Source organism: Phenylobacterium sp. (genome assembly GCF_030679875.1).
In the GTDB taxonomy this organism is placed as follows: domain Bacteria; phylum Pseudomonadota; class Alphaproteobacteria; order Caulobacterales; family Caulobacteraceae; genus Phenylobacterium.
Window position 1 is genome coordinate 1 of sequence record NZ_JAUXSP010000016.1, and the last position, 41,370, is coordinate 41,370.

The following is a 41,370-nucleotide window of genomic DNA, read 5'->3' on the forward strand; positions in this document are numbered from 1 at the left end:
GCGGCGGCGGCGGCGCGGTCACCCCGACGCTGGGCAGCGCGCCGTTGGCCGGCGGCTCGCCCCGGGCGTTCAGCTCGTTCTGGTCCACAAGCTGGGAGAAGTCCTCGAACAGCAGAATCCGGACAAAGTCGATGGCGCCGGTCTCAGAGCTCAGCACCACGCGCCAGGCGCCGTCGATACCCTTGACCGCCACCCCGACCGGAAGGCCCCGGGGCATCAGTCCGCCGTCCCCGGAAGTGACGATGAAATCGCCCTCTTCGACCGGATTGTGCCCGCGCAGGTATTCCAGCTTGGGATTTGGCCCGCCGTCGCCCGCCAGGATGGCCCTGGCGTTGGTCCGGTCCACCATCACCGGGGTGCGCGAGGCGATGTCGGTGAGCAACAGGATGCGGCTGGCGCCCCGGGTGACTCCCACGACCCGGCCCACCAGACCATGCTCTGTCATCACGGGATTGCCGACGCGAACCTGGCGCTCACGGCCAGCGTTGGCCAGACGGGTGTTGGCGAAAGGGCCTCGGGAATCGGCGACGACCCGCGCCGACACCATCGGCACCGGCGGATCGGTTTGCAGCCCCAGGAGGTCGCGGTAGCGCTCATTGAGGTCGCGCAGGCCCGTCACCTCCTGGCGCAGGGCCTGGGCCGCTTCCAGCTCGGCGCGCAACCGACGGTTCTCAGACACGGCGAAAAAGTACTGCCCGATCCCCTCCGAGAGCCCGCCCAGCCAGCCGACCGGCGCCGAGATGACGCCGGAGACCGGCGCGGCGACGGCGTCGCTGACCTCCCGGGTGACCCCATAGGCCTCAGTGCGCAGGGTCTCCCGGCGATCCCCCAGGAGCAGAGTCACAGCCACGATCACAGCCACGACCAGGGCGACGCCAGCCGTCCAGGCCAGCGGCACCCGAATCTCACCCAGAGGATTGTCCCTGAAGGACACCTAAGATCGTCTCCCCGCCAGATGCTGCCGGGCCACGGCCCTACCCTCGTCGATTAAGCAAGTCCTAGGCCAAGGTGGATTCTAGGACACCCTTCATCCACTTAGGATGTTCCAGCACCTTGCCGCAGCCGAGCGCCACGCAGGACAGCGGGTCGTCAGCCACCGTCACCGGCAGGCCGGTATGGTCGCGGATCTCAGCGTCGAGGCCCCGCAGCAGGGCGCCGCCGCCGGTCAGCATGATGCCCTTGTCGGCGATGTCGGAGGCCAGTTCCGGAGGGGTCGCCTCCAGCGCCATCTTCACCGCGTCGACGATCTGCCCGACCGGCTCGGCCAGAGCGTCAGAGGCCTGCTTTTCGCTGATGCGCACTTCCCGGGGCACGCCCTGCATCAGGTCGCGGCCCTTGACCTCGATGGAAAGGCCCTCGCCATCGGCCGGGGCCCGGGCGGTGCCGATTTCCTTCTTGATCCGCTCGGCGGTGGTCTCGCCGATCAGCAGGTTATGATTGCGGCGCATGTAGGAGATGATCGCCTCGTCCATCTTGTCGCCGCCAACGCGGACCGAGCGGGAATAGACAATGCCGGACAGGGAGAGCACCGCCACTTCGGTGGTGCCGCCGCCGATGTCGACCACCATGGACCCCGTGGGCTCATGAATCGGCAGACCCGCCCCGATGGCGGCGGCCATGGGCTCGTCGTTCAGGCCGACCCGGCGTCCGCCGGCGGTCAGGCAGGAATCGTTGATCGCCCGGCGGTCGACGGCGGTGGCGCCTGACGGCACGCAGACGATGACCTTGGGATTCACGAAGCCCTTGCGGTTGTGAACCTTGCGGATGAAGTACTTGATCATCTCCTCGGCGACTTCGAAGTCGGCGATGACCCCGTCGCGCATGGGGCGGATGGCCTCCATGTGGCCGGGCGTGCGCCCGAGCATCTGCTTGGCCTCGATGCCCACGGCATGGACGACCTTTCGGCCGCCGATATTTCGCAGCGCCACCACGGAGGGTTCGTTCAGCACGATCCCCTTGCCCTTCATGTAGATGAGGGTGTTGGCCGTGCCGAGGTCGATGGCGATGTCATTCGAGATAGCGCCGAAGAGGGACGAGATCATGCAGTGCCCTGGTGACTGGGGGGCTTAATGAGCGACTCGGGCGAAATCCTGGTCCGTCGCGCGCCGTGAGGCGAACGGGCGGAACAGTCTGTCGCGAGAAGGACTTGTGGTTCGTGTGCCCCGCCCCTTTGTTGATTTCAAGGCTTATTCACCCAACGCCCCAAGACCGGCGTTCTGCGCCCTCACAGGGACCCCACAATTCAACCGCCAGGAGGTCGGGTCGCGCGCTTCCGGCTCGGTGGGATGAAGGCGCTGTGGGGCCGATTCTCCGCGGCATGACCGGCGACGGACGCCTCGGGGCCTAGCCCAGCGCCGTCAGAATCACCCCCAGGGCGGTGGCGGTCCCAGCCAGAATCTGGCGCAGGGTCATGGTCTCCTGGAACAGGCGACGGCCGGCCGCCGCGGCGATCGGGGCCTCAATCACGCCGACGGCCCGGACCATGCCCGCCGGCGCGAGCGCCAGGGCGGAGAACCAGCAGGCCGACGCCGCCGCCCCGAAAAAACCCGCCCCCAACGAGGGCCTCCAGGCCCGCGCCACAGCCATCAGAGCCTGAGGCCGCGCGACCGCCAGCCAGGCGCCCAGGCAGAGGGTCTGCAGGGTCTGAGCCACACAGACGGCGGCCGTGGCCGCATAGATCGGATAGTCCGGCTCCAGGGCCAGTCCGGCCTGACGGTATCCGTTCAGGGCGACAGCGAAGGCCGCGCCTGAGGCCAGGCCGAGCGCGCTGCCGATGAGGGCCCCCCGGGAGGCCTCGGGTCCTGGCCAGGACAGCGCCGCAAGACCCGCCGTGGTCAAGGCGACGCCGGCCCAAGCCTGCGCCCCCAACTGGTCGCCAAACAGCACCAGCCCCATCAGGGCGGCCAGCGGCAGGGAGGCCTGCTGCATGAAGGTGGCCACGGCGAAGCCCGACCGGCGCATGGCGCCCAGCAGGGCGGCGGTGGCCAACACCTGGCCCAGGGCGCCGGCGCTGACGGTGATCCAGAACCGGGCCGTCAGCGTCGGCTCGGCCTGCGGCGTCAGGACCGCGACCACGGCGAAGATGGCGAGGGCGAAGGGCAGGCCGAACAGGAAGCGAACCAGCGTCGCTCCCCAGGGCCCGGCCTCGGTCATGAGGCCGCGCTGCAAGGCGTTGCGCGCCACCTGCAGGGGCGCGGCCGCGATCGTCAGGGCGATCCAGAGCATGGGAGATCAGGGGCGCCGGCGCAAACCGGCGGGCCCCCTCAGAATCCGCTGGCGATGGCGTCGGGCGCGGTCTTTTCCTTGCGCGCGAAGAGGTTGTTCAGCGCGTTCACATAGGCCTTGGCCGAGGCGGTCAGGGTGTCAGTGTCGGCGGCCTGGCCGGTGGCGATGCGGCCATCCTCTTCCAGGCGCACCGAGACCTGAGCCTGGGCGTCGGTGCCCTCGGTCACCGCATGCACCTGGAACAGGCGCAGGATGGCGGTGTGCGGCACCACCTGGTGAATGGCGTTGAACACTGCGTCCACCGGGCCATCGCCCGTGGCCGTGGCCGCCCGCTCGACGCCCTCGACCGCCACGGTCAGGTGGGCCTCCTGCGGCCCCTCGGTGCCGGCGATCACCCGCAGGTGCTTGACCTGGATGCGGTCAGCGCCGGAAGCCAGGGCGTCATCCACCAGGGCCACGATGTCGTCGTCGAAGACGTGCTTCTTCTTGTCGGCCAGATCCTTGAAGCGCTGGAAGGCCTCGTTCAGGGCGTTCTGGCCCAGCTCATAGCCCAGGGCCTTCAGCTTCTCGCGGAAGGCGTGGCGGCCCGAATGCTTGCCCATCACCAGGTTGGAGCCGCCCTGCCCGACGCTTTCCGGCGTCATGATCTCGTAGGTGCCGCGGTCCTTCAGCATCCCGTCCTGGTGGATGCCGCTCTCGTGGGCGAAGGCGTTCTTGCCGACAATCGCCTTGTTGAACTGCACGGGGAAGCCGGTGATGGCCGAGACGTAGCGGCTGGCCCGGGTGATGTGCTGGGTCTCGGCCCCGGTATAATAGGGCAGCCGGTCGCCGCGCACCTTCAGGGCCATGACCACTTCTTCCAGGGCCGCATTGCCGGCCCGCTCGCCGATGCCGTTGACCGCGACCTCGACCTGACGGGCCCCGCCCTGCACGCCGGCCAGGCTGTTGGCCACGGCCAGGCCCAGGTCGTTGTGGCAATGGGTGGACAGGATGACGGTGTCGACGCCCGGGACGTTCTCCACCAGGTCGCGGAAGATGGCCTCGTATTCCGACGGATAGGAATAGCCCACCGTGTCGGGGATGTTGACGGTCTTGGCCCCGGCCTTGATGGCGGCCTCGACGCAGCGACGCAGGAAGTCCTGCTCAGTGCGGGTGGCGTCCTGGGCCGACCATTCCACGTCGCCGCACAGGTTGCGGGCGTGGGTCACCGAACGGGTGATGGCTTCCAGGATGTCCTCCTGGCTCATCTTCAGGATGTGATCCCGGTGCGAGGGGCTGGTGGACAGGAAGGTGTGGATCCGGCCGCGCTTGGCCGGGCGGATCGCCTCGGCGCAGCGTTCGATATCGATGGCCGCGGCCCGGGCCAAGCCGCAGACCGTGCTTTCAGTGACGATCTCGGAGACCTGCCGCACCGCTTCGAAGTCGCCGTTCGAGGCGATGGGGAAGCCGGCCTCAATGACGTCGACCCTCATTTCCTCGAGGATCTTGGCCAGTTCCAGCTTCTCCTCCAGGGACATGGAGGCGCCGGGCGACTGCTCGCCGTCGCGCATGGTGGTGTCGAAAATGATGACGCGATCGCGTTCAGACGCGGCGTTGGAAGCTTGGGAAGTCATGTCAGGATCTCTTCGCGGGAGCTCATTCTAGAAAGGACGGGCGGCGGGGTCATCCCCTGAGCGCCCGGCCCCGCGATGTTTCGCGCAGGCCTACAGGGGCGCCCAGGGGCGGCTAAGCCCCAGCGGAAGGCCAAGTAGCAGGCTGCGGAATCCGGCGGTCATGGGTGTTTTCTACTCAAGAACGGGCGCGACCGCAACGCTCTTGCGTCAAATCCCCATAAAACGGCCCCGACGGGCAAGAACCTTGCGTGGGCTCAGCCTGGCGGCGCCCCCTCGCCGGCGGCGGCCTCGCGGGATTTCAGCCACTTGCGGGCGAACCAGCCCATCAGGATCCAGCCGGCGGCGATGGCCGCAAGCAGGGCGATATAACCGCCCCCGCCGCCCCGCATGGCCTGGGCTATGGCGTTGCCGGCGAAGGCCGTGACGCCGATCTTCGGAATGATCCCCAGCGCCGTCCCGGCCGTGAAGTGGGTCAGCCGCATGGGGGTGACGCCGGCGGCCATGTTCACCACGATGAACGGGGCAGATGGCACCAGCCGCACGATCAGGCTGGCCCAGAATCCGTTGCGTCCCACCAGGCGCATGAACTGGCGCACCCCCTCGCCTGCGAAGGCGTTGAGGGTTCGCGCGCCAGCCAGCCGGCCAAGATAGAAGCCCACCAGAGCCGAGACCATGGTGCCGATCCAGCTATAGGCGAACCCCGTCCAGGCGCCGAAGGCGACCACGGCCGCGGCGATCAGCACGAACTGCGGCACGCCGACAAAGGCCAGGATGGCGAAGGCGGCCACGGCGCTCGGCAGGGCCCAGGGGCTATGGGCGGCCATGCCCAGCCAGTGTTCGACGGTGGCCTCGCCGTCAAAGCCCAGCACCTGGGCCCCGAACAGGAAGACGAGGCCGACCCCGCCAAACAGGACAAAGGACACCGCCACGCCCCGCCAGGCGCGCGAGTCCATATTGGTCACGAAGCTGATCAGGCGGCGCATGGCGCACGCCTCGCCGATCCGCGGGCGCGGGTCAAGCTGGGCGGCGGTTCAGGGGCAACGGCTGAGCGGCGGCGGATCATCGAACGGACCGCCGCGGATGTTCATGGTCTCACCGGCTGCGGTAAAGCTGAGATGCAGACGGTGAGTCTGTGGCGGGGCCTGGGCCGTGCAGGTCGCGGCGATCTCATATCCTTCGTCCAGGGCCGCGACCCCGTCGAAGCGGCAGGACACTTCGCCCGCCGTGCTCAGGCCATCATGTCGGAAGGTCCAGGCGCCGTCGGAACAGAGGGCCGGCGTCGCCGCCCACCGGCCCACATAGGCCGGCGTGGCCACCGCGGGCGACGCGGCCGGCGCCACAGCCGATGGCGCACTAGGCGGGGTCTCAGGCTCGTTCACCCCACAGGCGGCAAGGGATGTCGCCAGGGTCATGAACAGGAGGGGTCGGGTCATCCGGGAGCTCCGCTGTGGCTCTGGTGCAAACGGACAAGCTTAACTGACGTTCCACCAACGGCCGCGTTTGCGACGCGGGGGCCTTCAAGTTAAACCCGGCGCTCCTTCCCCACCCGCTCCAAAGGGAGTCTGCGCCCATGTCGCTGCAATCGTCCACGCTCGCCCGCGTCAAGCCGTCCGCCACCATGGCGACCGACCAGAAGGCGCGTGAACTGAAAGCCCAGGGCCGCGACATTATCAGCCTGGGGGCCGGCGAGCCCGATTTCGACACGCCGCAGAATATCAAGGACGCGGCCATCAAGGCCATTTCGGACGGCAAGACCAAGTACACCAATGTCGACGGCGTCCCGGAGCTGAAGGAGGCGATCGTCGCCAAGTTCGCCCGGGAGAACGGCCTGACCTACAAGACCAGCCAGGTGAACGTCTCGCCGGGTGGCAAGCCGGTGATCTTCAACGCCATGATGGCGACCCTGAACCCCGGCGACGAGGTGGTGATCCCGACCCCCTATTGGGTCAGCTATCCCGACATGGTGCTGCTGGCCGGCGGCACGCCGGTGTTCGCCCCGACCACCGCGGAGACCGGCTTCAAGCTGCGGCCTGAGGATCTGGACCGGGCGATCACCCCGAAAACCCGCTGGGTGTTCCTGAACTCGCCGTCCAACCCGTCGGGCGCGGCCTACACCCGCGCCGAGCTCAAGGCCCTGGCCGATGTGCTGATGCGCCATCCACACGTCTGGATCCTGACGGACGACATGTACGAGCACCTGCTGTTCGACGACATGGAATTCGTCACCATCGCCCAGGTGGAGCCGGCCCTCTACGAGCGCACCCTGACCATGAACGGGGTCTCCAAGGCCTATGCCATGACCGGCTGGCGGATCGGCTACGCCGCCGGACCTGAGCCGCTGATCAAGCTGATGGCCAAGGTGATGAGCCAGTCGACCTCCAACCCCTGCTCGATCTCCCAGTGGGCGGCGGTAGAGGCGCTGAACGGCCCGCAGGACTTCATCAAGCCCAACGCCAGGCTTTTCCAGGGTCGCCGCGATCTGGTGGTGTCGATGCTGAACCAGGCCACTGGCCTCAAGTGCCCGACGCCGGAAGGCGCCTTCTATGTCTATCCCTCCTGCGAGGCGCTGATCGGCAAGACGGCGCCGAGCGGCAATGTCATCGGGTCGGACAAGGACTTCGCCAACGAACTTCTGGAAACCGAGGGCGTGGCGGTGGTGTTTGGCGAGGCCTTTGGCCTCTCGCCCTTCTTCCGCATCTCCTACGCCACCAGCAATGCGGTGCTCGAGGACGCCTGCGGGCGTATTCAGCGCTTCTGCGCGGCGGTGAAATAGGGGTCTGGCCCCTCCTCGCCGGAGGGGCCGCCCGACCTTCAGGTCTTTTCGCGCCAGGATGACTTGGCGGCGTCCTTGGTCAGGTTCAGGCAGACCTTGTCGTCGGCCACCCGATCGACCCAGGTCAGTGGGATCATGTGGTGTTTCAGGCCAGCGCCCAAGTCGAACTTGGCCAGTTCGATCTCGGTGTCGAGGACATGGTCAACGCGGCCCACATGTCCGCCGTCCGAACCGACGACTTCCATGTGTTCCTTGATTTCAGAGGCTTGGATCATCTGTAGTCTCCTTTGGGATCGGAGACGGGAGAACGGTTCAATGGGCCTGGGAGTTCACGCCGCGGCGCCCACCGACAGAATATCTGCAGCCACCTGCCGGGGAATATCGAAGCCTATGGCGCAAATCACCCCTTCGGGCGGAAAGTCGAGCGCGACGTCGCCGTCCAGTTGATGGGCCAGTCCGCCAACGATCAGCCGCGTCCCAAACCCCCGACGGGTGGGCGGCGCGACAGGCGGGCCGCCGCTCTCGCGCCAGCGCAGGGTCAGACGTTCGGTGTCGGCGTCGCGTTCGGCCAGATCCCAGCTGAGATCGATGCGGCCCTCGGGGACGGACAGGGCGCCATACTTCACCGCATTGGTGGTCAGCTCGTGCAGCGCCATGCCCAGGGCGACGGCGGTATTCGGCGCCAGCCACACCGCCGGGCCGCGCAGCTCGATCCGGTCATCGGCCAGACCGCCATAGGGGCGTAGTTCTGTCTGGGCCAGTTCGGCCAGATTGGCGCCGCGCCATCCATCCCGGGTCAGCAGGTTGTGGGCCTGAGACAAGGCGATCAACCGGTTCTCAAAATTGGCCCTGACGTCCTCGACGTTCCCGGTCTCCCGGAGACTCTGGGCCGCGATGGACTGAACCGTGGCCAGGGTGTTCTTCACCCGGTGGTTCAGCTCGTCCAGGAGCAGCTTCTGCCGGGCCTCAGCGGCCTTTCGGGCCACCACTTCCCGTTCTGCGGCCAGGCGGGCCATGCCCTGCCGCCAGGTGGCCGCCGCCACCAGCCCCGTGGCCAGGAAACCGCCCAACACAAAGGCCCAGACCAGTTGCCGGGCCGCGCTCGACACATAGTCGGGACCGGCGCGGTAGACCACGGTCCAACGCCCCCCGGCCACCTCGATCTGGCGGGTCTCCAGAGGGCCGAAATCCACCCAGCCCGCCCCAGGATCGGAGCGGAACAGCAGGTTCTCCGGTTCGATGGCGCCATTGTAGACAGAGTACCGGTAGGGGCGATGCGAGACGGTGTCGAACACCGCCTGCAACAGATCACCTGCCCGAAACGGCGCATACACAAAGCCCACCAGGTCTCGGCGACGGTCCTCGAGGGAGGCGGGAACCCCGCCCCCCGCATAGACGGGCTCATAGATCAGAAAGCCCGACTGGGCGTTGTCCTCGGTTTCCTGAACAAGCCGGACCTTTCCCGACATCGCCGCCAGGCCAGTGTCGCGGGCCCTGGCCATGGCCTCACGCCGCACAGGCTCAGCATACATGTCGAACCCCAGGGCGAGCCGGTTTGGCCCGACCTCAGGCTCCAGGAACAGGATGGCGTGACGCTCCTCGGCGTCTGGCGCCCCCGGCGCGATGCGCGCTGAATAGCCAATCCCCTGAATGCCTGGATAGCGCTCGGTGAGTTCGGCCCGCTCAGCAAAGGCCTTGAACTCCTTGTGCGTGACGACGTCACTGGCGGCGAACAGGCCGGCGCTGGCCTGGAGGACCGCCACATAGGTGGCCAGGCGGTCGGCGATGGCGCTGTTGGCCTGATTGACGAGGGACTCAAAACGTTGGCGCTCGCGCGCCTCAGCCAGACGCTCAATCGCCAGACCCCCGCCGGCTGCGGCCGTCAGCCCCAGCACCAGGATCATGACCGGCAAGGTCGGGACCATGTCCCGCAGCCTCGCCCAAGTCCGTGCGCCTGTAACCTTGGCCAAGTTGGGGCCCCTCGCTTGCCTCCCCTGACTGCCCTAATCCGGGATCAGTGTCGAGATTCAGCCCCTTGTCCCGCTTGCCCGATGCGGTCGGGCGGGGCAGGATTTCCGGCAACCGGTGGAGAGGCCCATGGGCGATATCGTCAATCTGAACCAGGCTCGGAAGGCGCGCGCCAAGGCCGCTGAAAACGCCCAGGCCAAGGTCAACCGGGTGAGCCACGGCCGCCCCAAGGGCCAGACCCTGACCGAACAGCTTGAAGCCGAGCGCCAGCGACGCAAGCTCGACCAGGCCCGGCGAGACGAGGACTAGCTCGCCAGGTCAGGCTCTGGATTCATCACGGGCTTGTGGGGGAATGGCGTCGTAGATGGTCGGCGGCGTGATGTTCAGCCGGCGTCGGGCCGCGTCCAGGGGCTCGGCCATCAGGGCCTCATAATCCTCACCCAGCAGCCAGGCGGCCGCCTTGCCCCGCCGGTACCCCTGCCAGATCGCCTGGGCATAGGGATAGCTCGCCTTGCGGCCGCGCAGCGCGCCGCCCACGGCGATCAGCGCCCAGCCGAGACCCCGGGTCTGGGCATAGGAGAAGGCGACCAGACATCCCTCCCCCAGGCCATCGCGATGATAGCCGCTGAGGATGTGCCAGATGTCGTGGACGTCTCGGGTCCGTCGGCCGAACCAGGCATAGGGGTGCATGACCTCAATGGGCTTGGCGCCCACCCGGCTGATCTGGGCCAGACCCTGCGCCGAGAGCGCCTCACTGCGGACGAAGTCGCGATAGGCGTGACCCACAGAGCCCGTGGGCAGGCTGTCCAGCCAGGCGTCGTCCATCAGCCGGGCTTCAAGCTCCACCCGCTCATAGGCGATCCGCCCCCCTTGCGGCGTTTCGAGCAGACGGTGATAGCCCCAGGCCGAGGCGCCGCCGTTCAGGGCGCGCATGATCTCGAACACCTGCACGGTGTCGTCCTTGTCGGCCAACAGCCGGCGCAGAGCCTTCAGGGCCGCCCCCCACTGAAGCCGGGGCTTGGGCAGCCGCTGGGGCGCGGGGGCTCTGGAGGCGGCCGGCGCGTAGCCTTCGGTCGCGAGGCTCATGGGGTGTCTCCCGTCACAGATCGCAAAGATGACGCGGGCGTCAGACTCAATCAATGGCTCACAGCCATTGCCGCAACGTTTCGCCTGCGCGAAAATGGCTCATGGCGCGCCTGACGAAGCGATCAATCCTGCTGGCTGGCCACGCCACCTCCGTGGCGCTGGAACCGGCCTTCTGGGCGGCCCTCGAAGACGTGGCCAAGGACCGCAAGCTGAGCCTGGCGGCCCTGGTGACGGAAATCGACCTGGCCCGCGCCGATCAGGGCCTGGCCTCGGCCTGCCGCCTGGCTGTGCTGAGCCACCTCATTTTGCAGCGACGGCCCTAGGCCCCGACCGGCGACATCACCCGGCCGGACATCCCGGGGTCTGCGGATCGGCGCGCACTGAATCTGGCCGCGCAGGTCCCAGCAGCGGACGGCCCGGCATGGCGCCGGTCAGGGCGCCGGACCGGATCACCGGAACGCCGTTGATGACCACGTGGCGGATGCCGACCGCGTACTGGTGGGGATCCTCGAAGGTCGCCTTGTCGGCGATGGTTTCGGCGTCGAAGACGGTGATGTCGGCAAAGGCGCCCTGCGTCAGCCGCCCGCGCCGGGTCTGGCCGATCTGGTCGGCGGCGAGCGAGGTCATGCGCCGCACCGCGTCCTCCAGGGTCAGGACCTTCTGCTCGCGGACATAGCGGGCGAGCACCCTGGGGAAGGCGCCATAGGTGCGGGGATGGGGGAAGCCGTCGCCGAACCCCACCGGATCCCCGTCGGTTTCGATCATGGCCAGGGGGTGTTGCAGGATGCGGATGACATCAGCCTCATCCATCACATGATAGATGGCGCTGAACCCGCCCTTGAGCTGCAGCTCGATCAGGAGCTGGATCGCATCTTCCGGCGTGCCCGCAAGGCCCCGGTCGCGGGCGAGGTCGGCCAGAGTCTTGCCATTGTAGGACGGATCGGCCCGCAGGCTGCGGAACTGCAGCCGCTCCAGTTCAGCCCCGCCCCGCTGGACCATCAGAATCCGCATCATCTCGACCTCGACCTTGGCGCGGACCTCAGGGTCCTCCATGCGGGCCTTGAAGGCCTCGGGTCCTCCGGCCAGGGACCAGGCGGGGAACATCACGGCCGAGGAGGAGCTGGAGGCTGAGTAGGGATAGAGGTCGTGGGTGATGTCGAGACCGCGGGCGCGGGCCTCGTCGATCATGGCCAGGGTCTTGACGCTCCAGCCCCACTGGGTCGAGCCCATGGCCTTATGATGGTTGATCTGGCCCGGCAGCCCCGCCTCCTCCGCCACCTGAATGACCTCAGCCACCGAGTCCAGCACGCCGGCCCCCTCGTCGCGCATGTGGGAGACATAGATGCCGCCCCAGCAGGCGGCGACCTTGGCCATGGCGATCACCTCGTCAGGCTTGGCGTAGTTGGCCGGCACATAGACCAGGCCGGTGGACATGCCGAGCGCCCCGTCGGCCATGGTGTCGGCGATGATCTTCTGCATCCGCGCCAGCTCATCGGCCGTCGGCGCCCGGTTGGCCATGCCCAGGACCTGGGTGCGCGCAAAGCTGTGGCCGGCGAAGAAACCGACATTGGGCGCGACCTTCAGGGCCTCGACATAGGGCTTGAGCGGATAGGGCTGCGGCCCGCTGTGCAGGCTGGCGATGATGCTGGTGATGCCTTGGCGGACGAAGTTCTCGGCCAGGGGGTATTCGTGGATGTTATCGGCGATGTGAGCGTGGTTGTCGATGAAGCCCGGCGCCACGATCAGTCCGCGGGCGTCCAGGACGACAGCGCCGTCCTCAGGCTTCAATCCGTCCCGGGCGATCCGCACGATCTGGTCGCCGTCGATGGCGAGGTCAGCCCGATAGGCCGGCGCCCCCGTCCCATCGACCACCTGACCGCCCAGGATCACCAGGTCGAATTCCGCGGCCTGGGCGCCAGAAGCCCCCATCAGGGCGGAGGCGAGCAGCAGGGACTTCAGGGTCGCGCGGCGCATGGTGTTGATCCTGGACTTGAGGGCTTCCCGCGAAGGACGTTCGGACCGGAGCCGCCCGTGGGGACGACGGCTCCGGCCCTGGCCTGCGCCGCTACTGGCTGCGCAGGATGACCCGTCCGGCCCGCTCAGGGGTGACCTCGCCCTCGACCACCGCGGCCTTGCCGTTGACGAACACGTAGTCCATGCCGACGGAGTAGGCGTGCGGGGTGGGATAGGTGGCCACGTCGCGGACGGTCTCGGGGTTGATGACCAGGACGTCGGCATAGGCGCCCGGGGTGATCACGCCGCGATCGGGAATGGCGAAGACCTGGGCCGGCAGGCCGCTGGACGAATGGATCGCCTGGGCCATGCTGACCACTTCGCGATCGATGACGTAGCGCCGCAGCTTGCGGGGATAGGCGCCGTAGGCCCTCGGATGTTCCGCCCCTTCGCCGAACGTCACCAGGGCGCCGTCGGAGGAGGTCATCATCCAGGGCTGCTTCATCAGCAGCTCAAGGTCCTTCTCGTTCATATTGAACGAGACGATGCCGGCGCCGCCGTTGATCAGGATGTCGATGGCCGTGTCGAGCGGATCCTGCAGCTTGCGGCGGGCGATCTCGTCGAGCCGCAGGCCCTCCAGGGTGGGGTCGGCGCTATGGCTGCTGATCATCACCGCATTGGCGCCGGCCCGGCGGGCCAGGTTCTCGACCATGCCTTCGCGGATCAGGGCGCGCTGCTCGGGGTTCTGCAGGCGCTTGGCCAGGGCCTCGCCCCCGCCCTCCTGCGCCCAGCCAGGCACCAGCGCCGCCGACAGGCCGGTGCTGGAGGCGGCATAGGGATACTGATCGCCCCAGATCGACAGACCCTCGGCCCGGGCGGCCTCGATCATCTTCACCGCGTCCTCGGACTGCCCCCAGACGGTGGGGCCCAGCATCTTGATATGGCTGACGACGCCGGTGATCCCGGTCTGGCGGGAAACCTCGATCAACTCCGCCACCGAGGCCAGGACGCCGATGTCATAGCTCGACTCGTCGCGGATATGGCTGGTGTGGAAGGCGTTCGGGAACTCGGCGGCGACCTTGGCCAGGGCGACGATCTCGGCGGTGTCGGAATACTTGCCCGGCACATAGAAGGGGCCGCTGGACATGCCCAGGGCCCCGAAGTTCATGGCGTCGCGAACCAGGGCCTGCATCCGGGCGAGCTCGGCCGCCGTCGGCTTGCGGTTTTCCAGGCCCATGACCGCCCGGCGCACGCCGTTGTGCCCGATCATCGGAAGCACATTGACGCCAGGCCGCGCGGCCTCGATCGCAGCGACCTGCGGGCGCAGATCAGACGGACCGCCGCCATCGGGGTTGATCATCGCCGTGGTGATGCCCTGGGTGAGCACCGAGACGGCCGGCGCCAGTTCCGGGGTCTCGATCCCCGGCGCGGCGTGAGAATGGGTGTCGATGAAGCCCGGCGAGACATACTTGCCGGTGGCGTCCACCACCGTGGCGGCTGTGGCGGCTTGAGGAATGTCTCCCACCTCGACGATGAGGTCGCCCTTGATCGCCACGTCCGCGAGGCGCCCCTCGGCGCCTGTGCCGTCGAACACCAGACCGCCCCGGATCAGGACATCATAATCCTGCGCCGACGCCAGGCCTGCCCCCGCCGCCATCAGTCCGACGGCGAGACCGGTCGCGAGTATCCGGCGGCGAAAGAGTCCTGGTGGCGTTTTCATCATTCATTCCTCGTCCAAGCTGAGCCGCGCCATGCCGCGCGGCGCGCACGGGGCGCTCTATTGACATGCAGGGCGCCCGAATCTTGCGAACGCCCCACGGCCCCGACGGAGGTCTTGGCCCTCAGAATTCGCAGCGTGTCAGCCTCGCAACTCTAGTGTCAATCAAGTTGACCCTTCCGAATATTGCACCATCAATAGCCTGACGACATGGCGCAGCTCGCCCGCGCCGAGGCCGCCGCTTCCGCGATCCTGAAGGCTCGAGCCCCTGGAATCGCGCCTCGGATCGGTCGGAATCCCGAAAGCCGGCGACCCAGACGTCTCAATTCTGAATGTCCGCGATCCCAGGCCATACAAGGCCTGGCGCAGTTTCACCCCCCTGCGGCCACGCGTCACCCATGACTGAGGGTTATGGGCGCCGCAATATTCCGAAGGGGAGCCGGCGTTGACACCCGCGCAGGGGGCCGACAACCTCATATCGAATACGGATGCAGATTGTCGCTATGCCGGTGATGCACAATAAACCGGGTCGCGGAAAGAACAATTTGCTTATCGTCAATTCCGAGGGGGCTAGTTATGTCAAGAAATGTTCAAATGCGCGCTGCGCAGACTCAGGGCTGGAAATCTGCCCAGAAATTGGGCCTCGCTGGCGGGGCGTCTCTCATAGCCCTGGTGATCGCGGCGTCTGGCGCCAGCTCCGCCCAGGCTCAGACGGCGCCTGCGCCGGCTAACGTCGAGGAGGTGGTCGTCACCGGCACTCGGGTCGTCCGTGACGGCTATCAGGCCCCCACGCCGCTGACCGTGATCAGTGAGACCGAGATCCTGGCCGCAGCGCCGTCCAACGTCGCCGACTTCGTCAACGACATTCCCTCCATCGTCGGCAGCGCCACGCCGCAGACCTCCAACGCCTCCATCAGCGCCGGCACCTCGGGCGTCAACGCCCTGAACCTACGTGGTTTGGGCGCCACCCGCACCCTGGTGCTGTTGAACGGCCAGCGTTCGGTGGGCTCGACCATCACCGGCGCCGTGGACGTCAACACCTTCCCGCAGGGCCTGATCAGCGGCGTGCAGATCGTCACGGGCGGCGCCTCGGCCGCCTACGGCTCCGACGCCGTCAGCGGCGTGGTCAACTTCATCCTCAACACCGACTACCAAGGCTTCAAGGGCTCGATCGAAGGCGGCCAGACGACCTATGGCGACGATGACCAGTACCGGGTCAACCTGACCTATGGGACGGAATTCGCCGGTGGCCGCGGCCACCTGTTGCTGAACGGCGAAATCGCCGATCGCGAAGGCATCTATGGCGTGCCGCGGGACTGGAACAATGATGGTTGGTACATCATCACCAACCCCAACTACGCCCCAGGCAATGGTCAGCCCGAGCGCTTTGTCACCAGCGGCGCCGGCCTGTCCAACGCCAGCCCCGGCGGCATCATCGTCAACACGCCCCTGCGCGGCACCACCTTCGGCGTCGGCGGCGCGGTCAGCCAGCAGGCTTACGGCCTGACCCGCGATCCCTGGATGATCGGTGGCGACTGGCGCTCCGTCCAGGTCAATGACAAGCAGTCCCTCAACGCTGATGACCGGCGCAAAGGGATTTTCGGCCGGGTCAGCTATGACCTGACCGACAATATCGAGGTCTTTGCTCAGGCGTCCTACAACACCCACGCCTCGCTCGGCTGGACCGGCGTCCAGTTCAACCAGGGCAATGTCACCATTCGTTCGGACAACGCCTTCCTGCCGGCCAACATCCGTCAGCAGCTGGCGGCCCTGAACATCGCCAGCTTCAGCCTCGGCACCACCAATGCCGACCTCCCGATCCGCAAGACCGACAATGAGCGCAGCGTGACCCGCTACGTGGTCGGCGCCGAGGGTGACTTCACCGCCTTTGACCGGGCTTGGCGCTGGGACGCCTACTATCAGCGGGGCGAAACCGAGACCCTTGAGATCGCCAAGGACATCACCAACAACGCCCGCCTAGCGCTCGCCCAGGACGCGGTCTTCGCGCCGAACGGCCAGATCGTCTGCCGCTCAACCCTGACCAATCCCAGCAATGGCTGCGTGCCCTTCAACCGGATGGGCATCGGCGTCAATTCCCAGGCCGCCCTGGACTACATCCTGGGCGATCCGCAGCGCGAGCAGTTCTTCACCCAGCAGGTCGCCGCGGCCAATATCTCCGGCGACCCCTTCTCCACCTGGGCCGGTCCGGTCTCCATGGCGGCCGGCATCGAGCATCGCAAGGAAGAGGTCTCGGGCAATGTTCCGACCGTATTCCAGTCCGGCTGGTTCGTGGGCAACTACCGCCCGACCTTCGGCTCCTACACGGTGACCGAGGCCTATGTTGAGGCGGTCGTCCCGCTCGCCGACGGCTTTGACCTCAACGCCGCGGTCCGCGGCACCGACTACAGCACCTCGGGCTATGTCACGACCTGGAAGGTGGGCGCGGTCTATTCGCCGATCCCTGACCTGCGCTTCCGCGTCACCCGCTCACGGGACATCCGCGCGCCGAACCTGAACGAACTGTTCGCCGCAGGCACCAGCCGCACCAACACCCTGCTGGATCCCTTCAACAACGGACAGGCGACCCAGTTCCTGGAACTGACCACCGGCAATCTCGCCCTCGACCCCGAACTGGCTGACACCTGGGGCCTGGGCGTGGTGGTCCAGCCCAGCTTCCTGCCGGGCTTCGCCGCCGCCATCGACTACTTCGACATTGAGATCGAAGGCGCCATCGGCTCTGTTCTCGCCAACACCATCGTCGATCGCTGCTTCCAGGGTAATCAGGAATTCTGCGCGGCCATCGTCCGGTCGGGCAACCAGATCAGCCAGGTCTCGGTCAGCCCGTTCAACTTCGCGGTTCAGAAATCCCGCGGCCTCGATCTGGAAGCCTCCTACCGCTTCAACCTCGGCCCCGGTTCCATGGCCCTGCGGGCGGTGGGCACCTACTACCTGGAGAACTTCGAAGACAACGGCATCGACGTCCCCACTGACAATGCCGGCTCAGTCGCCCTGCCGGAGTTCATCTATCGCGCGACGGCCACCTACACGGCTGATCCCTGGACCATCCAGGTCACGGGCCGCGGCGTCAGCGACAGCAAGCTCGACAACGCCTTTGTCGAATGCACCACCGGTTGCCCCGCCTCGACCATCGCCAACCGGACAATCAACAACAACCACGTCGAAGGCGCCTTCTATGTCGACCTGGCGATGACCTACGACCTGAAGCTGCTCCAGAAGACCGAGGCCTTCGTGAGCATCTCCAACCTGCTCAACCGGGACCCGGCGATTGTTCCGCAAGGCCCCGCCGGCACCGCCTACGGCAATCCCTCCACCAGTCAGGGCGTCTACGACATCCTGGGCCGCGTGTTCCGGGTGGGCGTGCGCTTCGAGTACTGACCCCCGTCCAGGCGAGGCCCGATCCGAAAGGATCGGGCCTCGTGTCTTATGACCTTGCGACAGGACCAAGCCCCACGCCTGGGCTCGACAGGTTCTGAAGAGACAATGGCGCGCAACCCGCCCAAGATCCTGGAGACACCCATGGCCTACGACCGCCACACCTCCCCCCCTCAAGGCCTCATCCGCAGACGCCTGCTAGGGGCCGGCCTGGCGCTTAGCCTCATGTCCGGGGTTTCGGCTCAGGCCCTGGCTCAGGAGTATGACGTCCTGATCCGCGGCGGCACGGTGTTTGACGGCACCGGCGCAGAGGGCAAGGCCGCCGATGTGGCGATCAAGGGCGAGCGCATCGTCGCATTCGGCGTCATCCCCGCCACGGCGACGGCGACGACGGTGGTGGACGCGACCGGCAAGTATGTGTCCCCCGGCTTCATCGATCCGCATTCTCACGCTGCGCCGGAGATCGGCACGCCTGAACTCGCCGCCGCGATCCCCGTGCTCCACCAGGGGATCACCACGGTGATGATCAACCCCGATGGGGGCGGCCCTGGCGACCTTACGCCCCTGATCACGGACATCGAGACGAACAAGCCCGGCGTCAATGTCGTGCCGATGATCGGCCACAACGGCGTGCGCCGGGACGTCATGGGCCTGGAAAACCGCAAGCCGACGCCTGCCGAGCTGGCCGGCATGGAGGCCCTGGTGAGGAAGGCCATGGACCTCGGGGCCTTCGGGTTCTCCAGCGGGCCCTTCTATATTCCTGGCAAGTTCTCTGACACTTCCGAGCTGGTGGCCCTGGCCAAGGTCGCCAACACCTATCCCAACGCCTTTCACATCAGCCATGTCCGTGATGAGTCCAGCTATGATGTGGGCGTTCTGGGGGCCATCGAGGAACTGATCGAGGTCTCCCGCCAGACCGGCATTATCGGTGTGGTCACCCACATGAAGATGCTCGGCCCCAGTGTCTGGGGTCAGTCGGAGCAGGCGGTGGAGATGATCAACGCCGCCCGGGCCGAAGGCCTGTCGATCTGGGCTGACCAGTACCCCTACGCGGCGTCGGGCTCATCCCTGCAAAGCTCCCTGGTCCCCGGTTGGGCGCAGGAGGGCGGACCGGACGCGACGATCAAGCGCCTCCAGAACCCCGAGCAGCGCGCCCTGATCCGGCAGGAAATGGTCGCCAACCTGGAACGCCGGGCCGGCGCCAACGCCATCATGATCCGCAACTACCAGGCCGATCCGTCTCTCAACGGCATGCGCCTGGACGAGATCGCCCGCCGGAACCTGCAGGACCCCCTGGATACGGCCATCGACATGCTGATCAAGGGCGGCTCGAGCATCGTCTCCTTCAACATGAACGAAGGCGATGTTGAACGCCTCATGCAGCAACCCTGGACCATGACCTCCAGCGACGGCGCCCTGCCCGCTTTCGGCGTCGGCGGCGAACATCCCCGGGCCTATGGCGCCTTCCCCCGGAAGTTCCGCCGCTATGTGATCGAGCGCGACGTGATCAGCATGGCCCAGGCGATCCACACCTCCACCGGCCTGCCGGCCCAGGTGTTCGCCATCAAGGACCGCGGGGTCATTGCGCCGGGCGCCTATGCCGATGTGCTGGTCTTCAATCCTGAGACCATCCGGGACGTGGCCACCTATCAGGAGCCCCACGCCTATTCCGAGGGGATGGAGTACATCTTCGTCAACGGCCAGACCGCGCTCAGCGCGGGCAAGGTGACCGAGGAGCGTCACGGCCGCGTGCTGAGACGCGGGCAATAGCGCACTTCTGAAGTACCCGGCGCGCCCGGCATGGGGCGCGCCGGCGGCGTTTGTATCTAGTGGATGGTCCTGATGAGTCTCCCCGAGCCCGCCACATCATCAGACCTGCCGGGGCCGGCCTGGGCGCAGCGCCTGTCAGCCGAGATCGGCAAGGCGGTCCTGGGCCAGAAGGACGTAGTCGAACGGCTGCAGATCGCCCTCCTGGTCGGCGGTCATGTGCTGCTGGAGGGCATGCCCGGCCTGGCCAAGACCCTGCTGGTCAAGTCCCTGGGCCAGGCCATGGGCCTCGATTTTGAACGCATCCAGTTCACCCCGGACCTGCTGCCCTCCGACGTGGTCGGAACCCTGGTCTATTCCCCCCATGACGGCAGCTTCACCCCCCATTTAGGGCCGGTTTTCGCCAATATCGTCCTGGCCGATGAGATCAACCGCTCGCCCGCCAAGGTGCAGAGCGCCCTGCTGGAGGCCATGCAGGAGCGGCAGGTGACGATTGGCGGGACCCGCCATCCCCTGCCCAATCCCTTCCTGGTGCTCGCCACCCAGAACCCGGTGGAGCACGAGGGCACCTATCCCCTGCCCGAGGCGCAGACCGACCGGTTCCTGTTCAAGCTGCTGCTCGACTACCCGTCTGGCGAGGACGAGCTGGAGATGTTGCGCCGCTGGGGTTCGGCGACCCGCGCCCCGGTGGTCGAGGCGGCCTCCAGTGGCCCCGAACTCCTGGCCCTGCGCGAAGCCGTCGACGAAATCTTCGTCGCCCCGGAGATCCAGGCCTATCTGCTGGCCCTGGTCCGTCACACCCGAGACCTGGCCGCCGCGCCAGCCAGCGGCCCACGCACGCTGGCCTTCGGCGCCTCGCCCCGCGCGACCCTGGCCCTCTATCAGGCGAGCCGGGCGCTCGCCTTCCTGCGGGGCCTCGACCAGGTGACCCCCAACCTGGTTCAGGAGGTGGCGCCTGACGTGCTGCGCCACCGCATCGGCCTGACCTATGAGGCCGAGGCCGGGGGGCTGACCCCCGACGCCATCGTCAAACAGGCGCTGGCCGCCGTCGCCGTGCCGGGCTGATTCCAGCCGATGAACGCGCCCTCGCCGGTGATTGATCCGCGGGCCCAGAGCGCCCTGCGACGGCTGGAGTGGCAATTGCGCCGCCGCTCGGTGCAGACCCTGCTGGGGGGCGCTCACCGCTCGGTGTTCCGGGGCCGGGGCATGGAGTTCGATCAGGTCGTCCGCTACGCCTATGGCGACGACATCCGCGACATCGACTGGAACGTAACCGCCCGTCTGGGCGATCTCTATCGCAAGGTGTTTGTCGAAGAGCGCGAACTCACCGTCTTCGCCGTGGTCAGCGACGATCCGGCCCTGCAGTTCGGCTCCGGCGCAGCCAGCAAGCGCGACATCCTGTTGCAGCTCGCCGCCCTGACCCTGATGTTGGCGGTGGTGAACCGGGAGCGGGCAGGCCTGCTGCGCCAGACCCCCGGGGGCGAGACGCTCTACAACCCCACCCGCCGCCGCGCCCGCCTGCTGACCGCCCTGGGGGAGCTGTTCGCCGCCGAGGCGCCCGACCCCGCGCCGCCAGCGCCTTTCCGTCCATGGCCCCTGCTGTCAGGGCCTGTGCCGCGGGGCGCCCTGATGGTCTGGTTCGGCGAGATTCCCGCCGCGCCGCCGCCGCCGGAATGGTCCGCCTTTCGCCGCCGCCACCCTGTCATCGGCGTGCGGGTCGAAGACCCCTGGGAGAGAGCGCCGCCCAAGGGCGGCGGCTTCACCGCCTATGATCCGGCCGCCGGCCGCCTGGCCCGGGTGGAGGACACGCCAGCCAGCCGCGCCGCCCATGCCGCCTGGCGCGCCGCCCGGGAAGAGATCTGGCGGGCCTGGTGGCCCGATCCCCTTGACCGGCTGGTGGTGGACACCGCCGCTGATCCCCTGGCCGCCCTGGTCGGCTTCCTGCGCGCGAGGCGGGTCGGCGGGGCTCACGGCGCCCCATGAACGCCTTCCAGTTCGCCCTGCCCTGGGTCCTTTGGCTGCTGCTGCTGATCCCCGCCCTGGCGGCTTGGCGGCGCTGGCGCGGGCGCGCGCCGGTCTGGCTCACCCCCTATGCCGCAGCCTGGAGCCCGCCCCGCGCCCTGCCCGGCGGGCCCTGGCGGATGATCTGCCTCTATGGGGTCCTGGCCCTGCTGATCGTCGCCCTCGCCCGGCCTCAACGGACAGACGAGCGCCAGGACGTCGTCTCGCGCGGCTATGACCTGATGCTGGCGATCGACCTGTCCAGCTCCATGCTGGCGGAGGACTATGTCGGACCCGACGGGCCCATCAACCGGCTGGAGGCCATTCGCCCGGCCCTGCAGGCCTTCGTCACCGAGCGGCCCAACGACCGGATCGGCGTCGTGCTGTTCGCCGCCCAGGCCTATACGCTGGCCCCCCTGACCACCGACCATGCCTGGCTGGCCGAGCAGCTGGCGGGCCTGCGGATCGGACTGCTGGAAGATGGGACCGCCATGGGCGACGGCCTGGGGATCGCCCTGGCTGGATTGGAGCGCCCCCGGGAGGACCAGGATGAAGCCGTAGGCCGGTTCGTGGTGCTGCTGACCGACGGGGCCAACACCAGCGGCAGCCTGACCCCGCCCCAGTCGACCGCCCTGGCGCGCCATCGGAGCGTGCCGGTCTACGCCATCGGCGCGGGCCGCAACGGCATGGTGCCCTTCCCGATCTTCGACGACCAGGGTCGGCGGGTCGGCACCCGGCAGTTTCCCTCCGCCCTGGATGTGGAGGCCCTGCAGCGCATGGCCCGGGAAACTGACGGTCGCTTTGTCCAGGCGGGCGACACCGCCGCCCTGAGCGAGGCCTTCGCCGCCATCGACGCCGCCCAGAAGACGGCCTTTCAGGTCAGGACGCGGCGGGTGACCACCGAGCTCTTCCCCTGGCCCCTGGCAGGCGCCCTGCTCCTCCTTCTGGGCGCCGCGCCGATCTGGGGCGCCGCCGGCGGCCGTATGGCCCGGGTCCGCCCATGAGCTTTTACTGGCCCCACCTGCTGTGGCTCGCCGCCGCCGTCCCCGCCCTGATCGGCCTTCAGATTCTGTTGGACCGGCCGCCCAGAAAGAGCCGCGAAAGCGCATCCTCGCCCGCGCCCCGCCCGGATGGCCAGATTCGGCGGGGGGCGGTCATCGGCGGTCGGGCCCGGTTTGGTCCCAGCGTCGGGCGGCCAATGGCCAGGCCGTGGCGCTTCTGGCTCGCCGCCCTGCTGCTGGTGACGGCCCTGGCCCGCCCGCAATGGGGCCAGGCGCCGGCCTCAGCCGACGACGCCGCGCCGGGCGAGGTGGTCATCGCCCTTGATCTCTCCCGCAGCATGCTGGTCAGCGACGTCTCGCCCTCGCGGCTGATCCGGGCCCGGGCCCTGGCGCTCAGGCTCGCCGACGATCTGCCTGACCGGCGGATCGGCCTGATTGGCTATGCGGGCGAGGCTCATCTCCTGGCGCCCGTCAGCGAGGACCAGGCGATCCTGCGGACATACCTGCCCGACATCTCGCCCGAACACATGCCGAGCCCCGGCAGCAATCTGCAGGCCATGCTGGAGGTCGCCCTGAGCAGCTTCAGCGACACGCCCCAGGGCCGGGTGCTGGTGGTGCTGAGCGATGGCGAGGCCGAGCCCGGCCCGTGGCGAACAAGTCTGGCCGGCCTGCGGGCACAGGGCGTCCGGGTGATTGCGGTCGGTCTGGGAACCGAGGCGGGGGGCGCACCCCCTGGCCCAGATGGCGCCCCGCTGCGGGCCCCCGACGGCACGCCAGTGATCTCTCGCCTGTCGCCGGAGGTCCTCACAGCCCTGGCCGCAGGCGGCGCGGCGGGGGGGCAGTCGCTTGATCTCGCCGCCGCCGTCGATCTCAGCAGCCGCGTCCGGGCCGCCAGCGCCGCCGCGCCCGAGGCGACGGGGCTGGCCGCCGCCCGGGCGGTGCAGGCCGCCGATCAGTTTGTCTGGTTCGCCGCCGCGGCGCTCATTCTCCTCGCCTGGAGCGCGGCGGTGGAGGTTCCAGCCCATCCCCGGCTTCGCCAGGCGCGCACGCCTGGCCTTGGGCGGGCGGTGCTGTTGGTCGCCCTTGCGCTGACCCTGGCGCCGGCCAGCCTGTCCCTGGCCCAGGGTCCGCTGCTGACTGAAGCTGATCTTCAGGGGGAGGAAGACCCCCTGCTGCAGATGCGCAGCCTGGCCGAGGAGCTGGTGACCCGGCGGCGTCTCACCGCGGGTGACTACAAGCGGGTGACCGACGTCGCCATTCGATACGGTGAGATCCACCGGGGTCACGGCCATCCCCTCGAGGATGGGGTGATGCGCGACGGGCTTGCGGCCATAGTCGAAGGCCGGCGTCTGGACCCTGACCTGACCGACTGGGCCGCCGCCGAAGCCAAGCTGAAACGCCTGCTCACCCCGCCGCCGCCGGTTCCGATGGAAGATCCCGGGCCCGCCGATCCGGCCAATGAGCCGATGGACGCCACGGGCGAGCAACCGGTGGCCGGCGAGGAGGCCAAGCCAGGCGAAGGCGAGTCATCGGGCGAGGACGACGAGGCGCCGACGGCGGGCGAGCAGGGTCTTCAGAATGTGGGCGGCTCCAAGTCCGATCAGTTCGACCCGGCGGAGTGGCGCAATCCTGCCCTTGTCCAGCCCCTGGACACCCTGCGCCGGCTGCGCGCCGCGGACTCCCCCGGCGAGCTCTTCCTCCGGCGGCAGGCTGCGCGGACGACCCCGCGGCCGGCCGGAGCCCAGACATGGTGAGCCGCCTGCGACCCTGGCTGGCCGGGCTGCTGGCCGCCGCAGGTCTCGCCCTCCCGGCCCTGGCCCAGGCCCAGGAGGTCAGCGGGGCCTTCGAAGCCCCGGCCAAACCCCTGTGGGCCGGCGAGGTCTTCGAGCTGACCCTGGCCTGGACGGTGGACTGGAACACATTCGGCAATCTGGAAGGGGAGCTTGAGTGGGCCTCTGAGCCTCTGGCGGCGGAACCCTGGGGCGCCCCGGCCCTGCGAGCGCCCCCGGCGCCGGGGGCCTCGCGCGCGGTCATCGAGTTCAAGACCCGCGCCATGGCGCTGGCTCCCGGCCTGACGCCTTTGCAGCCCGCCCGCCAGGTCATGCGCCTGCAGACCGGCGTCGTGGACATGGAGGAATACCAGCGGGCGATCACCGAGACCCGGACCATTGAGAGCGCGCCCGGGCTGTTCCGGATCCGTCCCCTGCCCGCGGCCCCGCAAGGCTTCATGGGGGCTGTCGGCGAGTTCACGGTGGAGTCCGCCATCGTGGCCGAGGAGGTCCGAGTGGGTGAAAGCCTGATCTGGCGCGTGACCCTGTCAGGATCGGGCAACTGGCCCGCCATCTCCGGCCTGCCCGCGCGCCAGGTCTCGCGGGATTTCCAGGTCATCGGCGAGCCCGAACAGATCGAAGGGGCGGACTCCAGCCTGTTCGAACGCACCCTGAGCGAAGTTGTGACCCTCGTCCCCCAGCGCGTCGGGCGCTACGTCCTGGGAGCGGTTGAGGTGATCGCCTTTGATCCCCAGTCCGGCAGCTATGTCCGTCACCTCGCCGCGCCGATCACCCTGGACGTTCTGCCAGGACCCCATGGGGACCTCTTGCCCCCGGACCTGCCCGCGGGCGCAATCCCAGATGAGGAGGCCCCCTTGCCGCCGATGTTGAAGGGCCAGGGCTCCGCAATTGCGCCGCCGGCCGACATCCTCTTCGGCATCACCCTGTTGACGGCGCCGCTGGGGCTGGTCGGACTGTGGATGGGGCTGGCCCTTTGGCGGGCCCATCAGGGCGATCCCTTCCGCCTCGCCAGGGGCGCCCACCGGCGGCTGGCGAAAACCCTGGCGCGGCTGGCCGATCACCCCGAACCCGCCACGACCCGCGCCCTGGTGCGCGACTGGCAAAGGGACGCCGCGCTGCGCCTGCGCCTGGGCCTGGCGGCGCCGGCGCCGCACGCCTTCGGCGACCCCAGGTGGGGTGAGCTCTCGGCTGAGGCTGACCGCTTCCTCTATGGCCGGGAGGGCCGTCTTCCCGAAGACTGGACGAGACGGGCCCGCAGGTTGTTCGAGGACCTTGGGCCCCCACCGTCCTTCAAGCCGGCCGCGGCCCTGAGCCGGCGAAATCTGCTGCCTGCGGCCGCAGGCCTGGCAGGCCTGGCCCTGATCCTGATGACCGGCCAGGCTGACGCCCAGGAGATGACCGCCAAGGCCCTCGCAGCGGAGGTCGCCGAGGCCCCCCTGGACTGGCGGGCCCGGCACAATCTGGCCGTCGCGCTGGCCGCCCAGGACCGCTGGGAAGAAGCCGCCGGCCATGCGGCGGTCGCCTGGGTGCAGAACCCGTCTCAACCCGAGCTCCGCCAGCTCTGGCTGACCACCGGCGCCAAGGCGGGCTACAGCCTGGAGCCCGGCGCCAGCGTGCCACGGCCCCGGGACTGGCGTGGGCGGGGCATCGCCCTGGCCTCGCCGGCGACCTGGCGCTGGCTTTCGCTGGCCTTCGGAGCGCTGGGGACAGCGGGCCTGGGGGCGGCCCTCTATGCGCGCTATCGGCCGCGGCGCCACCTGGCCCGGGCCGGCCTGGGCCTGGCCGCTCTGGCCCTGGTGTGCGGTATGGTCAGCGCTGCGGCCCTGGCGAGCTACGGCCCGCTCAGCAGCTCGCAGGCCGTGGTGATCTGGGGCGCCGGTCCCCTGCGGGCCCTGCCTGTCGACACCCCGGCCGAGGCTGCGGAAATCCAGCTGGCCGGGGGCAGCGTAGGCCGGGTCGATCAGGCCTATCTAGGCTGGCGGCGGGTCCGCCTGGGCGATGGGCGGACCGGCTGGACGCGCCAGGAAAACCTGCTCTGGGTCTGGTCGGCGCCGGAATAGTCAGCCGGCCGCCCTACTCCACCGGCTTGGCGCGATAGACGGCCTCGTCCAACTCGCCTTCCCACTTGGCCACCGTGACCGCCACCACCAGGTCGCTGGTGGCGTTGGGCACGGTGCGGGTCATGTCGAGGATACGGTCGAAGGGCAGGATGAAGCCCACCACCAGGGCGGTCTGCTCAGCGCTGAGGCCGATCACCTGCAGCACGGCGGCCAGCATGAACAGCGAGGCCGAGGGCACAGGGGCGGTGCCTACCGCGACCACTACGCAGACCAGGCCGACCATCAGATACTGGGCGGCGGTCATATCGACCCCGAAGGCCTGGGCGGAGAACACCGCCAGCAGGGCCACATAGAGGGCCGTGCCGTCCATGCTGAGCGTCGTGCCCAGCGGCAGGGTGGTGGAGGCCACCGTATGGCTGACCCCCAGGTTTTTCTCCGCCACCCGCATGGCGACCGGCAGGACCGCGGCGCTGGACGAGGTGGAGAAGGCCACGATCACCGCATCAGCAATGTCGCGAAAGAACGGGACGACCGGCAGGCGGGCGATCAACCGGATGACGCCCCCATGGACGATCAGGGTCTGAATGGCGCAGCCAAGGACCAGGGCCACGGCGAGCAGGAAGACATGGACGAAGGTGCTGGGGCCTGAGGTGCCCATCACCCAGGCCACGAGGGCGAAGACCCCGAAAGGCGCGAGCTCCATGATCACCCGGACCAGGACCAGCATGATGTCCGAGCCGATCTGAAACAGGCGCGCGGCCGGCGCAGCCGGCTCGCCGATGATCAGGATGCCCAGGCCGATGAGGATGGCGAAAAAGATGATCGCCGGGATATTGCCCTCGTTCAGGGCCGCGAACGGGTTGAGCGGCACGATGCTCATCAGGTACTCGCCCAGCGTCGGCGCGGCCCCGAGCACTTGCGGTGTGGTCCCCACGAAGTCCATGCCGGCGCCGGGCTGGAACAGGGTGCCCAGGATCAAGCCCAATGATACCGCTACGGCCGTCAGGGCCAGATACATCAGCAGCGTCTTGGCCCCGATGGAGCCCAGCCGCTTCACATCGCCCATGCCGGCGATGCCCGAGACAATGGAGAAGAAGACCAGGGGCGTGACGATCATGCGGATCAGCCGCACGAAGAGGTCGCCGACCCACTTGATGCCCATGGCCTGCTCGCCAATGATCAGGCCCAGCGCTGTGCCGAGCACCAGCCCCAGCAGGATTCGCTTCCAGAGGGTGACGTCCAGCCAGTAGCGGCGGACCAGCCCGCCAAGCCCGCCCCTGCCTTCAGGCGCGCCAGCAGGCGCGGGATCGGACGCGAGGTCGGTCATCGGCTTAGTTTCCAAAGTGCGGGGTCGCGCCGTCCTCGTTCCGCCTTAGCGGTCGCCGGTCAGGCCTCAGGGCCGTCGGGTACGCCCCAGAGGCCCTGGGGCGGGAGAAGGTCGGCGCCACGCTGGACCGCGCCGCCCGCATAGTCATTGGCAAGCCAGGTGGGCCCGTCGAGGTCGACGAAGTCGGCGTGCCGGGCCACGTGGAAGGCTGGCGCGATCGACATCGAGGAGGAGACCATGCAGCCTACCATGACCCCAAAGTGCATCGCACGCGCCTGCCTTAGCAGATCAAGAGCCTCCGTCAGGCCACCGCTCTTGTCGAGCTTGATGTTGACCACCTGATAGCGATCCTTGAGCCCTGGCAGGTCAGCGGCCACATGGCAGGATTCGTCAGCGCAGATGGGCGCGCAGCTCCTGAACCCGGCAAGCGCGCCATCTTCCCCCGCCGGCAGCGGCTGTTCGATCAGCGCGATCTTGAGCTGTGCGAGAACCGGCTGGAGGGACCCCAGGATTTCGATGGTCCAGCTCTCATTGGGATCGACGATCAGGTCGGCGTCCGGCGCGGCTGCGCGGACGGCGGCGAGGCAAGCCGCCGGGTCGTTCTGGTCAACCTTGACCTTGATCAGGGTGGCCCCAGTCATCCGTGCGGCCGCCTCCCCCATCGCCTGGGGGGTGTCCAGGCTCACGGTCAGCGCACTCACCAGGGGATGGAGCGGGGGCTGGCCGAGGGTTTCGGCGACCGCACGGCCGGCCAGGCGGGCTTCGATATCCCACAGGGCGCAGTCGATAGCGTTGCGGGCCGCGCCAGGACCCAGCCGCGAGGCCAGGTCATGGCGGCTCATCCCGCGGGAAATGTCCTGCGCCAGGCCGTTCACCTGGGCCAGGACGGAGTCGATGGTTTCCCCATAACGGGCGTAGGGCACCCCCTCGCCGCGCCCCTGGACGCCGTCCTGCTCCAGGGTCACGCCGACCACGTCAGCGGCGGTTTTCACCCCGCGGGAAATGCGGAATGGCGTGCTTAGCGGCCAATGTTCTGCGCGGACTGAGAGGGTGCGAAGCATTCCACTAACCTGTCGACGATCTGGTCCACGCCCATGGCGACGGGATCCTGGCAAGGGAGGTTGAAGCGCGCGGCGGTTTCATCGCACAGCCGGCGCGCCTCATCGGGGGCGAGACTAGAGGTGTTGAAGGCGATTCCTACCGCGCTCACTCCAGGATTGGTCAGGGCGGCCGACGCCAGATTGGCCTCGAGGCAGGCCTGGAGCTCAGGCAGGTCCCGGCCAGGCAGGCCGCGCATGTGCGGGCGGCCGGGCTCATGGCACAGGACGAGGGCGTCGGGCTGGGCGCCGTGCAGCAGGCCCAGGGATACGCCGGCATAGGAGGGATGGAACAGGGAGCCCTGCCCCTCGATCAGGTCCCAGCCGCCGTCGTGGCGGGCCGGGCTGATCTCCTCGATGCCCCCGGAGATGAAGTCGGCGATCACCGCATCGATGGGCACGCCGGACTGGGCGATGAAGATGCCGGTCTGGCCGGTGGCGCGGAAATCGGCCGCCAGGCCCCGGGCCCGCATCTCCCGCTCGATGGCCAGGGTCGTATACATCTTGCCGACTGAGCAGTCGGTGCCGACGGTGAGCAGGCGGTGGCCGGCCCGGGGGCGGCCATTGCCGACGGCCATCTTCTTCGGCGGTTCACGCACATCGAACAGGGACAGGCCCCGACGGGCGGCGGCGGCGACAATCGCCGGATGCTCCGTCAGCCGCTCATGCAGGCCAGAGGCGACGTGCAGGCCAGCCTCCAGGGCGGCGACCACATCGGCGACGATGCTGGGGCCCAAGACCCCCCCGGCATTGGCCACGCCAACGATCAGGGTCTTGGCGCCCTGGGCGGCGGCCTCGGTGAAGCTCAGGTGCGGCAGGCCCAGGGTGACCGTGCACTCAGGCCGCCGATGCTCTCCCAGACTCCAGTCGGGACGCCAGTAGGCGACCCCGCGGGAGGTTTTGACGGAAAGCTCATTCTGGGAGTCGCCGAGATAGAGCAGGTAGGGCGGCGGGATCATAGTCTCTCACTTCGGGCCGGGGCGACGCTGTTGCCCGATCATCGCGAAACTGAGCCGCGCGCGAAGCTCGAAAGGAAGAGGTCTGTTATAGCCCGGGGTTATGCGTCTGCTGCTGGTCCTGAATGTCCGCCTTTAAAGTATTCACAAAAGCTCGGGACATTTTGGAAAGCGGGCGGTCTTCAAGATAGATGCAATAGACCCCGAAGTTGGCGGGCTGCAAAAGAGGGCGAAAATCAAGATCGGCGTCCAGGTTTTCCCGGGCGGTGAACTCATCGACAATCGCCACCCCGGCGCCGTGGCGCACGAGGGCGGCGGCGACATAGTAGGTCTGCACCACGATGCCTTGGGGTCGGGCGGGCCCGCCCCGGATGACTTCGCTGGCATAGAGGGCGCCCACCGGGCCGCTGCCCTCCAGGCTGATCAGCTCGTGGCCGCTGAAGCTCTCGATACCCAGGCGCGGCGGGGCGTCGGGGAGGTAGTCGCGGCGATAGAGCAGAACCAGTTCGCCGGTGCCGATGCGGACATGGGCCAGCCTCGGATGGCGCGGGGCGTCATAGGCGACCGCCATGTCCGCCTTGCGCTCATAGAGCGCGCGCAGGATGTCTTCATCATGCAGGGTCTGCAGGGTGAAGGTGACGCCGGGATGCTTCTGGCGGAACTGGGCGACGGCCCGGGGCGCGACTCCCAGCCCCAGGGAGGGCAGCACCGCCAGGCCGATATGGGCCGACCCGCCCTTCAACAGATTGCGGGTCGTCTCCTTGAGCGACTCGATGCGGCTGTAGATCTCGTCGACGTCCCGGAACAGGGCATGGGCCTCATCCGTCGGCGTCAGTCGCCCCTTCACCAGGCGGAACAGCGGGAAGCCAAGCCGACCTTCGGCGTGCTTCAGGACCTTGCTGACAGAGGGTTGCGAGACATAGAGGGCCCGGGCCGCCGCGCTGATCGAGCCGGCCCGGTAGACCGCATGAAAGACCTCGATATGCCGGAGATTCATGGAGGGTAGATTGGCGCCGCTCGGTTCCATTTGTCTCTCAGACCATACCGCCCCCCTCCCTAGCAAGGGCTCGAGCCTGATGGCCGACAGGACTGCCGGCAAGGCCGGCGCGGTGCGCCAACCCCTGTGGGCTCACCTCCACTGCGACCAGCAGGGACCTCGCGAAACCGCTTCAGGTCCCACTGCAGCCGGGAACCCCGCTATTGCTGTCTGACCTGGACGCTTGCTGCGACATCACAGACGAGGGAGATGAGATCTCCAGCGTTTATGGGCTTGGTCAAAAAGTCATTTGCTCCAGCCTGGACCGCCAGTTCTCGATGCTCAGGCATTGCGTTAGCCGTGAGCACACAAATCGGCGTTGGATTGTTCTGACAATTTAACTCGTACTCCCGGATCAGCTTGATCGCCGTAAGGCCATCCATCACCGGCATCTGCATATCCATCAAGATGAGATCAAAATTTCCCGCCTCAACAGTTCGCACCGCTTGTTCGCCATTCTCTACCGAAACGATTTCCACCGGCAGACCATCCAGTATCATCTGCACCGTCTTTCGGTTGATCGGATGATCTTCAGCAAGAAGGACGCGCAGATTTCGCGTCCACTCAAATTCCGCCGCATCTCCCAACTCCGCCCTAAGCGGGATTTCACTTCCGGCTCGCTCCAGCACCAGATCAAATTCAAACGTTGAACCCACGTTCGAAATTGATGTCGCTGAGAGCGACCCGCCCATCAGTTCTACGAGTGATTTCGAGATAGCTAGACCAAGGCCCGTCCCGCCAAAGCGCCTGGTGATAGTTCCGTCCGCTTGCTCAAACCGTTCGAACAGGGTTGACGCAACCTCTTCCGGAAAGCCGATACCGGTATCCTGCACTTTGAATCTGATCTGGCAGCCAATCTCATCGTGAGCGACCTCGCTGAGAGAAAGGACAACCTCACCCCGATCCGTAAACTTTACTGCATTGCTCAGCAAGTTGGACAATACTTGTCGGATCTTGAGATCGTCTCCTAGAAAGTGCCCACAATTCCGATCCGTCGCCTCAAGTCTCAGCTCGACGCCCTTCTGCGCCGCACTCGCCTGAAACAGAGCAATGGTATCGGTGACAAGTTGCTCCAGATCGAACGGCTCCAGCCGCAACGCCATCCGCCCCGCGTCGATCTTTGCCAGGTCGAGAATGTCACTCAATAGACCCTCAAGCGCCCGCCCAGATGTCTCGATGAGTTGCACCATCTCGCGCTGCTTAGGGTGCATAGCGGTTCGCGCCAGGGCTCCGGCGACGCCCAGAACACCATTGAGCGGCGTGCGGATCTCATGGCTCATATTCGCCAAGAAGCTGGACTTGGCGAGGTTCGCGCGTTCGGCCGCTTCGCGAGCCTCAGTCAATCGCGCTTCGGCCGCCCGGACTTCCGAAAGGTCTCGCACCACACTCACGAAGGCTAACCCTCCTGCCGTTTCCAGCTTCGCAAGCGAAGCTTCAGCTGGAAACTGGCCGCCGCTCTTTCGGCGTCCATGAACAGGCGCACGGTCTCCCATCCGCAGGCTCTTGCGACGCCCCTCGGCGAAATTCTGAACGTGGCGAGCATGCTCGGCCCTCACACCTTCGCCTATAAGCATGCCGACACTTCGGCCAATGACCTCCCTTGCGGCGTATCCGAAGACGTTCTCGGCCCCAGCGCTGAATTGCAGAATACAGCCGGCCGGGTCGGTGAAGATGATGGCCTCAGGAGAAATTCGCAGCATTGACGCCAACATCTCGGTGGTCGTGCGCGCGTCATTTTCGATATTTCGCTGTTGCGTCACATCCCTCACAACACCGAACAAGCCAACGAGGCTCCCGTCTGGATCTAGGTCCACGTCCGCCTGCGTCTGCACAGAACGCAAATTCCCGCCGGGCAGAATAATACGGTGGTCAATACAGTATGGTTCGTGTTTCAGAACCGCTCGCTCAACAGCCTCCTGCATCTTGTCGCGATCATGCGGATGAACCAGATCAAGGAATGTCTGGAATGTTGGCTTGAACTCTTTTTCAGACACCCCGTATACGTGGTAGAACTGTTCAGAACAGAATAGCTCGTCTGTTTCCACCCTCCATTCCCAACTCCCAGTGCCTGATAATTTCTGGCTTCGAGCCAAGTGTCGAACCATTGCCTCCACATCAACAGGCGACGTTTCATCCAGCATAGGTATTGGGCCTTGCGCGGGGATGAGGTTATTTTCGATCATGTGAGGATTGAGCCAGGAACATGGTATGAGGTCGTGTCACGATTGATCCGCCGGTGCTGCGCGGCCAAGTGCGGCTCCCCCCGCGCGCATCCCCCTTGCCGGCGATTGCCTCGATGTCGAAGCGCTCGACACCAGCTTGAGGGCAGCCCCTGGGCTTGCGTGAGAGCCCGCCGTTTTGAAGGCGCCGACAAGGCGGGCCAATTCGGCCGTCTCGAGCTTCAGGGCGTGGCTAGCGGCGGTGGACTCCTCGACCATTGCAGCGTTCTGTTGGACAACATGGTCCATGTGATTGACCGCAACATTGACCTGGGCCAATCCGACGGCCTGCTCATTGGCTGAAGCCGATATCGCCGAGATGATCCCATCGATATCAGCCACCTTGCTGATGATGGACTGAAGGGCCTGGCCCGTTTCCCCGACCAAGCTCACGCCCTCTCCCACCTGATGCGAAGACGCCGCTATCAGCGTCTTGATCTCCTTCGCCGCCTCCGCAGAGCGTTGGGCCAGCGCCCTGACCTCTGAGGCTACGACCGCAAAGCCACGGCCTGCCTCGCCAGCCCGCGCAGCCTCCACGCCCGCATTCAACGCCAGAAGATTGGTCTGGAAGGCGATCTCGTCGATGACCCCGATAATCTGGCTGATCTGTCGCGATGACTCCTCGATCTGCCCCATAGCGCGAACCGCACGCGTGACGACCTCGCCCGAAAGCTGCGCCTCTTTCTTGGCGTCTTCAACGGTGGCGCCGGCCTCACGAGCACCACCGGCTGTGGCCTTCACAGCCGCCGTGATTTCATCCAATGCTGCGGCTGTCTCTTCCAGTCCGGCCGCCTGCTGCTCGGTACGCCGCGACAGATCGTCGGAGGCCATAGCCAATTCTTGGGCGCTGGATCCGATCGCACCCGTTGTGGCGCCGACGGTTGAAATCGTCTCCTCGAGGCGTTCGAGCGCGGCGTTGAAGTCGCGCCTTAACTGGCCGTACTCCGGCGCGAGCTCGTCTGGCATCCGGTAGGTGAGATCGCCTGCGGCAAGCGCGGCCATTCCAGCGCCCACAGACCTGACGACGGAGGCTCGCTCCTGCTCGAGCACCTCGGCCTCCGCCCGCTTTCGGGCCGCTTCATCAGCCTCAAGATAGACCGAGATGGCAAAGTCCATGTCGAGGAGCGTCGCTTTCGCCAGCGCTCCAAGTTCGGCCGCGACCTCAGGGCCTCTCGCATCCTTTCGAGCTCCAAATCGCGACTTAGGCCACCGCGATTCCACAACTGCGCCAATCAGCGCGTTGAGGAGCAAGGCGTAGCCGCCGATGTACCACCTCGGCTCCAGGCCGATGCGCGCGTGGATCTCTCCAACAGTCGTGACGGCTTGGACATAGGCCCCGTCGAAGTGGCCACTGGAAATCGTCTCCCAGTGGCCAAGCTGCCGTTTTTTGGCGCTGCCGACATGGGCGTCGGTCTCGAAGAAGCGTCGGGTCTCAGGGCGGCTCTGGACCTGGATGTAGAAGCTGTCCAACGCCGCTGGCAGTTCTTGCATCAGGATCGGCTTGATCCTCCGGAGGTTCGCCCGGGCGTCTTCGTCAAGTTTCATGAAATCTAGGCGATCGTCTAGCGCATCGTGCCGAGGCATAGCGGTGTCCTATGTGTGAAATTTCACAGTTCATAGAACGCCGTGATGGATAATGAGATATTAAGTTACCAACTTAAAGAATAGCCATAGCCATTAGAACTACTCAGAAGGCGTATACCCAAAGGCATATGCCCATGTTGAGCCACAGAACTGGTATTATTACATGATCCCGGTCGATTTCATGATTCCCCATTGTTCATCTCTCGCTCGACGGTTATCCACAAATTCCATGTGGGTATAATTGCCCCCGGCCAAATCGGGTGGGTCGCCACTCGCCCCCAAGACACTCACGCGAACTGGGAGGATCGCCGGCTTGAAAGGAGGCTTATTGGACGAGACGCGGGGGCGGAGCGCGATGATTCTCGAGGAGAAGCCCCTGTGCCGCGGGGCGATCGCCGCCGTGGTGGCCGGACTCGCAGGGTTCGGAGAGCCGACCTTCACCAGTTCTTTGTCGGAAGCAGACGCGCAGATCGGGCTATCGGCGCCCGACCTCTTCATCGTGGACTTGTTTTCAGTCGAGTATGATTTTGAGGGCCTGGCTCGGCTGATCCACCACCATAAATCGGTTCGCGTGATGGTCATTGATGACCGGATAAACCCGGCCTTCGTGCGGCTCGCCAAGGACGCGGGCGCCGTGGGGTATGCTTGCAAGAACTATGAAATAGATCTGCTTGAGGCGGCGATTGCAGCCGTCGCGGGGGGGCGCCTACAGTTTCCTGCGACACCGCCGTTGACCACTCCGACTGGTCGATCAGCGCGATCAATCGATCGCCTCTCGCCTAGGCAGTTGGAGGTTTTGAAGTGTATTGCGGTCGGAATGGGAAACCAGGAGATCGCCGACACGCTCGGCATCACATTGGGTACAGCGAAGGCCCATATCCACACGATTCTGAAGCTCACCGGCACTCGAAACCGGACCGAAGTCGCCCTGATCGCCGGTCGGTTCCTCGCATAGGCGCGGTCCAACCTCCACCTATCCCCGGCGCCCCTAGGGGCTGACGGCAGCCCCTACCGGTGTCGGCAGGCTTAAGGGACTCGTCCGAACAGGACGCTCTTTCACAAGGCGGCAAGGCGGTGGCCAGACCTGTTGAAAGACGGGGGATCAGCGCCGCTTGAGAAGAGATGCGCGCCCCGTCGTCCACCGTTCCGTCTGCCGGAACGCCGTTCTAAAATGCTTTTTTCTTCGAGAGAGTATGGCATAGAGACCGAGGAATCAGCTGGAGCGTCGGTGTGGATCGAGCGGTGTCGCGCGCGTTTTCCTTGCTTGAGAGCCTCGCCAGCGCGAGCGAGCCGCTGCGGCTGATAGAGGTCGCTCAACTCGCCGGACTCCAGAAGAGCACCGCCCACAGACTCTTGGGGACCTTGGTCGAGCTGGGCTATGTGCGGCAGGAGGCCTCGGGTCGCTATGGCGCCACCCTGCGGACCTGGGAGTTCGGCGCCCGGACGGTCGCCCAGCTTCCGATCAAGCGCATCGCGGCCGGCTTCATTCATGGTCTGCATCGGACAATCGGCGAGACGGTCAGCCTGACCCTGCTCTCGGGACTGGACGTCATCTATCTGGACAAGCTCATCGCCCCGCGCCCTGTGCAGTTTCGCACCAGCGTCGGCAGCCGCGTGCCCGCCCTGTTTACAGCCAGCGGCAAGGCCATGCTGAGCCGGCGGCCGGACGGGGTTGAACTCGCAAGGCAGTCGGCGGAGCTACACGGGCTGGATATCGCCGCCGTCAGCGCCGAGCTCGATGAGGCGCGGTCGCGTGGCTATGCGATCTCCAGCTACAGCCCTGGCGTCTTGAGCATCGGCGTCGCGGTGGAAGCCGGGAGCGCCGCCGCCGAGGCGGGCCTCTCCGTCTCAGCCCCCAGCGAACATCTCGTCGGCGCCGACCGCGACGCGGTCATCGGGGCCCTGCTCGAGGCGGGCGCGCGCATGAGCGAGGCGCTCGCCCAGCCATGACCTCACCTGGGCCGCTCTCCATCACCCGAACGCTCAGCGCCTACGTCGCCGGCGCCTTGGCCGCCGATCCGCCCGCATCCCATCGTGAACTCGGGCGGCTGCACATCCTCGACACCCTGGCGGCCATGGTCGCTTGCCGTGATCTTGAGCCGGCCCTCCTGGCGCGCAACTACGCCCTGTCCCTCAGCGGCCCCTGCGGGACCACCACCATGCTGGCGACGAACGAGCGCGCCGGCCTGGTTGACGCGGCCTTCGCCAGCGCCATGACCGGGCACGCCGCGGAGATCAACGACTTCATCCCCTCCGCCTTCGTCCAGCCCGGGCCCGCGGTGGTGTCGGTCACCCTGGCCCTCGCCGAGACGCGGGGCGCGAGCGGCGCCGATCTGCTGCGCGCCGTCATGGCGGGGTATGAGTTGGCCGGCCGCCTCCCCAAGGCCCTTGGCCTTGCCAATCTTCGCCGGGCGGGCGTCGCCAACCACGGGATCGGTCCGCTGTTCGGATCAGCCGCCGCGGCCGCCGCCCTGCTGAGGCTGACTCCGGCGCAGGTCGATGATGTGTGGACCTTCTGCGCGCAGCAGGCCGGCGGCTCATGGCAATGGCTGCTGGACGTCGAGCACATCGAGAAGGCCTTCGTCTTCGCCGGCATGGGCGCCCGCGATGGGCTGCACGCGACCCTGATGGTGGAGGCCGGCTTCCGCGGCGTCAGGCAAGCCCTGGACCATCCCGCCGGATGGCTGCACGGCGGCGTCTTCGCTGGCGGGGACAGCAACCACGCCTATCTGGTCGAAGGGCTTGGCCAACGGTCCGAACTGCCCTTGACCGCCTACAAGCGCTATCCGGTGGGGGGGCCGACCCAGCCGGCGGTCGAGGCCCTCCTGTCCCTGTTGCCCGCCATCGCCGGAGCGCCCGTCGAAGCCGTGAAGATCGAGATGCCCGGCCGCTGGGAAGCGTTCCGGGACGCGGCCATGCCAGCGCTCAACCTGCGCTACCTCACCGCCATCATTCTGCTCGACGGACGCCTGGACTTCGTATCGGCGCAGAGTCTGGAGCGGATGGCCGGCGATGAGGGGGTGCGCGCCCTAATGGACCGCGTGAAGATCGCACATGATCCGGCGCAGGAAGCCCGACCGGGCGAGCCCCGAACGGAGTCGGCCCGCGTCAGCGTGCGGCTGGAGGGGGGCCGAGATGTGCACGCCTATACCCCGCACGTCCTGGGCTTTCCCTCCCATCCCATGACCGCGGCCGATGTGGAAGCCAAGGCGCTGGACCTTATGGCGCCCCACCTGGGCGTGGCCCGCGCAAAGGCGGTGATCGAGGCGGTGCGAGGGATTGAGCACATGGCCGCGGCCCGCGACCTGATCGCCCTCATCGCCCGCTAGCCGTACTGTCGGAGGAGACAAGACATGACCCCCCTCACCCAGCCTGCCACCGCCGAAGACCTGGTCATTGTCGAGACGGCTCAGGGCAAGGTGGGCGGCCGCCGCCGCGCGGGCGTCAGCGTCTTCAAGGGCATGCGGTATGGCGCCGACACCGGCGGGGCCAACCGCTTCCGGCCGCCGCAGCCGCTGGAGCCTTGGACCGGGGTCCAGGACGCCGTCGCCTATGGCGACCAGTCGCCCCAGATGCGCGGCATGTTGGCCGACAAGGGGCCGATGAGCGAAGACTGCCTGCGCGTGAACGTCTGGACGCCGGCCACCGACGGCGCCGGGCGGCCGGTCATGCTGTGGTTCCACGGCGGTGGGTTCGAGGCGGGTTCGGCGTCACAGAAGGTCTATGACGGGACGCGCCTCGCCCTGCGCGGCGACGTGGTCGTGGTCAGCATCAATCACCGTCTCAATGTCTACGGGCACTGCTACCTCGGCGATCGCCTGGGCCCAGCCTACGCCGGGTCCGGCAATGCCGGCTATCTCGACCTGATCGCGGCCATGCGCTGGGTGCGGGAGAACATCTCCGCCTTTGGCGGCGATCCCGACAATGTCACCCTCTTTGGGCAGTCCGGCGGAGGTCGCAAGGTCAGCCTCTGCTATGCGGGCGCAGACGCCCAGGGCTTGTTCGCCCGCGGCATCGTCCAGAGCGGCTCGCACCTGCGGATCCAGACGCCGGAACAGGCCAGCCGCCTGACCGACGCCCTGTTGGCGCAACTGGAGATCGCGCCGGCCGACATCGACAAGCTGCTCTCCGTGCCTATCGAGGCCCTGACCCGGGCGCAGCTGCGGGTGATGCGCGAGATGCGCTCGCGCTTCTCGCCGGTGCTCGACGGGCTGGCCTTTACCGAGCACCCGTTCGTCCCCCACGCGCCGGCGCGGTCCAATCACCTCCCGATGATGGTCGGCACCACTCGTACCGAACTCTCCAACCAGCTGGGCTATGAGGACGGCGCGTTTGATCTGGATATGGCCGAGCTGCGCCGCCGTGTGGGCCGCTTCGTCCCGACCGAGGACGTCGACCAGGCCATCGCCACCTTCCGCGCGGCGTCGCCGGAGGCCACGCCCTCCGAGCTTTACTTCACCCTCGCTTCAGCCCGCGGCTATGTGCGCGACGCGACCATCATGGCCGAGCAGCGGGTGGGGGCGCAGGCGGCGCCGACCTATCTCTATCAGTTGACCTGGCGCTCGCCGGCCGACGACGGGAAGCACATCAGCCAGCACACGCTGGACCTGCCCTTCATGTTCGACAATGTCGCCGCCGCCCTCCACCTGACCGGGCCGGAGAGCGAGGAGACCCGCGCCATGGCCAACGCCATGGCCGACACCTGGATCAGCTTTGCGCGCACCGGCGACCCCAACAACGCCGCCATCCCCACCTGGCCGCCCTACGACCTGACCGATCGCGCGACGATGCTGTTCGAGGTCCCGACCCGACTGGCGAGCGACCCCTGGGCCGCTGAACGCGAATTTATGAGCCGCTACGAAACCCAGCAGATGGGCCGCACCCTGCACCGCTGAGCCGGAGGACATCCCTATGACGACAGACCGCCGATCCTTTATCGCCGCTGGCGGCGCCGCCCTCGGCCTGGTGGCGGCCGGCCCGGTTCGGGCCGCCGAAGACAAGCTGTTCCCCATCGTCGAAACCGCCACGGGCAAGGTCCGCGGGGTCAGCTCAGGTGGAATCGCCGTCTTCAAGGGCCTGCGCTACGGCGCGGACTCCGCCGGGGCCAATCGCTTCCTGCCGCCCCAGCCTGTCGCGCCCTGGAGCGGCGTCCGCGACGCCTTCGACTATGGCAATATCGCGCCGCAGATCCCTGGCAATCGGCGGCACGTCTATGCCGACCTGATCCTGAACGACATCCAGCCGGGCGGCATGGGCGAGGACTGCCTCGTCCTCAATCTCTGGACGCCGGAGCCCAACGCCAATCGCAAGCGCCCGGTCATCGTGCGCTTCCATGGCGGCGGCTTCTACGGCGGGTCCTCCAACAATCCGGGCGGCGACGGCGAGATGCTGGCCCGCTTCGGCGACTGCGTGGTCGTCACCGTCAATCATCGCCTGAGTGCGCTCGGCTATCTCTATCTGGGTGATGAGGGCCCCTTCGCCGACTCCGGCGCGGCCGGCATGTCCGATCTGGTCGCCGCGCTGCAATGGGTGGCGCGCAACGTGGAAGCCTTCGGGGGCGACCCAGCACGCGTGATGATCATCGGCCAGTCTGGCGGCGGCGCGAAGGTGAGCCACCTGATGGCCATGCCCGGGGCGAAGGGCCTGTTCTCCAGCGCCGGCGTGATGAGCGGCTCGTCCCTGACCTCGATGACCCGCGAGCAGGCTGACAAGGCGTCGAGCCAGTTGTTGCAACGGCTGGGCCTGGGGCGACACCAGGTCCAGGCGCTGCAGGCCGTCCCATTCACGACATTGCTGGCCGCCCAGGCCGACGTCGAGGCTGAGGAACGCCGCCGCGGCGAGGCGCCCCGCTCCTTCGCGCCCGTCCTGGGTGAGGCTATTCCGCACCACCCTTTCACGCCTGGAGCCCCGGAGGAGTCCCGGGACATCCCTCTGGTGGTGTCCACGGCCCTGGACGAGCGGACCTATCGCGAGACACGGTTCGATGTGACGTGGGAGGAGGTGCTCGGGAGCCTGCAAAAGCGCGTCGGCGAGGACGCCCAGATGCTGCTCGACGCCTATCGAGACGAGACCCCCGCAGCGACCCCCTTTATCATCAACGCCAGGATCGCCAGCGACACCTATTTCAGACTGTCAGCCAACCTGATGCTGGAGCGCCGGGTCGCGGCGGGCGGCGCGCCCACCTGGGCCTATCTATGGGAAGCGCCAAGCCCGGCTTTTGACGGGCGCTATGGCGCCGTGCACGGGATCGACGTCGCCTATTCCATGCACGATATCCGCTTCCCCCTGGCCGGTCCTACCCGGGACAATCTGCGGCTCGCCGACGAAATCGCCGGCGCCTGGGTGGCCCTGGCGGCGACGGGCGAGCCGAACAATCCGAAGACGCCGCAGTGGCCCGCCTACGACCTGACGGATCGAACAACCCTGGTCTTCGGACACCCGACCCGGGCGGAGAAGGATCCTCGCGGATTTTTCCGGGACTATTGGGCCAAGCGAGCGGCGGCGCGCGCCAGTGGAGGGTGACGCCAGCATCGTCGAGGGAGATCACCACGCCCCTGAGGTCCCGCGCGGCACTCAGGGCGCTTGGCGTGCGGCGGCGGGGATTCAGGCAGTTGGCGCTCAGCTGAGGGGTCAGACAGCAAAAAGCCGCCGGACGGGTTGCGTCAGGCGGCTTTGAGATGATTTGGGTGCGGGGACAGGATTTGAACCTGTGACCTTCAGGTTATGAGCCTGACGAGCTACCGGGCTGCTCCACCCCGCGGCAGATGGGATTGGCGCGTGTTGGTGCGCCTATGTGTGCTGGCA

At 67.3% G+C, this 41,370-nt stretch carries 32 protein-coding genes and 1 tRNA gene; 15 read left to right on the forward strand and 18 right to left on the reverse strand.

Going from position 1 to position 41,370, the window contains the following annotated elements:
• From mreC to Q8K84_RS09915, 6 genes are all read right to left on the reverse strand, one after another.
• Nucleotides 1–934, reverse strand: a 934-nt coding sequence (gene mreC / locus Q8K84_RS09890) for a rod shape-determining protein MreC (protein WP_305282478.1), incomplete at its 3' end; no start/stop codon positions are given.
• Nucleotides 935–998: 64 nt separating this feature from the next.
• The gene (locus Q8K84_RS09895; RefSeq protein WP_305282479.1) at nucleotides 999–2,042 is read right to left on the reverse strand and encodes a rod shape-determining protein; all 1,044 of its coding nucleotides are present in this window, start codon (nucleotides 2,040–2,042) and stop codon (nucleotides 999–1,001) included.
• A 301-nt stretch (nucleotides 2,043–2,343) separates the two neighbouring features.
• Nucleotides 2,344–3,225 (reverse strand): DMT family transporter, encoded by an 882-nt coding sequence (locus Q8K84_RS09900; protein ID WP_305282480.1) that lies wholly within the window; start codon nucleotides 3,223–3,225, stop codon nucleotides 2,344–2,346.
• A gap of 38 nt (nucleotides 3,226–3,263) precedes the next feature.
• Nucleotides 3,264–4,838, reverse strand: a complete 1,575-nt coding sequence (locus Q8K84_RS09905) for a 2-isopropylmalate synthase (RefSeq protein WP_305282481.1) — start codon at nucleotides 4,836–4,838, stop codon at nucleotides 3,264–3,266.
• Nucleotides 4,839–5,092: 254 nt separating this feature from the next.
• The gene (locus Q8K84_RS09910; RefSeq protein ID WP_305282482.1) at nucleotides 5,093–5,821 is read right to left on the reverse strand and encodes a TVP38/TMEM64 family protein; all 729 of its coding nucleotides are present in this window, start codon (nucleotides 5,819–5,821) and stop codon (nucleotides 5,093–5,095) included.
• 48 nt (nucleotides 5,822–5,869) lie between these two features.
• Entirely contained in the window at nucleotides 5,870–6,271 is a 402-nt protein-coding gene (locus Q8K84_RS09915) for a hypothetical protein (protein ID WP_305282483.1), read from the reverse strand.
• 137 nt (nucleotides 6,272–6,408) lie between these two features.
• Between Q8K84_RS09915 and Q8K84_RS09920 the strand changes: the two genes are divergently transcribed.
• The gene (locus Q8K84_RS09920) at nucleotides 6,409–7,611 is read left to right on the forward strand and encodes a pyridoxal phosphate-dependent aminotransferase (RefSeq protein ID WP_305282484.1); all 1,203 of its coding nucleotides are present in this window, start codon (nucleotides 6,409–6,411) and stop codon (nucleotides 7,609–7,611) included.
• Nucleotides 7,612–7,649: 38 nt separating this feature from the next.
• Here the strand turns inward: Q8K84_RS09920 and Q8K84_RS09925 are convergent, their stop codons facing one another.
• Together Q8K84_RS09925 and Q8K84_RS09930 are read right to left on the reverse strand one after the other, a co-directional pair.
• Nucleotides 7,650–7,886: a DUF2171 domain-containing protein gene (locus Q8K84_RS09925; RefSeq protein ID WP_305282485.1), complete on the reverse strand. Its 237-nt coding sequence runs from the start codon at nucleotides 7,884–7,886 to the stop codon at nucleotides 7,650–7,652.
• Between the two features lie 54 nt (nucleotides 7,887–7,940).
• Complete coding sequence (locus Q8K84_RS09930) at nucleotides 7,941–9,536, reverse strand: CHASE domain-containing protein (protein WP_305282486.1); 1,596 nt, start codon at nucleotides 9,534–9,536, stop codon at nucleotides 7,941–7,943.
• 172 nt (nucleotides 9,537–9,708) lie between these two features.
• Here Q8K84_RS09930 and Q8K84_RS09935 point away from each other — a divergent pair, with 172 nt between their 5' ends.
• Nucleotides 9,709–9,888, forward strand: coding sequence for a DUF4169 family protein (locus Q8K84_RS09935; RefSeq protein WP_305282487.1), 180 nt, complete (start codon nucleotides 9,709–9,711; stop codon nucleotides 9,886–9,888).
• 9 nt (nucleotides 9,889–9,897) lie between these two features.
• Here the strand turns inward: Q8K84_RS09935 and Q8K84_RS09940 are convergent, their stop codons facing one another.
• Nucleotides 9,898–10,665, reverse strand: a complete 768-nt coding sequence (locus Q8K84_RS09940) for a Coq4 family protein (RefSeq protein ID WP_305282488.1) — start codon at nucleotides 10,663–10,665, stop codon at nucleotides 9,898–9,900.
• A gap of 101 nt (nucleotides 10,666–10,766) precedes the next feature.
• On the opposite strand from Q8K84_RS09940, the gene Q8K84_RS09945 reads away from it, so the two are divergent.
• On the forward strand, nucleotides 10,767–10,988 hold the full coding sequence (locus tag Q8K84_RS09945) for a ribbon-helix-helix domain-containing protein (RefSeq protein ID WP_305282489.1): 222 nt from the start codon (nucleotides 10,767–10,769) through the stop codon (nucleotides 10,986–10,988).
• A 16-nt stretch (nucleotides 10,989–11,004) separates the two neighbouring features.
• Here Q8K84_RS09945 and Q8K84_RS09950 read toward each other — a convergent pair whose 3' ends face one another.
• Entirely contained in the window at nucleotides 11,005–12,639 is a 1,635-nt protein-coding gene (locus tag Q8K84_RS09950; RefSeq protein WP_305282490.1) for an amidohydrolase family protein, read from the reverse strand.
• A gap of 91 nt (nucleotides 12,640–12,730) precedes the next feature.
• Nucleotides 12,731–14,338 carry an amidohydrolase family protein gene (locus tag Q8K84_RS09955; protein WP_305282491.1) on the reverse strand — a complete coding sequence of 536 codons (1,608 nt, stop codon included), beginning with the start codon at nucleotides 14,336–14,338 and terminating at the stop codon, nucleotides 12,731–12,733.
• Nucleotides 14,339–14,929: 591 nt separating this feature from the next.
• On the opposite strand from Q8K84_RS09955, the gene Q8K84_RS09960 reads away from it, so the two are divergent.
• The 7 genes from Q8K84_RS09960 to Q8K84_RS09990 all read left to right on the forward strand — a co-directional run bounded on the left by Q8K84_RS09960 (nucleotide 14,930) and on the right by Q8K84_RS09990 (nucleotide 26,347).
• Entirely contained in the window at nucleotides 14,930–17,731 is a 2,802-nt protein-coding gene (locus tag Q8K84_RS09960; protein WP_305282492.1) for a TonB-dependent receptor domain-containing protein, read from the forward strand.
• A gap of 141 nt (nucleotides 17,732–17,872) precedes the next feature.
• Nucleotides 17,873–19,498, forward strand: coding sequence for an amidohydrolase family protein (locus Q8K84_RS09965; RefSeq protein WP_305282493.1), 1,626 nt, complete (start codon nucleotides 17,873–17,875; stop codon nucleotides 19,496–19,498).
• A gap of 72 nt (nucleotides 19,499–19,570) precedes the next feature.
• Nucleotides 19,571–20,560, forward strand: a complete 990-nt coding sequence (locus tag Q8K84_RS09970) for a MoxR family ATPase (protein WP_305282494.1) — start codon at nucleotides 19,571–19,573, stop codon at nucleotides 20,558–20,560.
• Between the two features lie 9 nt (nucleotides 20,561–20,569).
• Complete coding sequence (locus Q8K84_RS09975) at nucleotides 20,570–21,478, forward strand: DUF58 domain-containing protein (RefSeq protein ID WP_305282495.1); 909 nt, start codon at nucleotides 20,570–20,572, stop codon at nucleotides 21,476–21,478.
• Nucleotides 21,475–22,500 carry a VWA domain-containing protein gene (locus Q8K84_RS09980; protein ID WP_305282496.1) on the forward strand — a complete coding sequence of 342 codons (1,026 nt, stop codon included), beginning with the start codon at nucleotides 21,475–21,477 and terminating at the stop codon, nucleotides 22,498–22,500. The genes Q8K84_RS09975 and Q8K84_RS09980 overlap by 4 nt, the downstream gene beginning before the upstream one ends.
• On the forward strand, nucleotides 22,497–24,251 hold the full coding sequence (locus Q8K84_RS09985; protein ID WP_305282497.1) for a VWA domain-containing protein: 1,755 nt from the start codon (nucleotides 22,497–22,499) through the stop codon (nucleotides 24,249–24,251). Before Q8K84_RS09980 ends, Q8K84_RS09985 begins: the two co-directional genes overlap by 4 nt.
• Nucleotides 24,245–26,347: a hypothetical protein gene (locus Q8K84_RS09990; protein ID WP_305282498.1), complete on the forward strand. Its 2,103-nt coding sequence runs from the start codon at nucleotides 24,245–24,247 to the stop codon at nucleotides 26,345–26,347. The genes Q8K84_RS09985 and Q8K84_RS09990 overlap by 7 nt, the downstream gene beginning before the upstream one ends.
• A gap of 13 nt (nucleotides 26,348–26,360) precedes the next feature.
• On the opposite strand, the gene Q8K84_RS09995 is transcribed toward Q8K84_RS09990, so the two are convergent.
• The 6 genes from Q8K84_RS09995 to Q8K84_RS10020 form a co-directional block, all read right to left on the reverse strand.
• Nucleotides 26,361–27,674, reverse strand: coding sequence for a dicarboxylate/amino acid:cation symporter (locus Q8K84_RS09995; RefSeq protein ID WP_305282499.1), 1,314 nt, complete (start codon nucleotides 27,672–27,674; stop codon nucleotides 26,361–26,363).
• 59 nt (nucleotides 27,675–27,733) lie between these two features.
• The gene (dgcA, locus tag Q8K84_RS10000) at nucleotides 27,734–28,735 is read right to left on the reverse strand and encodes an N-acetyl-D-Glu racemase DgcA (RefSeq protein WP_305282500.1); all 1,002 of its coding nucleotides are present in this window, start codon (nucleotides 28,733–28,735) and stop codon (nucleotides 27,734–27,736) included.
• Nucleotides 28,693–29,730 carry an N-acetyltransferase DgcN gene (gene dgcN, locus Q8K84_RS10005; RefSeq protein WP_305282501.1) on the reverse strand — a complete coding sequence of 346 codons (1,038 nt, stop codon included), beginning with the start codon at nucleotides 29,728–29,730 and terminating at the stop codon, nucleotides 28,693–28,695. The genes dgcA and dgcN overlap by 43 nt, the downstream gene beginning before the upstream one ends.
• Nucleotides 29,731–29,815: 85 nt before the next feature.
• On the reverse strand, nucleotides 29,816–30,754 hold the full coding sequence (locus tag Q8K84_RS10010) for a LysR family transcriptional regulator (protein WP_305282502.1): 939 nt from the start codon (nucleotides 30,752–30,754) through the stop codon (nucleotides 29,816–29,818).
• Nucleotides 30,755–30,924: 170 nt separating this feature from the next.
• Complete coding sequence (locus Q8K84_RS10015) at nucleotides 30,925–32,946, reverse strand: PAS domain-containing hybrid sensor histidine kinase/response regulator (protein WP_305282503.1); 2,022 nt, start codon at nucleotides 32,944–32,946, stop codon at nucleotides 30,925–30,927.
• Between the two features lie 36 nt (nucleotides 32,947–32,982).
• Entirely contained in the window at nucleotides 32,983–34,566 is a 1,584-nt protein-coding gene (locus tag Q8K84_RS10020; protein ID WP_305282504.1) for a methyl-accepting chemotaxis protein, read from the reverse strand.
• A 328-nt stretch (nucleotides 34,567–34,894) separates the two neighbouring features.
• On the opposite strand from Q8K84_RS10020, the gene Q8K84_RS10025 reads away from it, so the two are divergent.
• The 5 genes from Q8K84_RS10025 (at nucleotide 34,895) to Q8K84_RS10045 (ending at nucleotide 41,088) form a co-directional block, all read left to right on the forward strand.
• Nucleotides 34,895–35,521, forward strand: a complete 627-nt coding sequence (locus Q8K84_RS10025; RefSeq protein ID WP_305282505.1) for a response regulator transcription factor — start codon at nucleotides 34,895–34,897, stop codon at nucleotides 35,519–35,521.
• Nucleotides 35,522–35,808: 287 nt separating this feature from the next.
• Nucleotides 35,809–36,516: an IclR family transcriptional regulator gene (locus Q8K84_RS10030; protein WP_305282506.1), complete on the forward strand. Its 708-nt coding sequence runs from the start codon at nucleotides 35,809–35,811 to the stop codon at nucleotides 36,514–36,516.
• Nucleotides 36,513–37,895, forward strand: coding sequence for an MmgE/PrpD family protein (locus tag Q8K84_RS10035; RefSeq protein ID WP_305282507.1), 1,383 nt, complete (start codon nucleotides 36,513–36,515; stop codon nucleotides 37,893–37,895). The genes Q8K84_RS10030 and Q8K84_RS10035 overlap by 4 nt, the downstream gene beginning before the upstream one ends.
• Nucleotides 37,896–37,919: 24 nt before the next feature.
• A complete protein-coding gene (locus Q8K84_RS10040) occupies nucleotides 37,920–39,461 on the forward strand; it encodes a carboxylesterase/lipase family protein (protein ID WP_305282508.1) in 1,542 nt (513 codons plus the stop codon).
• 16 nt (nucleotides 39,462–39,477) lie between these two features.
• On the forward strand, nucleotides 39,478–41,088 hold the full coding sequence (locus Q8K84_RS10045) for a carboxylesterase/lipase family protein (protein ID WP_305282509.1): 1,611 nt from the start codon (nucleotides 39,478–39,480) through the stop codon (nucleotides 41,086–41,088).
• Between the two features lie 161 nt (nucleotides 41,089–41,249).
• Here the strand turns inward: Q8K84_RS10045 and Q8K84_RS10050 are convergent.
• Nucleotides 41,250–41,326, reverse strand: a tRNA-Met gene (locus Q8K84_RS10050).
• Between the last annotated feature and the right edge of the window lie 44 nt (nucleotides 41,327–41,370).

Coding starts and splice junctions, on each gene's coding strand:
- Q8K84_RS09985 (WP_305282497.1), top strand. CDS start 22,497: ATGAGCTTTTACTGGCCCCACCTGCTGTGGCTCGCCGCCGCCGTCCCC.
- Q8K84_RS09960 (WP_305282492.1), top strand. CDS start 14,930: ATGCGCGCTGCGCAGACTCAGGGCTGGAAATCTGCCCAGAAATTGGGC.
- Q8K84_RS09935 (WP_305282487.1), top strand. CDS start 9,709: ATGGGCGATATCGTCAATCTGAACCAGGCTCGGAAGGCGCGCGCCAAG.
- Q8K84_RS10045 (WP_305282509.1), top strand. CDS start 39,478: ATGACGACAGACCGCCGATCCTTTATCGCCGCTGGCGGCGCCGCCCTC.
- Q8K84_RS09900 (WP_305282480.1), bottom strand. CDS start 3,225: ATGCTCTGGATCGCCCTGACGATCGCGGCCGCGCCCCTGCAGGTGGCG.
- Q8K84_RS09915 (WP_305282483.1), bottom strand. CDS start 6,271: ATGACCCGACCCCTCCTGTTCATGACCCTGGCGACATCCCTTGCCGCC.
- Q8K84_RS09980 (WP_305282496.1), top strand. CDS start 21,475: ATGAACGCCTTCCAGTTCGCCCTGCCCTGGGTCCTTTGGCTGCTGCTG.
- Q8K84_RS09995 (WP_305282499.1), bottom strand. CDS start 27,674: ATGACCGACCTCGCGTCCGATCCCGCGCCTGCTGGCGCGCCTGAAGGC.
- Q8K84_RS09910 (WP_305282482.1), bottom strand. CDS start 5,821: ATGCGCCGCCTGATCAGCTTCGTGACCAATATGGACTCGCGCGCCTGG.
- Q8K84_RS09930 (WP_305282486.1), bottom strand. CDS start 9,536: ATGGTCCCGACCTTGCCGGTCATGATCCTGGTGCTGGGGCTGACGGCC.
- dgcN (WP_305282501.1), bottom strand. CDS start 29,730: ATGATCCCGCCGCCCTACCTGCTCTATCTCGGCGACTCCCAGAATGAG.
- Q8K84_RS10010 (WP_305282502.1), bottom strand. CDS start 30,754: ATGGAACCGAGCGGCGCCAATCTACCCTCCATGAATCTCCGGCATATC.
- Q8K84_RS09945 (WP_305282489.1), top strand. CDS start 10,767: ATGGCGCGCCTGACGAAGCGATCAATCCTGCTGGCTGGCCACGCCACC.
- Q8K84_RS10040 (WP_305282508.1), top strand. CDS start 37,920: ATGACCCCCCTCACCCAGCCTGCCACCGCCGAAGACCTGGTCATTGTC.
- Q8K84_RS09895 (WP_305282479.1), bottom strand. CDS start 2,042: ATGATCTCGTCCCTCTTCGGCGCTATCTCGAATGACATCGCCATCGAC.
- Q8K84_RS09905 (WP_305282481.1), bottom strand. CDS start 4,838: ATGACTTCCCAAGCTTCCAACGCCGCGTCTGAACGCGATCGCGTCATC.
- Q8K84_RS09950 (WP_305282490.1), bottom strand. CDS start 12,639: ATGCGCCGCGCGACCCTGAAGTCCCTGCTGCTCGCCTCCGCCCTGATG.
- Q8K84_RS09990 (WP_305282498.1), top strand. CDS start 24,245: ATGGTGAGCCGCCTGCGACCCTGGCTGGCCGGGCTGCTGGCCGCCGCA.
- Q8K84_RS09970 (WP_305282494.1), top strand. CDS start 19,571: ATGAGTCTCCCCGAGCCCGCCACATCATCAGACCTGCCGGGGCCGGCC.
- dgcA (WP_305282500.1), bottom strand. CDS start 28,735: ATGCTTCGCACCCTCTCAGTCCGCGCAGAACATTGGCCGCTAAGCACG.
- Q8K84_RS09925 (WP_305282485.1), bottom strand. CDS start 7,886: ATGATCCAAGCCTCTGAAATCAAGGAACACATGGAAGTCGTCGGTTCG.
- Q8K84_RS10035 (WP_305282507.1), top strand. CDS start 36,513: ATGACCTCACCTGGGCCGCTCTCCATCACCCGAACGCTCAGCGCCTAC.
- Q8K84_RS10020 (WP_305282504.1), bottom strand. CDS start 34,566: ATGCCTCGGCACGATGCGCTAGACGATCGCCTAGATTTCATGAAACTT.
- Q8K84_RS09940 (WP_305282488.1), bottom strand. CDS start 10,665: ATGAGCCTCGCGACCGAAGGCTACGCGCCGGCCGCCTCCAGAGCCCCC.
- Q8K84_RS09975 (WP_305282495.1), top strand. CDS start 20,570: ATGAACGCGCCCTCGCCGGTGATTGATCCGCGGGCCCAGAGCGCCCTG.
- Q8K84_RS09920 (WP_305282484.1), top strand. CDS start 6,409: ATGTCGCTGCAATCGTCCACGCTCGCCCGCGTCAAGCCGTCCGCCACC.
- Q8K84_RS10015 (WP_305282503.1), bottom strand. CDS start 32,946: ATGATCGAAAATAACCTCATCCCCGCGCAAGGCCCAATACCTATGCTG.
- Q8K84_RS09965 (WP_305282493.1), top strand. CDS start 17,873: ATGGCCTACGACCGCCACACCTCCCCCCCTCAAGGCCTCATCCGCAGA.
- Q8K84_RS09955 (WP_305282491.1), bottom strand. CDS start 14,338: ATGAAAACGCCACCAGGACTCTTTCGCCGCCGGATACTCGCGACCGGT.